The organism is Kitasatospora sp. NEAU-69, assembly GCF_057158765.1.
The window spans coordinates 102,730-152,081 of sequence record NZ_JBWXUE010000022.1; the positions used below are offsets into that span (position 1 = coordinate 102,730).

Genomic DNA, 49,352 nt, shown 5'->3' on the forward strand with positions numbered 1-49,352 from the left:
GCCGCTCGGCGCGTTCCAGTCGCTGCTGTGGGGTGTCGCGGTTCCACAGCCAGATCAGCTGTGCTGCAGTGGGCACGAGCCGCTCGTCCTCGTACGGCTCCTCGCCCTCGTGCAGCTGGGCCAGTTCGGCCTGTGCTTCGGCGAGTTGGTGACGGACCTGCTCATGATAGTGCTCGGTCATCTGCTCTCCCCTTCGGGGCTCGGACGGGTGTAGCTGGCTTCAAGACGGGCAGCGATCCGCCGCGCATCATCCGGGCCGGCGCCCGGCTTCGGCGGCGGTGGCAGGACCCGCAGTCGGGACGATCTGAGGAGCCCACGCTCATGCGCCAGATGGACGACATGGGCGTCATTGCGGGCGCCGAGCTTGGCCCGGACCTGCTGGCTCAGCGAACCGACCCCGCTGATTGTGATGCCGAGAGCAGTGCCGATCCGACGCCAGGACTCCCCGGCTGCCGTGCGGCGCACATACTCCAACTGCCGCTCGGTGAGACGCGCGCCGACGCTCGGGGTCCAGACGCGACGGCGTTGGCGGGGCGTCATGACGGGTTCTCCTTGCTGTTCATGGCGGCCACGATGTCGGCGAACTGGGCGTCCACCCGGGCCTGCTCGATGCTCACGGCGTCGGTGTTTTCCTGCCGCTCCCGCTCCTCGACCGCGCTCCGCTGGGCGGCGCACAACACCGCGGTAAGCAGGACCACCGCCAGTGCAAACGCCGGCACATAGCCGAACAGGGCGCTCACGACGCACCGCCCGACGCGAACCGGGCCAGCGCCTTTTCCACAGTCCAGCCGTTGACGGTTACCTTCGGCGCTGCCTCCGCCGCCAAGCGCAGCGCGGTGTCCAGGTCGAATCGGTGTGCGGCGAGCCAGTCGTCGCCTCGGTCGTACGGCTTGATGCCCTCCGCCCAGATGCCGTCTACCCCGAGGCAGTTGCCGTGCCGGGTGACGGCCCACAGGCCTTCACCGCGGTACTCGACGGTGATCTCGAAGACGTGGGCGTCCGGGCTGGCGCCCTCCGGGATGCAGTTCACGATGTAGCGGGTGGGCTGAACGATGGGCTTTACGGCGGTCAGGGTCTGGGTGGGGGTCTGGTCGGGCACGGTGGCTCCTCGGGTGGGGGCCTGCCGCGCGGGACGGCAGGCCGGGGCGGTCAGCAGGGGATGGGGGTGGGCTCGTCCGGGGCTGGCGGCTCGGAGGTCACGAGACGTGCCAGCCGGCCTGGACGTGGTTGTCGATGGCGCCCTGAACCTCGTCGGCCATCGCCTCGTCCTGCTGCGCCTCGGTCATCTGGTCCCAGCCGTCAGGGGCGTCGATCTCGTAGCTCTGGTCCGGGCCCGACATGCCGACGTAGATCGTGATGCGCGTCATGGGCAGTGTGCTCCTTGGGTGGGTGGCCGCCGCACCCCGCGGCGGCCGGCGGCGTTGTCTACGGGGCGGTGCGTGCGGCTCGGTCGAGTTCGGTGGCCGCCGGGCAGTGGCAGGACATGAACGCCGTCTCGCCGTTGGCATGCTGCGGGCAGTGAGCACGGAGCATCGCGGAAGCCTCGGCGAGAACCTCGTCGCGGTAGGCATCCAGCAGACGCCGTCCCTCATCGGTCGGACAGGCGGCGTCGAGCGCGGCATCAAGCGCGTCGCGGGCGGCGCGCGGCGTGTTCGCGGCGTTTCGCGCCACGACGGACCAGTGCTGCACCACATGGTCGTTGACCATCTGCGGACCGGCGTCCAGCACTCGCAGCGCCTCGGCCATCCCGGCGCGGGCCTGATCGCGTTCGGCGCGCAGCCGGTCGGTGATCGGCGTCAGCGCGTCGGTGTACATCTCGCGGACGCGCACACAGTCCGAGCAGCCAATCTCGCCTGGCTCGAAACCGCAGTCGCCGCAGAACGCGCCAGCAGTGGACAGGGCGGCCAGGATCTCGTCGCGGACGGCGAGTTGCTGGTCGGTCATCGGGGGCGGGGTGTCGGTCATCGGTTCAGCTCCTTCATGCAGGCCCGGCAGGTCACCGGGGCGCCCCCGGGCTCTTGGTCGCCCCCAAGGGGGACCAGGTCGTCGCAGGCGGTGACGAGGTTGTTCGCGAAGTCGGTGCTCGGCCGGGCAGCATGGACGGCCCGGCCGCCGTAGAAGCGGACCCGATGCGGGTAGTCAGTGGCGGTCATCTCAGCCCTCCTGAACGGTGGTGGTTTGCGTGGCGCGCCGGCGGACGACGATCTCGGTGTCCAGCACTGTGCCGCCGTCGAGGCGGCTGAGGGACAGCCACTGGTCCCAGTCGCCGCCGGCCATCACAGGATCCGGCGTCCACTCCAACCCGGCAGCGCCTTCGCAGTGCGTACGCAGCCACGCCTCCGCAGCGCCCCGGGCGGTCACCTCGTCCTGGCAGTAGGCGAGCAACCGCGGCGTGAACGTCGCGGAGTCGTACACGGCCTCCCACGGCGGGAGAGCAGCGGCGGCCTCGGCGAGGGTTTGGGCTCGGTACTCTTCGAAGATCTCCCGGGTGTGCTGCTGGAGCCGGGTGTAGGCGGTGGTGGTGTCGGACATGGCAGCCTCCTCAGGCAGTCTCGGTGGCGGCGAACGTGGATTCCATGTGCGCGGTCAATGCCTCCGGATCGATCCCGGCAATCAGCGCCGCCTCCCACGCCGCGTCCGGCGCCTCGCCCATCTCCAGCTCGTCGCTGATGTCCGCGAGAGTCGCGAACAGGGAGTCTGGCGCCGCCTCAGCCAAGGCCAGGAGCAGGCGGTACGCCCACCAGGCGTTCACGGAGGCGTCGGCGTGCGCGGCGAACTCGGTGCCGGTAGTGCGAACGATGCCCACGTTGTGAGCGATCGTCTGGCGGAGGAAAATCTCGCGGCGGGTACGAACGGGGTCGGCCGCGGTGTGCTGGTCGTTCATAGTCACTCCTTCATGGATGGTGGGTGCGCGGCTTCAGGCCGCCGCGCGGGCCTTCTGCATGGCACGCTGCTCGGTTTGATAGGCCCGGTACGCGCGGGCACACGGCCCGCAAGCGGCCTCCTTGCGGCGCTGATGAGCGCGGGCGCCCTTCGGTGTGCCGTGCTCGATCGGCTGCTTCTGGCGAGGCTTCGACAGCCACCCGGGCTGCGCCTCGTCGAACGCGGCCTGACACGGGACACAGGGTGTTTCCTTGCGGCGCAGGTGCCCCATGTAGGCCGCCACCGTCCCGCACGGCGGCGGGACTTTCAGGCCGCACGCAGCAAGGAGCCGGTCCAGATCGTCGTCACTCGGGTCAGGGGCCAGGTTCACGGCCGGCTCCAATCGGGTCAGCAGGGAATGGGAGGCTCGTCCGGCGCCGGGGGCTCGGCGTCGAGGTAGGTGGTGTTGCGGGTCGGGTGCGCGTTGTAGATCTGCGGGTCGCCGTCGTACCTGACCCGCAGCCAGCCGTTGCGGAAACCGACGATCACGCCCTCACGGCGCAGGCCAGTGCTGTCGGTATGCGCGATCCGGCAGCCACGCCTCGCAGGCACGTGGTGGGCGGCACGGACCCCCTCGGCCGACGTCGTCACGACCCGGCCTGTTGCTCGCGGCTGAGCTGGTTCAGCCTCTGAGAGCAGTTTCGGCACGTGACGACCGCATCGTCGGCCTTCAACTCGTCACGCGGACCGTTGGAATAGCCGCACACCGTGTGCAGCGCGGTGTGGCCCGTGGGGTTGCGGACGGCGCGAGCAGCGTGGGTATTTCGGCCGCCATGCAGACGGAGACGGTGCGGGAACTCAGCGTCGGTCATGGTTCCTCTTCTCGGGTGGGGTGGCCGCCGCAACAGCGGCCACCGAACAGTCAGTTGGCGTGGGCCCGTGCAACGACCTGGCAGTGCTTGCGCCATTCCTCGACGGTGGCGCGGATCCTGGCGGTCGCCTCGCGCTTGCCGTCGTCGTCCTCGTCGTGCTGGCCGTACACCTCGGCGTCGATAACGTCACACTCGGCGAGGATCATGTTCCGAAGGTTGTCCCGCTGCGTCAGGAACACATCCCGCGCGATCTCGACGTCACGGACGCTCTCGTCACGGAACGCGTCGAGCAGGCTCTCGGTCTTGTCGCCGTACAGGTCGCCGTACGGGTCTTCGTTTACGCGGCGAGCCCAGCGCCAAAGGTCGTCACGGGCGTTCATCGGGTCTCCTTGGTGGTCGGGTTGGTGCGGGCGGCACGGCGGCCCGTCATGCGGGCCAGGACCTGCTCCGGGGAAGGCGGCTCCCACTGATGCCAGCCGGCCTGCTCGGTCCACTGGCGGGCGTGACCACGCTCGGGAAGACCGCAGTGGCCGCAGCCATTCGGATCGGCAGCCATCAGACGGTCGGCGCCAGGTCGAGGCGAATCAGGTCAGCGGCCGACTCGTGCAGCACACAGTCGCCGCGCCGGAACACGACGGTGTGCATGACCTGCTGCGGGCCGAGTTCCTGGCAGAGGACAGTGACGCGGCGGCCGATCTCAGGGACGGTCACGCCAAGCTCGACGGCGAGAGCGGCAACGGCGATGGTCATTCGGGACTCCTTGAGAGGGAAGGCCCGACGGGACGCCGGGCTGAGGAAGAGATTCAGACGGTCACAAGTCGGCCGTCAGGGCTGTGCTTCAGATAAGGGCGCATGATCTCGGGGATCGGGTCCGTGTCGGGCACGCCCCGCAGCGCCGAACCCCAGCCCTTGAGGAACTCCCGGCCGATGTACTCGGTGAACGCCGGCGGGATCGCTTCGGTCAGTTCCTCGTGTACATCGGTCCACGTGATGTCCATCGCGGCCTGCATCTCGGACACGCTGCCCTTGCCGCCACCCTTGCCGTACGCGGCGATGTACGGACCATCACGCCATACGCCGTGGCGCCAACCGCGCACCGGGCCGCGGTGCTTGGGATGCGGAATCCGCGCAGGCTCGCCACCCCACCACTCGATCTCGAAGTGCCGGTGCCGGATGACGCCGAGTCCGAACATCTCGCCGCACAGGGTCAGGTCCTTGCGGAGGGTGGAGCCGCTCACGTTCTCCATCACCCACGGAACGCCGTACCAACGGCACAGCTCCCGCATCTGTGGGATGAGGTCGATGTACTCGCGGCCGAAGTTGGTCCCCTTGGTCAGCGCAGTGTGTGCCTGGCAGGGCGGGGACCCGTGGACGAGGTCGGAGTCCTGGCACAGTTCGCGCATCGCGTCGAGAGCGTCACCCCGAATGAAGCGGAAGGGGTACCGTGGCCGGTCGGCGATATCGACACCGACGACGTCAAAGCCGGCGCGGTGGTAGCCCATGCCCGCGCCGCCAGCGCAGCAGAACAGGTCGAGGACGCGGGGGCGGCGAGCAGGCACGAGGCTTCCTTTCGGGTGTGAGGCAGGGCGCCTGTACGAGACGGGCACCCGGGCGGCCATCAGACGGCGGCGCACGCCGCGGCCCAGTGCCACAGCAGGTGGTTGGGCGGGTGCTGCCCGGGCGCCCGTGCGGAACGGGTGCCTGGGCAGCCATCAGACGGTCTTGCCGTCACGCATCGCCGACAGCAGCGCCGGAGCAGCCTGAAGACCCGCGCGATCCGGGTGCTCGACGTCGAGGGAGAACTGAAGGTCCACGACGGCGCTGACAGCCTCCTGAAGAGCAGCGCGGCGGGTCTCGTCCTCGGTCAGCGGGAAACCCTTAGCGAGGTACTCGCGGATCTCGCGGGCGTCCCGCTCGTCCAGCTCGGCCTTGAGCAACGTCGTGGATGAGCCGTTGAACTTCGGGCCGGCGAGCCGGTAGCCGTCGCTGTCGTTGCCGATCGACAGTTGCAGGCCCTTGGTCCAGCCGTCCTTGCACACCTCGATGCTGATCGTCTTGGGCATATCGTGATCTCCGTTTCAGTGAGCGTTGGTCAGGCAGCGGGGTCGGTGGTTGTCACGCCGTCGCGGGTTCGGGACAGGATGCGGTCGTATTCGCGCTTCGGATCGTCGAAGCCGCCGCCAGGGCCCTCCAACGTGAGGGTCTTCGCGTTGGCACGCTTCACCCGGTATGTGTCGGTGCACAACTGGTGCGAGCGGACCGTGACGATGTCACCCGGCTGGAAATCGGCACGGCACCACGGGCGGGAACGGGCGCCCTTGACTGCGGCAAGGTCGGCAACGATCCGCGCAGCGTTGGCCTTGACCTGGGCACGCTTGGCCTCCTCGCTGGCTTCGACGGCCCGGCGGGTGGCGTTGTCCGCCCGCTCGCGGTCACGGACCGCGGACCGATGGGAATGGTGACCGACGAGAAGCGGCTGGCCGCCGGCGAACCGGCCATACAATTCGGAGGAGGTCTCGGCCATGCGATCGGCCCTGGCGGCGAGTTCGGTGGCGTTCTTCTGCGCCGCCTCTGCTGCGTGAGCGGCTTGGCTAGCGTCCATGGCGGTCTCCTTGCGGGCAATCGGGGTCGTGGCGAAGTTGGTTCAGCCGACCTCCGGCACGAGGTGCGCGGTCTTCGGGTATTCGGCGACGATCCCGGCGATCAGCGGCAGCTCGGCGGGGGCATAGCCGGGGGTGGTGGTGAGCCAGCCGGCCCGGCACTTCTTCGGCTTCAGCAGGGTGAAGAGGGCGCGGCGAACACGGCCCGCGGCCGAGTACGCCTGCTTGATGCGGCGGCCGAGAACGGACTTCGCGGAGCGGATGAGCTGGTCGTCGGCACCGAGGGTGCGGAGGTAGCCGGTGATGGTGACCAGTCGGGGGTCGTTGAGCTGGGTCCAGGTGACGGTGCGGGCGGCGGCGATGGTGCGGCGGGCGATGCGGAACATTGGTGACCCCACGGCTACTTGGTCCGGCCCCATGCCGTTCCTTGTGGGTACAACGCTACGCATCTTGTGGGTGCAAGGCAAGCGGTCCGTCAAAGAATCTTGTGGGTGCATAGCGGTGACCGTGCCGTTGCCCTTGTGGGTACAGGCCGATACCCTGCGAACATGGCCAAGACAAGCGACGACTACGAGAAGTCCAAGAACATCCGCGTCCCGAACGCCACAGAATGGGCCCCATTCCTCGACGCCACCAAAGCAATGCACCCCGAAGGCCGCAGCCCCCGCGCAGCCGTCCTCCGCGAGTTCATCCGCTGGTACATGCGACGCCCCGGAGCCAAGCTCCCCGAGCGCCCGCCGGCCGGCCCCTGGTCCTCCGTCGCCGAACCCGAAGCCATCACCCAGGACTGACCCGTCCCGCCCCCGCCCAGCCGCACGGTCGCCGCCGTGGGGCGTTTCGTGCTGCCCGCGCCCGCTCACCGCAGGCCCCGCAAAGCCGCCTCGCGAAGGGCCCGGTCGGCTTCCGACTGGTTCACCACGTACATCTGGCCAGCAGGCACCAGCGACGACGCCCGCACGGTCACCCACGCTGGAAGATCGGCCGCAGCAACCGCCGCACGAACCTCCTCGACCCGGAACTCCTCGACCAGAAGCGTCAGCCGCGGATACATCAACTCCAGCACGTCGTCCCACGTGCAGGCCGCCGGCGTCTCGTGCTGCCCGCTCACCGCTGCGCCCCCGGATCCCACACCGGAATCCCAGCCGCTGCAGCGCCCGCAACCCGCGCGCGAAACCACCGAACGTCCATGCCGCAGCAGGTCACGACGCCTTCCCGAGTGTCTGTACGTACTGCCACTTCGAGGCCGCGGTGAGCCGGGCAGTGTGTGGCGTAGCGGGCGCGTCGCCGCCGCGTGTCGCCCGGCACTTCACGCCTGCCGCTGCGCCGCAGTACGGGCAGGCGACGACTTGCGCACCGGAGAGGGCGAGTTCGCGGCGCGCGGCGTCCCGCTCGGCGGTGAGGGTGCGGATCGTCTCGCCGGCCCTGGCGAGCTGCGCTTCGAGGTGCGTGATGCCGACGCGCAGCAGATGCGTCTCGGGCGTCGTCAGGGAGCGGTGACCGGCACGGCTCACGAGGGTCAGGAGCTGTTCGCGGGACGGCAATGCGAGGCGATCGGCGCTCACGACGCCACCGCCGAGCTGCGCCGTACGTCGAAGCCGCCTGCGTCGGGTGCGGGCCACGACCACAGCACGCCATACGGCATCGGTCTGGCCACCAGGCCGACATTCGCGGGGTCTACGCATCGTCTGTCGATGCCGTGGGTGCCCTTGCGGTGCGGGCTGGCCGCGGAGTCGCCGCTGAAGGTCCTGCAGCAGCCGCTGCAGTGTGCCCGGTTCGCTCCGGTCCACCAGCCCCCGCAGGCGCCGTGCCGGATGGCGTTCGTCGGGGGCGCAGGCTGGGTGTCACTCATGTGTGCCTCATTTCGTGTTGATGGAAATCCGTGGGCGGCCTCAAAGCCGCCGGGGATAGATCGGGACGTCTGGCGCTCTGAGCGGCCCAGTGAGCCGTTTCCCCGGACTACGCCGTCGGTGGCCCATTCGACGGCCCGTCAACCACCGCCCCCGCCACACGGCCCGTCGGCGCCGACACCTGCCAACCGGCCCGCTTGAGCTCCCGAGCCACCAGCCGACCCAACGCCGACCGGTCTGCCGACGGATGGTCGTCCAAGACGCCCTGGATCAGCGCCGCGACAGCGTCCGGAACCCTCCCCACCTGCGGCGCAGTCACGATGCCTCCCGTAGCTCGGCCTCAGCCACGACCTGCGCTAACGCGGCCCGTATCGGGCTGTCGTTGAGGCGGCCGGTGCAGTCACGTTCGGGTGGCAGGTAGCCGGACCACTGGCTGGGGAACACGAGGCCGAGGATCGCGGCAACCTTCGCGGCGGCCTCGGGGTTGGTGAGCACTCGGGTGCGGCGCTGCTTGCAGTCGGCGACGGCCTTGGCGTGGGCGCCGCGCAGGTAGGCGGGCAGGTCGCCTTGGAGCCGCAGCGCGCTGATGTCCCATTCGGTCGGCTGGTTCATGCCGCGTCTCGGCGTCGGTCGTGGCCCTTGAGGGCGATGCGATCGCACATCTCGAAGAGCCGGCTGTAGACGCGTTCGCCGAGCGTGGCGACGAGCTGCTCGGAGGCGAAGTTCGAGGTGAACAGGGTGGGGAGCTCGTGTTCGTACCGGTGGTTGACGAGCCGGTAGTTGATCTCTTCGGTCCATTCGGTGGCTTTGGCGGCGCCGAGGTCGTCGATGAGGAGGAGCCGGGCGTCGGCGAACTTGCGGAACTCGGTCTCGCTGTCCACGTTGTGGCGGGGCCGCAGGAGGGCGTACAGGTCGGCGGCGGGGGTTGCGCGCCAGGCGGAGCGGATGCCGGCGCAGGCAATGTGCCTCAGGGCGCCGTAGGCCTCGTGGGTTTTGCCGACGCCGGTGACACCGACGAGGAACAGGCTGGGGCCGTGTTGGACGTAGGGCCGCAGTGCGTGGGTGCGTTGCTGGTTGGCGCGAGCCCCGTCGATGAGGCGGTTAGCCCACGCGACGATCGCCGGGTCGGTGGCGACCGCGGTCCGGTAGTGGTGCGGCATGCGGTTCTCGGTGTCGGCGATCGCTTCGAGGGTTTCACCGGCGGGGCCGTACGGGTCGGCGGCGGCGTCGGCGAGCAGCTGCTGCGGGCTGGTGCCGTGGGCGGCGAGAATCTCCGGGAGCCGGTTCGCAGTCAGGTCGGGGGGCTTGTTCACGTCACTTCCACTCGTCGTAGGCGGACTGGTCTACGGGGTTGCGGTAGGGCTCGTAGCCGCCGGAGACGGCTTTGAGGGGTGGGAAGGGGACGGGGTCGGGTTCGTCGTCGTAGCAGCCCTTGTTGAGCCAGGTGGCTGGGTGCTTGGTGTACTTCGGGTCTTGGCCGGCTCGTTCGGTTGCGTAGCTGCGGGCGGCTTCGACGATCCGGGCGGGGTTGGCGCCGTCTCTGATCGCCTTGTCCCAGGCCTTGTTGGCGGCTGCTCGCTCTCGCTTCTTCGGGTAGGCCGCATAGAAGTCGGCGAAGCCTACGGTGGGTGCCGCATCGGCAGCTGGCGCGGCCGGAGTCGGGGGTGCGGCAGAGATATGTATCAGTGAGGGGATTGAGGGGGTTGAGGGGAAGGGGTCCGGGTTTTCCGGACCCTGAGTCCGGGATTCCCGGACCCTGAGTCCGGAATTTCCGGACCCTGAGAATCCGGACCCTGAGGTGTCAGCGTCCAGGTTTCCCGGACCCTGAGGTGTGGTGTCAGCATCCGGGTTCTCCGGACCCTGACCGGCGTCCTCAGCGTCCGCGATTTCCGGACCCTGAGCGGATGCCAGGTCGGCGATCCGGTACACGGCGCGGCTGTGCTTGCGGCCGCTGGAGATGACCAGCAGCGCGCCCTTCGTCTTGAGAGCCTGGAGCACTTCGTAGCGACTGGAGCGGGCCGGCAGCTTCATCCGGCGGGCGATCTTCTCGTCGTTCTCGATGCCTGGGAGGCATTCGCGGGTGCGGTCGCGGGCGCTTTCCGCCAGCACGACGAGGGCGAGCTTCTCGCGGTGCGTGAGGGTCGCCGGGGCGTGGTCGAGCACCTCGACGATCAGGCGGATTCCCACGGGTGGTCTTCTCTCGACGGTTGCGGACTGGGGGCGTGAGGGCGCCGTGAGGGTGCCCGGCCGGCGGAGTAGTCCGGCCGGGCGGTTCGGGTCAGGCCGCGTGTGTGCTGGACTGCCGGACCTGGTCGATGGCTCGGGCGAGGGCGCCGTTGCCGTTGTCGCGGTCGTACAGCCACGGGTCGATGTCGTCGCCGGAAAGATCGACCTTGAGGACGCGTCCGCGCAGGTAGTCGAAGTAGCGGTGCGGGGTGGCGTCGAGGATCTCGGCGGCCTGGGTGACGGTCATGGGTCGGGCACCACTGGGGTCGAGGAGTCCGAGGCCGAGCTGCTGGCTGTTGTTGAACAGGGAGGCGAGGACGGCGGCGCGGTCGAGGCCGGTGATGTTGATGGTCATGTCTGTCTCCTGAGGGTGGGGATGGGTGTAGGGGCCGGGTGATGATCAAAACGGGGGCTGGGATCCGGTGTCCGGCGCGTTCCAGCCGCCGTTGGCCTGCTGCCCGCCGTTGCCCCAGCCGCTGCTGGCGGGCGCCCCGGACTGCTGCCCCCACGAGTCCTGCTGGCCGCCGCGGTTCTGCTGCGGCTGCTGGGCGCCGGACTGGCCGCGCTGAGCCTTCGTCACGATTGCCGTGGCCCGGCGCAGGGAGACTGCGACGTCGTCCGCCTCGATTTCGAAGGCCTGCCGCTTCTGCCCGTCCTTCTCGTACTCGCGCATCTTGAGCCGGCCTTGAACGACGAGGGCGGTTCCTTTGGCGACCGAGGCCGCGATGTTCTCTGCCATGTCGCGCCAGGCGTTGACCCGCAGGAAGAGCGTTGTCCCGTCTTCCCAGGCGTTGGTCTGCTTGTTGTAGGTGCGCGGCGTGGATGCGATGCGGAAGGAGGCCACAGCGGCTCCCGACCCGGTGTATCGCAAATCTGCGTCTTCAACCGCGTTCCCGCAGATCGTGATCGTCGTGTCTCCGGCCATGTCAGTCCTTGGAGTTGAGGGCGGCCTCGGCGCATGTCTTGTGTGCCGGGTGCCGCTGGTTGTCGCGTAGGTGGGTGGGGCCGCCGCAGTGGATGCACGGCCCCGGTTTGGTCACCCAGTGCTTGCGGTCGCGCCAGTCGAGGAGCCGGGGTTCAGGCGGCTGCACTCGTTCGCGCCGGGACCGGCATGTCCATACGCTGGTCCGGTGTGGTGCCGGCGTAGATGCCGGACCTGTGTGTCACGGGTCTGCCTGCCTCCGCGACCAGGACGTCACGCAGGCAGGTCTTCTGCATGGAGCAGGTGGCGCAGACAGATCTGGCGACGGCGATTTGGACTAGGTCGTCGCGGCTGCTGTAGCTGGTCGGGAAGAACAGCTCCGGGTCTTCTCGCCGGCATGCGGCGTCGGGCCAGTCGCCAGTCATCGGGCCGCCGCCATCTCCACCCAGCGCACCTTGTCCAGCCGCTCGCGCTGTGCCTGCGGAAGCGCGAACAGCGGCTGCTCGTAGTGGTCGTGGCCCGCGGCGCGCAGCCACCAGGCGTCGCACTGGTTGTCGTCGGCGAACTCGATCCCGGCCCGCTTGTAGGCGGCCATCGCCATTGGCGTCTTGTCGCCGGAGCCCTTGCCGGTGGCGAATGCCTTGAGGGTGGCGGGCACGATGAGGACGTACGGGATGCCGGCCTGCATGAGTACGGTGCGGGCGACGCCGTGGACCATGCCGGTGATGCCGGCGGCCATGGCGTGCTTGGGGAGGTCTTCGATGACGGCGATGTCGGCGCCTTCGGCGGTGGCGCCGTGCAGGGTTTCCTGGATTTGGATGAGGCGCTGGTCGCCGTCGGCGGAGCGTGTCTTGACGGTGTAGGTGCTTCCGTCAGGGAGGCAGATGCCGGTGGCGGTGAGGGAGAGGTCGAGCCCGAGGATGCGCAGGGTGGTGGTGTTCGACGCGGCGTCGGGTTCGGCGAGGAGGGTCATCGGGGGCTCCATGCGGTGAGTGCGAGGGTGGCGAGTGCGGCCCCGACGCCGCCGAGGAGGAGCGCGGCGTCGAGGGTGGGGTGGTGAAGCAGGAGCTGGGTCACGCGGCGGCCTTGCACATCTGCGGGACATCGCCGGGGCCGTAGCCGCCGGGACGTGTCCAGGCGGGGATGACGCGGACGAGGCGCGGCCGTACGGGCTGCTCGGGTTCGTGCCGGCGGTCGGGAGTGGGGCTCATTGGGGGTCTCCCGGGTTGGTGAGGGTGCCGCAGGTGGGGGAGTGGATGAGGTGCGCGGTGACGGACCCGCACTGGCTGCAGGCGCGGAACGCCTGATCGAAGGCGCGGGGCGCGCCGGCTGGCTTCAGCTGGAACTTGCCGAGGAGACCGGCGGCCGCGAGAACCACCCCGCCCCAGTACGCGCCAAGGACGAGCGCCGACCTCATGACGCTGCCTGCAACGGTCTGCGCTGCCAGTCGGCGGCCTCGTTCGCGGTCTGCAGGATCTCCAACTGGGCGGTCAGGGAACGCAGCTGCTCATCCCGGGCGGCGATCTGCTTGCGTGCTTCGGCGAGCTGCGACTGTGCGTCGTTGCCGATGCGCGGCGCTGACTTGACGGCCCGGTCGCCGCCTTCCCACTTGTCGAGGCGCTCGCGCAGTTCGACGATCGTCTTGTCCTGCTGGGTGATCGTTGCGCGGTGCTTGGCTGCGGCCCGGGTGAGGCGCACGATGCGCCGGCGGTCGGCGTCGGCGAGTGCCGTAGTGCCGTCGATGATGTCGTTGAGGCGGCCGATCTCGTGCTGGCTGGCATCTTCGGCCCGCGAGATGAGCCGGCCGTTGAGGCGGACAGCGGCATCGCGTTCCTCGATGGCCTCGTCGCGCTGCTCGACGAGCCTGACGACGCGGTCCTGCAGGGTGCACATCTGCTTGTGCTTGCGATTGAACATGGGCTCTACTCCTGGCTGGTGGCGACATTGGCCGGCAGGATGCCGAGGCCGATGGCGAGCGTGACCGCGTGCGTCGGGTTGGCGGCGCCGAGGGTCTGCATGGCGTCCCGGAGGCTGCGCCGGGCCGCATCGACGGTGATGCCGAGCCCCTTCGAGAGCTGCGGAAAATCCAGGCCGCGGGCGAGCAGGCAGAGCACCTGCACCTGCTCGCCCGACAGCTCGGGGATCACGGCGGGAGGACGACTCCGCTCGACGTCACCGCCAGACGGAAAGGATGCAGAGGCCACGTCCGCTCGATCCGCACCGTGTCATCCGACTTCCGCAGGTAAGCCTCAAGACCAGCAGCCTGCTCGGCAGCCCAACCGACCTGACGCTCATGCAGCTCGGCCAGCGACAGGCCAGCCACCTCGTCGAACCGGGTCGTGCGCTCCGCCTGCACCCGGTCCGGCCATCCCTCGAAGGGCCGGTGAGCGATCTCGCCGATCCACCAGGCGACCCGCGCGGACTGCAGCGCGTCGTACTCACACCCGTGCGCGGCCGTCTCGTCCCATTTCAGGCCGTACGCCTGCGCCACGGTGATGAGCTGCCTGGCACCCTGCTCCTTCGACGGCCGCTTGCGGTACGGCAACACCTGCTGATCGAGCACGCGGGTGTCGATGACCGGTCCGACCGGGCGACCGATCAGATCCTCAAGGCCGCCGAGCCGGTGACGGCGGCACTCCCGGTCCAGCAGGGTCAGGTCGTACGGCAGGTTGTGGCCGACCAGCGGGATCCCGGCGCAGACCGCTTCGGCGATCGCGGTTGCGATCTCCTCGACACCCTTCGCCGCATTCATGCCCTCGGCGCGGGCCTGCTCGGTGCTGATCCCGTGGACCTTCGTGGCGCCTTCGGGGATCTCGATCCCGGGGTCGATGAGCCATGTCCGACCGTCGCTCTCCCGACCGTGGAGCCGAAGAACGGCGGCGGTCACGATCCGGTCTTCCTCAACATCGACGCCCGTCGTCTCAAGGTCGAACGGGCACAGCGCCCCCAGGTGCCAGCTCATCGGGCACCCGCCTTCAACGACGTGAGGAACGCCCACAGCTGCGACGTCTCCGCCGAGCCCGGCATCGTGCCGCCAGCAAACTCGGCGAACCGCTCCTCGATCTGATCGGTTGACCAGCCACGGGCGCCGGCCGCCGCAACGATCTGGAACCACACCTCGGTTGGATCCTCGTCGTTCACGATCTCCGGCTCGATCACCTCCTCCTGCGCGCCGTGGAACAGCGCAGATGCATGGGCGGCCTCGTCTTCGGGGCTCGTCTCGCCGTAGTCGCCCGGGTTCAACAGACGCTCAGCCAGGCCACCGTCATCGCGCACCTTTCCAGCGCCGATCTGCTCCAGCGTGGCCAAGTACGCAGCGGGGGCTCCTGCGGACTGGGCTTCCCGGTAGAGCGCCCGAACATCCTCGACAGTCTTTGCAGCCTGGGCGAGGGCATGGAAGTCTTTCGGTGGCCCCGCCGGAGCAGCAGCTCGCGGTGCCGACTCGATCGCCGGCCGATCCGGAACGGCAGCCTTGCCGCCCTCGATCGCGATCTGCGGCACCTGCCCCGCAAGCGCCTGGCGCGCCGTCATACCCCGCACCTCGACCACGATCACCGGGAACTTCTTCGTCTCCCCGTTCGCCACCCGCTGCCGGGGCTCGATCCGCAACGACACTGGTACCAGCGCCTTCCCGCCCGTCGCGGAAAGCAGCATGTCGATCTGCCCCGCGATCTCGTTCGCCGCGTAGTAGCCGTGCGTCTCCATCCGCCACACCCCGAGGTCCGGCAGGTCCGGCAGCATGACGTTCAGTCGGGTGGTGGGCGAGCAGACCGTGCCCTTCTTCCGCTCGAACCATCCCTCGCCATGCTGAGCCAGGCACAGGCACGGCCGGTCCGACAACTGCTCGGTGACGCCATCGCAACGCCTCGCGCAGCCGCCCTTGGACCACATCTCGTTGGCCTGCGACAGCGGGTCGCCGGGCGGCAGGATCGCGTCGATCGACTTGGCGTTGGTGACGACCCGCCACTGCTGTGATCCGGATCCGAGCGGCTGCCACTTCTCGACCGTCCCGCCCCACAGGCTTGCGGCGGCCTCCAGGTAGTGGGGAGCGTGGGAGGTGACGATCCATGTCTCTGACGTGGTCGGGAACTTGCCGTTGTATTCGCCGGATCGCAGTCGGCCGAGCTCGCGGGCCTGGCGCTGCATGGTGAGGATGCGTCCAGCCATCGGTCAGTCCCCCTTGGCGGCCCGGCGCTGCAGGGCCTTGATGAGTGGCTTGGTGTTGAGCCAGGCGACCGGATCGGCGCCCATGCGTTCGAACTCGTCGTTGATCCCGGCGGTGACGGACTCGTAGGCCGCCGTGTCGGTGCTGGGCAGGTGCACTGTGGTGAGGGCCAGCCCGACGACATCCGCGATCTCGTCGGCGCGACGTCGCAGGAACGCGATGACGTTTCGGCAGTACCGGGGCTCCATGTCGGCGATCCGATGATCGACGCCGTGGGCGTCGGTCCATGTCTCGGACTGGTCGAGGACGCTGAGGTTGATGTCGCTCACGCGGCCGCCCGCCCAACCGGAAGGCTCAGCGCTTGGCCGACGACCGTCTTCGACAGGCCCGTAGCCCACTCAGCGGCCTGCTTGATGACCAGGAACGCCGCGAACACGTCATCGCCACACAGGACCGGCACAACCCGGTATCCCTCCGGGCGCAGGTGTAGGACGATCCCGGTCGAGTGCACGGCCGGCATCGGGATCTGGGTACCGTCGCGCAGCCAGCAGACCTTCGCCCGCCGGTACGCGGACATCTGCAAACCGGCCTCGGCGTACACGCCCTTGACGTCCAGCTCGCCGCCGGTCTTCGTGTCGCCCTCAAGGAGAGTGTCGGCGGGAAGACCGAGCAGCGCCGCGATGATCGGGCTGCGATACAGGTAGTCCAGCGTCCCCGCGTAGCCGTCCTCGTAGTTCCCGACAACCATCTCGGACGCCTCGAACTCGATCTCCCAGTCCCGAACGAACGCCAGGAAGTTCTCCAAGTACGGGACCATCCCAGGATCGTTCAGCAGGTCGGCGGGGATCGGCGTGCCGAGGATCTGGGACTCGATCACCTGGTGAACGGCCTTTCCGACGTCGGCCCGCTCGTCCTTCCGGCGGGTGTGGGCCTTGCGGAGCCAGTCGTAGGTGTCCTCCCGCTGCGTGCTGGTGCGGGAGTTCGCGACCAGGTGCGGCAGGTTGTCTATGGCGGTCTGTGCGGTGAAGTTCGCGGACCAGAACACGAGCGGCTCTTTGGAGCAGCCCTGGCTGAGGATGGTTGTGACACGGCGGAGCTTGGTGCCGGTGATCGGGTCGCGATACCAGCCCTGCGAGGGCTTGGGGATCCGCTGCTCGCCGATGGGGGCGGTCTTCGGGGTCTTGCGGCGGCCGGCTGGGGCCTTCGCCCCGGCCTCGGTCGTGACGGTCACGCGACCCTCCGGTTCTGCTGGCCGGGGATCTGGCCTGCCGTACGGAACCGGTCCTCGGCAGCCTGCGCGGCCGCTGTCAGCTTCGCCGCATCCACCCGGCACCCGGTGGTCGTGATGTGCACCGTTACCCGGGCCGTCCGATCCAGCAGATTCACGATCGCGTCACGCAGGCCGTCAACCGCAGCCGCCGCCCACTCCATGCGCTGCTCCGACACCTCACGGCCCGCGGCCTCATCCGCCCGTAGACGCCGCAGATCACGACGGGCCTGCGCCAGCTGCAGCAGGATCTCCGCCACTTTCTCAGGGTCGTCGTCGAACGCGTCCGCCACCAGCTCGACCATGTGGTGCGCGTCATCGGTCACATCGACCGTCGCGCCCAACGCTGTTGCTGTGATGTCCATCAGGCGGCGCTCCTCATCTCGACATGCTGGTCCGGGGTTCGCCCGCAACCACACGGGCACAGCGACTGGAGAGCGATCGCCTCCTGTGAGGTCGAGCACTGGCCGCCGCAGCAGGTCCGCTTGGCGTGCAAGGCTCGGCGGAGGCGCGCGTAGGCGATCAACTGGCGGGCAGTCACTTGGTACCGCCCTTGCCAGTGCACTTGCGGCACTTCGCGATGCGCTTGCGGAACAGGCGGCGCGTCTGCGTGGACCACGCCAGCGGGTTCCGGCCGCAGCGGTCACAGATCGCGTCGAACAGGGACTGCTCCGGGTCCTTCTTCTCCGATACCGGCGCGGTTGCGGTACTCACGCCGCCACCTCGACCCCGGTGTTCGCCACGGAGTGGCAGGTGGCCGGGCGCATGGCGCGTACCACCGGCAGATCCGGCAGCACCTCGTCCTCGCCGGTCGTGATCTCGTACACCGCCGTGTTGGTGATCAGCTGCCATCGCAGGCCGCCGAGGCCGACCAATTGCCCGTCGCGGCGCTCGTACCGGCCGCCAACCGCCAGACCGCGATAGCCGGACAGGAAGTGCTTGTTGAGCTCGTGGAGGGTGCCGACGGTGACCGTCGGGCGAAGATCTGTAGGCTGGCTCATGGCCGCGCCTCGCTTTCGTCAGAGTCAGTGGGGTGGAGTTGGCCGAGGGTCGTCCGGGTCGCAACCGGGCGGCCCGCTTTTGGTTTCAGGCGCTGCGGCGCCGGCCACGGGGCGCCCGTCCAGGGCGCAGTTCCAGCAGTGCGGGTGGCACGTTCGGTGCGGCTGCCGGGGCACCGGGCCGGACTTCGTGCATCTCGGCGATCTCCACGAGGTGTTGCTCCCGGAACTTCACGTGCTGCCCGAACTTGCAGTGCGGCAACTCGTTGATGTGGCGGCGCAGCCAGGTTTCCGGTAGGTCTGTGATCTCAGCGGCGGCCTCGTAGCCGTACAACTGGGCGTTCATGCCGCGTCCTTGGCTGCCGCGAGCGCTGCGTCGGCGCGCTGGGCTGGCGACCACAGAACCAGTAGATCGACGCCGATACGGGCGGCGACCGCTGCAGCAACGGGCATGTCCGCGGTTTCTTGCTCGCCCGCTATCAACTTGCCAATGAACGACGGGTGTACATCTGCGAGCCGGGCGAGGTCCCTGACGCTTGTGCGGGTTCCGTCTCCGGTGTGCTGCATGAGCGTCCTGAGCAGCGGGGGGTTTCGCAGGCGAAACCGTGGGATTGGGGCATTGGACATCGCGTCCTCCTGCAACGAATCGCTCCCCTGTGGGAGTGACTTCAGCATTCCATGGAGGGGACGCAATGTCTACCCCCATGGGATGGGCAAGATGTTGCACCATGGGAATGGCGCGTTCATGCCGCATTCCCGCGTGCGCCCTGGCGTGCGCCACCCCCAGGAGTGGACAATGCGTCCCCGTGGTGCAATGAGCGGCGGTCCGACCTCACGTCCAGCACTTCACACGAGGCACACCAGTAGACACGTCCACCGGGGAGACGAGAGATGATGGCCATCATGGCGACTGAAACGCGAGATCACCTGTCCAGGCTGGTGAAGAGTCGGCGCGAAGAACTGGGGCTGAGCATGTCCCAGCTCGTCGTAGCCTGCGAGGAGCCAGACCTCAACAGCAGCTGGATCAGCCGCCTCGAAAACGGGCTCTTGAAGGAGATCCCGCGCAAGCCCCGCCTTGAGTCGCTAGCACGGGGGCTTCGGCTGCCGTACCAAGTCGTGGCCAGAGCCGCCGGGGCTCAGTTCATGGGCATCGAGCACGACGATGCCGAGTGGAGCGCGGACGGATCGGTCCGCGCCGTCGTGGCCCGGATGGCCGAATTGTCCGAGGAGGGGCGGCGAGATTTGGCCGATCTCGCGGAGATCTTCGCCCGGAGCCAGCGGGGCGAGCGAGAAGACGGTTGAGGATCTTCCGCTTGTCAGCCGAATGCGGCACTATGGGGCATCCGCCTGGGGGGCGATGTAGGTAACCTGCGCTGTCGCAGGGGTTTGAGCCGTGCGCCCGAACTCTGCCGCCGCTGCAGAAACCCTAGGAGGGCGCTGGATGCCGGACACGCGCGCTGAGCCGCATGTCACAGCACGAGTCACGCTGGTGAAGAAGCTTCCCGACGGCCGGATGGCCGCCAGGGTTGATGGTGAGGGCTTCGTCGGCTTTGCCGTCGTGGAGACCGAGATGAGCGAAGTCGCCGCGGCCGAACTGCAGGATCTGATGCAGGAAGCCATCGACTCACACATGTGGGAGCAGCACTGGGGCGGCCACGGTCAGCCGCCCCAGTGTTCGGAAGCCTGCTAGGCGAGGCGATCAACCAGGCGCAGCCCCGGGCTATCGTCCACGGCCATCGCAGCTTCGATGGCGGCCACGATCTCCCCGTCCAGCCCCCGCACGAGATGCCCGTACCGGTCCACGGTCGTGGTGATGGACTCGTGCCCGAGGCGCGCTTGGATCGCCGGCAGCGGCACGTTCTTGCCGATCAACCACGCCACATGCGTATGGCGTAGATCGTGCAGTCGGGGGCTCTTGGGGAGCCCCTTTCGCTGGGCATTGGCAACAGCAGGCATCCATCGGCGCTGGTAGTAGTTGTCATGCCGCCAGGCATTGCCCCAGGCCGTCAGAAAGATGAAGCCCTCCGGACCCTTGGCCACACTGAGGCGCCGAAGGATCTCCGCGACGTGCGGGGAGAGTGCGATCGTGCGCCGGCTCTTCCTCGTCTTCGGCGGCCCGAGCCTACGAGTGTTGTCCTCCTGTCGCTTCCAGGCCCGCTGAACGCGCAGGGTCGGCATCGGCCCGTTGAGACTCAGGTCCCGGACCTGAAGAGCACTCAGCTCGCCCCATCGCAAGCCCGTTCCAACGAGGACGTCCGCAATGTCTACCCCGTCACCACGATTGATGAGGAGCAGCTCCGCACGGATCCGCTGATACTCCGCATGTTCGAGAAACGTCATCTCGTCCTCGGTGCCGCTGTCCAATCGCGGAAGTTTCGTCTTCGAGCACGGGTTGGACGTCCGAAGGGGCGGTTCGGCCTCCACGGCGGCCTGGAAGATGCTGAAGAGCATGCCGTGTCGGTTGGCAATGGTCTTCGGGGCGGCGGGGCGCCTGAGCCACTTCTCGGGATCGTCGGGGTTCTTCTGCCCGCTTTCCTGGGCGCGGACCCAGTCGGAGATGTCATCGGCGGTCACGTTGGCAACGGTGGCCGGCGTCACTCTTGCGTTGTCTTCGGTGTGGACGAGGACGTTGGCGATGTGGTTGTCGATGTCCCGCTTGTAGTCCTTGCGGGTTCGACCCTCAATGCCAGTGAGGCGGTCCACGACTCGATGGGCCCAGACGGCCAGTGGCATGTCGTTTCCCCGGTTGGCTTCGGGCTCCTGCTGGACGAAGCCCTGGCCGCGGACCCATCCGGGCGGCCACTGCTGGCCGTTGAGATCGACGAGACCGCGGAAGAGTTCGGCCTTCTCCTTGGCTTGCTCGTCGGTATCGGGGAAGTTCTCGGACTCCTGCTTGCCGTTGCGTCCGCCGCCAGCCCGCCAGAGGACGGCGTAGGTGATGCCGCCGTCCTTGCGAGAGCGCTCTCTGATCGTCGCCATGGCATGACGGTAGACCCCCAAATGGGGGTCCGTGATGACGTCGTGCTGACATATCTTGGAAATGGATCAAGGTCTGACCAAACTTGCTGGTCAGACCTTGATCAGATGGGGTGAGTGACGGGACTCGAACCCGCGGCCACCTGGACCACAACCAGGTGCTCTACCAACTGAGCTACACCCACCATCTATCAGCCGCTTTCCCGCTCTCGCGTTCCCGCGCTGACAGAAAGAACTCTACAGGATCCGAGAGGGTGCTCGCGCCAGGGTTTCCCAGGACAGCGGGGGTGAGGGCACCGAAGTGGCGGCCGTCACACCCCCGCCCGCCTGCGGGTGGTTCGGTTCAGTCCGCAGGCAGCTGGTACTTGGCGGCAGCGGCGCGAGCGCTGTCCCCGTCCGGACCGGGCAGCGGCACGAACACGGTCTCGCGGTAGTAGCGCAGTTCCGCGATGCTCTCCCGAATGTCCGCCAGCGCGCGGTGGCTGCCGCCCTTCTGCGGGCTGTTGTAGTACGCCCTCGGGTACCAGCGGCGGGCCAGCTCCTTGATCGAGGAGACGTCCACGATCCGGTAGTGCAGGTGCCCCTCCAGTGCCGGCATGTCCCGGGAGAGGAAGCCGCGGTCGGTGGCCACCGAGTTGCCGCACAGCGGCGTCTTCCCGGCCTCCGGCGCGTACTCACGGATGTAGTCGAGCACCGCCTTCTCGGCCTCGGCCAGCGTCACCCCGCCGGCCAGCTCGTCGAGCAGCCCGGAGGAGGTGTGCATCTCGCGGACCACCTCCGGCATGGTCGCCAACGCGGCGTCCGGTGGCCGGATCACGATGTCCACGCCCTCGCCGAGGATGTTGAGCTCGGAGTCGGTGACCAGCGCGGCCACCTCGATCAGCGCATCCCGATCGAGGTCCAGGCCGGTCATTTCACAGTCGATCCATACCAAACGGTCGTTCACATGACTCACCCTACGGTGCCCCCCGCCATCGCGGGCAGTGGCAGACGCCCAGAAGGACCGCGTCCCAGGCCAACCATCAACCCGGGCCCCGACCCCAGAGTCCGGATCGGCCCCCCACTGGCTCCTAGCCCAGTGCCCTCGCGCGCCTCCGGCCCGGCTCCTCGCCCGATGCCCCCAGACTGCGTTCGGCCGCGGCACCCGTGCCCACGCCCCGCCCGGGCGCATGGCTCCGGGCTCCGGGCGACTCCTGGCCGGTTCCAGCGCTCGGATCCACCCCAGCCCGCGCCGGTCCAGCCCCCTGCTTCGGCCTTGCTGCCGGAACCCGCGCCCACCCTCCGGCCGCCGTCATCGCTGCCACGCTTACTCGGCACCGACCACGCCGCTCGACACCTATAAGCCCGCCAGCTCACCAGCGGTCTGCCTGACGCGCGAGCTGGCGGGGCCTCAGCTGGCCCCGCCACCAGACCCGCACCGCCACCCGTGCCCGGCTCCGCCGGACCACTAACCCGGCCCGGCCCCACCATCCACGCACCAACCCCGGCCCCCGCGATTCCCTGCCCGCAGGCCCAGCCACTGATCCGCTGCTGATCCGCCGCTCGCCGCCGGACCCCGCGCGCTCCTGCCCGCTGGCCGCCGGGGCCACCTGCCGATGGGCCATCCGGCCGTCGGACCCGCACACGGCAGGTCATTCCCCGCCGGGTTCACCCGCCGAACCGCCGCTCGCCGCAGGACCCGCACCCGACGGCGCGTCGGGCTTGCGAACACCGCCCGGGCCGCCCTGCGGAAGCCCACCCTGCGGAAGCCCACCCTGCGGGAGTCCGCCCTGCGGAAGCCCACCCGGTGCCGACCCGGCGCCCCGGGGCACGCCGCCCCGTCCCGCCGCGCCACCAGCCGCCGCGCCCGGCCCGCTCGGCCGGGTGCGGCCGAGAGCCGCCCCCTGCATGCGCTGGCCGCCGGCCGAGCCCGCCGCGCCACCCGGTCCGCCGGTACTGCCCGGACGGACCGGACCGCCCCCGCTGCCCTGGCCCGTCGCCCCACCGTTCCCTACGCCGCCGGTCCCCGGACCGCCGGTACCCATTCCGCCCGACCCGGGACTCCTCCGTGCCTCGCTGGAGGTGGCCGGACCCCGGCCGTCCCGTGAGACGCCGAGACCCATGCCCCGCGCGCTCGGCTGGGAGTGGCCGTCCTCGGCCACCGCGTGCTCGACCGGCCGGGCCGGTCCGCGCCGGGTGGCCGGGCCGGGCTGCGGCGGGACGAGCGGTCGTATCCGGTTCTTCCCCGGCGGCGGCAACGCCCCCGGGGACGACGGACCGCGTCCCTTCCCGCCGGCTCCGCCTCGCCCGGCACCCACACCCGCACCCGCACCGCTCGCTGCCCCCGCCGTACCCGCACCCGCACCGGCGCCCGCGCTCGACTGGCTGCCCGTGCCCGGGCCGGTGAATCCCGGCTGCCCGGCGTACCCGGCCTTGCCCGGCACCCCGTACGCGCCCGCACCGCCCTGACCCGGCGTCACCCCGCCCGCCGAGCCCTGACCCTGACCGCCCGAGAGTCCCTGGTACCCGCCGTGCGTGGCCGTCCCCGGCCCGGCCATGCCGGCCTGACCGGCCGCGCCGGTCTGGCCGCCTGCGCCGACGACGCCCGTCGCCCCGGGGCCGCCGGCCAGACCGGCGGTCCGGTCCCCGGCGCCGCCCTGCGGCGGCACGCCGACCGCCGGGCCGACGCCCGGGCGTCGTGCCCGGTAGCTGGTCCGGTACGCGGCCGGCGACACGCCGAGCTGTCGCCGGAAGTGCCCGCGCAGTGCCACCGGGGAACGGAACCCGCAACGCCGCGCGACGTCGTCCACGGACAGCTCCGAGGTCTCCAGCAACCGCTGCGCCTGGAGCACCCGCTGGGTGATCAGCCACTGCAACGGGGCGCTGCCGGTGAGCGTGCGGAACCGCCGGTCGAAGGTGCGCCGGCTCATGTAGGCACGCGCGGCCAGCACCTCGACGTCGAACTGCTGGTTGAGGTTCTCCAGCGCCCAGGTGACCACCTCGGCCAGCGGATCGTTCCCGATCTCTTCTGGTAATGACTGGTCGATGTACTGGGCCTGACCGCCGCCACTGCGACGGTTCGGCACCACCAGGCGGCGGGCCAGCGCGTTCGCGGCCTCGACGCCGTGGTCGCTGCGCACCACGTGCAGGCACAGGTCGATCCCGGCTGCCGTGCCCGCCGAGGTGAGCACATCGCCGTCGTCGACGAAGAGTTCACGCGGATCCACGTGAACTCGCGGGTACCGCTTGGCCAGCGTCGGTGCGTACATCCAGTGCGTGGTGGCCGGCCGCCCGTCCAGCAGACCCGCTGCCGCGAGGACGAAGGCGCCGGTGCAGAGCCCGATGATCCGCGCGCCCTCGTGATGGGCCTTGCGGAGCGCTGCGATCGCCTCGACCGGTGGCGGCTGGGAGATCGAGCGCCAGGCCGGGACGACGATCGTGCCGGCCCGGGCCAGCGCCTCCAGCCCGAACGGTGCGGTGAGGGTGACGCCGCCGGTCGTGGTGAGCGGGCCTTCCTCGCCGGCGCAGACCAGCAGCCGGTAGCGCGGGACGCCGGCGTCCTGGCGGTCCACGCCGAAGACGGAGAGCGGGATCGAGCTCTCGAAGATCGGTGCGCCGCCGAACAGCAGCACCGCCACCGTCTCCCGGCGCCGCCGCCCGGCGAGCTTGCGCGCCGCATGGCCGGGGGCGGTGCCGCCGGCGCCGCCCGCACTGCCCGGGCCGCCGGCACTGCCGGCACCGCCGGTACTCCCGGTGCCTCCCGTGCTGCCGGCCGCGAAGAAGCTGGCGGGCTCTTCGCTCTCCATCGGCCCGTCCGCCTCGAAGGCATAACCGGATGCCGAGTAGCCTGCCGCGTGCTGAGGGGGCATCTGATCCTGACGGCCCGTCCGACGGCCTGCCTCGATCTCGTCGGGGAAGGCGGCGAACGGAGCGCTCCCATGGCCGGGCGCAGCGGATGCGGCGGGACCGGAGCCGGGTGCGGACGCGCGAGCAGTGACCGGATTGGTGTCGGCGGTTGGGTGGGCGACGGGCTTCGCCGACGTGGTGAGCGGGGCGGAACTTCTGAGAGCGCGGCTAGCGCGGTCGGCCGGGGAGTGACCGCTGTCAGGACCTGTCTCGCTCCTGCTCACCCTGTTCAAGGCGCCCAAGCCCCCTCGGTGGTGTGGTGTGGTGATGCGGCACTGCTCAACAAGATCGAATCTACTGGGTGGATCGTTGCCGTTGTGACAAGTTCACCATCCGACGCTATGTCGACATGGCAATTTGGCGTGATGCATTCGATCACGAAGCGTGGCACCCGTCGACCCCTCTGGGAAGGGGGCGGGTGGGCCGGTGGCTGGTTGCTGTACGGCGGACCCTTGGCGGCGACCGATCGCTGACCTCCTGGGGCTTCGTGGCCTGGAGGTATGTCCAACGTCACCCGGCAGGAATGAAACTGACTGAAAATCGGTGTTGCGGACCAGGGGCGCACGGTGCATGTGCGCGCCTGCGCACGCTGCCGCGAGCTCCCCGCCGGGCCGACCGCCGGCTCGGCTCGCCGGCGCGGCCGGCCGGCTCGGTCGCTCCGCCGTCATCGAGTCCTCCGCGCATGGCACGGGCGCACCAGGCCGCGCGGCTCGCCGACTTCCCATGGCATCGGCTCACGCGTGGGCGATGCACGCCGGCGACGTGCGACGCGGTCGCCGTCCCGGCGGCCGGCTCGAACAGGCCAATGGCGGGCAGCTGCCACCGAACGGTCGCCCGGCCGTCTCCGGCATCCCGGCCGAGCTCGAAGCCGGCCCTGCCTCTCTTGATCGCACGGTCTCGGCGGTGGAGAATTCCGCGCTGCTCGGCGCCGCATGCTCGCGGGCTCCCGCGACTGCGTTCAGATAATCGAGTCACCCAATGCAACGTATTCAAACTATTGTTATTTAAAGGTTCAATCACTCCGCCCGATGAGAGCAGGTGAGTGCAAGCCGCTGAGCCCTTCGTTTGCCGAGTCGGCTGAGCCAGTCGACCCTTCCGTCCGGTTCCCAGTACCCACAGCCGTTGGTCTCCACGGTCGAACGACGGAACGCGTCGCTCTCGCCAAACCCTCCTTTCCTTCCACACTTGAACGACGCACTCCTTGCCCCCACCGCCCACCGTCCCGCCGCGTCGCCGCCCGCTCGTCCCCTCGTGCACCTCGCGCTCGGCGCAGCCGCTGTGTCCGTCCGGTGGCCGACCGGATTCTCATCCACGTCCCTGGCCGGAGCAGTTGGGTCGGTTACGGCACCAAATCCTGTGGTTGCGCCCATTCCGCTGCCACTCCCAGCGGCAGCCCTCCCGCCGCCGCTGTCGCCCCTGACAGCACCACCGCCGGCAGCGCTACCGCCGGTATCGCTGCACCTGGCGCTGCCGCCTCCGGCATCGCCGCCCGGGGCGCCGTCGTTGGCCAGGCCCGAGACGTGGCTTTCCCCGCTCGCTCACCCTCCGCCAGGGCCGCCTGGGCGCCCAGGACCAGTCCGACGGCCTCCGGCAGCCCTGGCGCGCTGAGCGTCGGCCGATAGCCACGCTCCGACCACGGGCGCCCGTGGTCCAGCCAGACGCTGCGAATGCCGGCCACCGTCGCTCCCGCGATATCGGCGGGGGCGTGGTCGCCGATCATCCAGGTCTGCGTGGTCCAAGCCGACGAGAGCGCGATTCCGCAGCGCTGCGCGGCAATCTCGAAGATCAGCGGGTCCGGCTTGGCGCAGCGCGCCTCCTCCGAGACCACCCAGGCGTCCACCAGGGCCCCGAGCCCGGTGCGCCGGATCTTGTCCAGCTGTGGTCTGGTCCCGCCGTTGCTCACGATGGCGAGCGTCCAGCCCGCCGCCCTGGCGCTGCGCAGTGCCTTGAGATGGGAACCAGGGCAGCGTATGTGCGAATTGATCCCCCGGCGGTAGTGCGCGAACAGGGCATCCATCGACAGGTCCAGGCCGTACCGGCGAAGAGCGGCGCCGAGCACGGTCCTGCGGGGGACGTAGCCGCCGCCGTCGATCGTGGTCAGCCAGTCGAGCTCGTCGGGTGGCAGGCGGTACTCGGCGAGGAAGTCTTCCGCCCAGGCCCGGTAGGCGGCATCGCGGGGGAGCAGTGTGTTGTCGAGATCTAAGAGGAGCAGCGGCATGGCGTGCATGCTGCCAGCGGCGGGAGCTCGGAGGAAGCCTGCATCGCAGATCAGCCACTGCCCACAGGCCGCCGCCTGCCGCTCACCGCCCATGGCCCGCCTGCTCACCGCCCGTGGGCAGCCCGTTCGCTTCCTGGGACCTGCCGGCGACCGACCCCGTCGCTCCCGCCAACTGTGCGGCGGCCACCCGCTGCTGCCCGTCCGACGCCCTCGGCCGGTCCCTCGGTGCCTCTCGTGTTCCAGTCGTCTCTCCCCTTTGCTCTGTGCCCTCACCCGCCACACCGGCACCGGCGGGTCGCAGCGACGTCCGATTCGCCACCTACCGTGCGTGGCCGACCTGTTGCGTTGGCAGAGTCTGTCAGGCAAGCTCCAGGGAACCTCGTGAAGCAGAGGGCGCGATCTTCCCCCGCAGGGCGCGTGCCGATAACTTCGCGCCGCCGCCATTAGCGGGATCGTTGCCGTATCCGGCCCTAAAGGCTGGGCGGCTACGTCCGCTCGTCGTACTCTGAAAGGAACAGGTCACTTACGGTGCTACTCGGCCTCCACCGACTACGTGCCAATGAATGGCCTGCCGCCTGGGCAGCGCTGTCCTCCTTGTCGGCCCACCTCACTCGAAGAGTCTCGATTCATGGCCGGTTTTGAGTCTCACCGATCGGTAGATCCGTACGGATTTCTCGGGGCTACGGATATCTCCCGTACGGATTCCGTGTCCGGTCGCACCCGGCCGTCCCGTCAGCGTCCTGGCTGGACGCTGCGGGGGTGGCCGAAGTCGCGGCAGCGTCGCGAACAGCCGCGACAGGAACTGCGCGAAGAGTCGGTCGCCACGTCGACCGGAGCATTGGATGGTGTCGGCGCCGTGTCCGGTGTCGGCAAGGATGGCGGAGGCGACGTGAAGTCCCAGAACTCCCGGCACTCGGCGCCCCTGAAGGGGCAGACGCCGGACCTCAAGACCCAGGTGTCGCGGTCCTGCGACCCGGCGTTCCAGCATGGCGTTGTCGTCGGTTTCGACGGATCGCTCTCCAGCGAGCGCGCGCTCGCCTATGCCGTGGGCATGGCCCGCCGTTCCCGTTGCGGGCTGGTCATCGTGCATGTGGCGAACCGGCTCCCCGCCACCGTCTGGGCAGGCTGCGAGCCGCCGGTCTTCGTCGACACGCCCGACCACCGGACCGAGGTGCTCGGACTCGAGCTCGCCTGTGCCGACTTCCTCGCCGGGGTGCCCTGGATCCTGGTCGAGCGCGGCGGCGACATCTGCCACGAGATCGAGGAGGTCGGCAAGGAGTACGCTGCCGACGCGATCGTCGTCGGGACCACGCACGGGCTGCTGGGGCGCCTCTTCGGCTCCGTCTCCGGTCGGCTGGCCCGCCGCGCCAACCGCCCGGTCATCGTCATCCCCTGAGCCTGAAGTCTGAGCCTGCCCGCGCCGGGCTGATTGCCTGACCGCCGGACCCTGTTGGCGGTCTGAGTTGGCGGTCTGACTCCACTGCCGGCTGACTCCTTCACCGCACGACCTCGTCGGCCGCACGGCGTCCGTGGGCTCGTCTCGCGTGCCGGTTGCGTGGGCCGAGCGCAGCTGCCGCCTGACCGGGGCCCCTCCGGCTGAAACCAGCCACTGACGAGTCTCAGGAGGGCACCCCGGTAAAGGCCGGCATGACGTTAGTTCAGTTGACTATGGATCAGTACTTCATGCCCAGCTCTCGCGCGATCAGCATCCGCTGGACCTCGGAGGTGCCCTCACCGATTTCCAGGATCTTGCTGTCGCGCCAGAAGCGGGCGACCGGGTACTCGTTCATGAAGCCGTAGCCGCCGTGGATCTGAGTCGCTTCGCGGGCGTTGTCGACCGCGGCCTCGGAGGAGTAGAGCTTCGCAATGGCCGCCTCCTTCTTGAACGGTTCGGCGAGCAGCAGCCGGGAGGCCGCGTCACGCCAGGCGAGGCGCGACATGTGCGCGCGCATCTCCATGTCGGCGATCTTGAACTGGATGGCCTGGTTGGACCCGATCTCGCGTCCGAAGGCGCGTCGGGTCGCGGCGTAGTTGACCGACTGGTCCACGCAGCCCTGGGCCAGGCCGGTGGACAGCGCTGCGATGGCAATGCGGCCCTCGTCGAGGATCCGCAGGAACTGGGCGTAGCCTCGGCCCTGCTGGCCGAGGAGATTGGCTTCGGGAACTCGGCAGTCGGTGAAGGACAGTTCGCGGGTGTCGGATGCGTTCCACCCGACCTTGGAGTACTTCTTCGACACCTGGAACCCGGGGGTGCCGACAGGCACGATGATGGAGGAGATCTCCCGCTTTGACGAGTGATCAGCACCCCCTTCACTCGAACGAGCGATCGGTTCGGTGAGCGCGGTGACGGTGACCAGTCCGGTGATGTCGGTGCCGGAGTTGGTGATGAAGCACTTCGTCCCGTTGATCACCCACTCCCGGGTCGCCTCGTCGAAGCGGGCCGTGGTCCGGGTCGCGCCCGCGTCCGAGCCGCCCTCCGGCTCGGTCAGGCCGAACGCGCCGAGCATCTCGCCCGCGGCGAGCCGCGGCAGCCACTCGCGCTTCTGCTCCTCGGTGCCGAACCGGTAGATCGGCATCGCCCCCAGGGACACGCCGGCCTCCAGGGTGATGGCCACCGAGGAGTCCACCCGGGCGAGTTCCTCCAGCGCCAGGCAGAGCGCGAAGTAGTCGCCGCCCATGCCGCCGTACTCCTCGGGGAAGGGCAGGCCGAAGAGGCCCATCCGACCCATCTCCTTGACGATCTCGTACGGGAACTCCTCCCGCTCGTAGAACTCGCCGATCGTCGGAGCGACCACGTCGTTGGCGAACTCGGCGACCGTGCGGCGCAGTTCCTCGTACTCGGAATCCAGGCGGTGGTCGAGCATCAGATCCTCCAGTGGGTCATCCGGGCGAGTGGTCCGGATGTGAAGTGGTGAGGGGTGTGACGTGGGCAGGGACGGCGCACGCCGGCGCGCATGGCCGGCTCGCAGTCACCTGCGCGGCGCGTCTCGGGTGCCGTGTATCGGAGCGGCCCGACGATCTCGGTGACCGTCAGCGGGAGGGCGCGCGGATCGGCGCCCTCCCGGTCAGCTCTCGGCCGTCCGTGCGCCGGTCGGCCCGGCCAGCGCCTGCACGGCGCGCGAGGGGCTGGGCCGACCCAACTCCCCGGCCAGCCAGGCGCTGGTGGCGGCCAGGGCGGCGAGGTCGACGCCGGTCTCGATGCCCAGGCCGTGCAGCATCCAGACCAGGTCCTCGGTCGCGAGGTTGCCGGTGGCGCTCTTCGCGTACGGGCAGCCGCCGAGTCCGCCGGCCGAGGAGTCGACCACGGTCACGCCACGTCGCAGCGCGGCCAGCGTGTTGGCCAGCGCCTGGCCGTACGTGTCGTGGAAGTGGACGGCGAGCCGGTCCACCGGGACCCCGGACCGCTCGAACGCGTCGAGCAGCCCGGTCACCTGCCCCGCAGTGGCGACGCCGATGGTGTCGCCGAGGCTGAGTTCGGTGCAGCCGAGATCGATCAGCCCCAGCCCGGCATCGACCACCTGCTGCGGAGGGACCGGGCCCTCCCACGGGTCGCCGAAGCACATCGAGAGGTAGCCGCGGACCGCGACGCCCTGGCCGGTCGCCCGCTCCACCACGGGGCGGAACATCTCCAGCACCTCGGCCACCGACCGGTTCAGGTTGCGCCGGGCGAAGGACTCGGTGGCGCTGGCGAACACCGCGACCTCGTCGGCGCCGTGCGCCAGCGCGCGGTCCAGGCCGCGTTCGTTGGGGACCAGCACCGGCAGCCGAAGGCCCGGATACTGATCGCGCAGGCCGGTGATCCGCGGCATCAGCTCCTCGGCGTCGGCCAGTTGGGGTACCCATTTCGGGTGAACGAAGCTGGTGGCCTCCACCGTCCGCAATCCGGCGGCGGCGAGCCGTGCGATGAACTCGGCCTTCAGCTCGACCGGGACCAGTGAACTCTCGTTCTGCAGCCCGTCGCGTGCGCCGACCTCGTGGATCCGCACCCGGGCGGGCAGCGCCGGATCGCGCACCACACTGGGCAGGCCGAGCTCGAGCACACCGGGCTCGCGGGCCGCGGACTGCTCCGCCGCCGATTCCCCGGTGCCCGGGCCCTGGCTGCCCGACTTCTGAGTACTCGTCATGACGCCACCTCCGCAGATTCCGTGCCGGTGCTGCCGGTGCTGTCGGACTGCGCCGCTCCGGCCTGTGCCGCCGCGTCCGGGGTCGCCTCGTCGGCCTCCGTCGGCAGGACCACGACCAGCAGCTGCTCCATCGCCACGGTGGCGCCGGCGCCGGCGTGCAGCTCGCTGACCGTGCCGTCGTACGGCGCGGCGATCACGTGCTCCATCTTCATCGCCTCCAGCACCAGCAGCGGCTGGCCGCGCCGGACCAGCTCGCCGACCGCGGTCTTGACCACGGTGACGGTGCCGGGCATCGGCGCGGTGAGGGCGCCGTGCTGCGTGTCGGCGGCCGAACTGCGGTCGGCCACCGGGTCGTACGGGTGCACCGCCCAGCTGTCGCCCTGCCGGCCGAGCCAGATCACCGGCCCGGCGGCCGCCGGGCCGCCGCCGGCCGGGGCGGCGCTGTCAGTGGCGTGTGCAAACGTGGAGCGCAGGCCGTCCAGAGTGAGCGACAGATCCGTGGCGTCGAGTGCGGCGCGGGCCCGGCGGATCGGACCATCACCCAGACGGACCAGCAGGTCCGAGGAGATCCCTGATGAACTGTCAGTGCCCTCGACTACGGTGTCGGCACTGACGGGTCGTACTCGCACCACCACCGGATCGTGCCCGGCGATCCGGAGTCGGTGCGTCGTCCAGGCCGGTTCGCCGGCCAGTCGCCAACCGGAAGGGAGCGCGAAGGGGTTGGCCCAGCCGCCCACTGCGGCGGGGGCGAGCCGAAGGTGCCGCACGAGTGCCGCGGCGAGGTAGACGGAGTCCGGTGCCGCGGGCACGGAGCCCGAAGCGGAGACGGCTGTCTCGGCGGATGCGGTCGGCGTGGTGTCCGGCCGGCCGTGCTGGGCACCGCGGTCGCCTCGGTCGTACTGGTCGTGCTGGTCCGTCAGCAGCTCTGGGTACTGCTGGGCGGCCCGCTCGACCAGACCGGTGTCGAGTCGGCCCGTGACCACCTCGGGAAGTGCGAGCAGCCTGCGCAGGAAGCCGGCATTGGTGGTCAGGCCGAGGATCCGGGTGTCCGCGAGCGCGGCGCGCAGTCGGAGCAGCGCGGTCTGGCGGTCGGGGCCGTAGGCGATGACCTTGGCCAGCATCGGGTCGTAGACGCTGGCGACCGTGGTGCCCGCGGTGAGGCCGGAGTCGACCCGGATGCCCTCGCCACGCGGTTCGTCCAGCAGCAGGATCCGGCCACCGGTCGGCAGGAAGTCGCGAGCGGGGTCCTCGGCGCAGATCCGGGCCTCGATCGCATGGCCGAGGAAGGAGATGTCCGACTGGGTGAAGGACAGGGACTCACCGGCGGCGACCCGCAGCTGCCACTCGACCAGGTCGAGCCGCTCCGGAGCCGCAGCCACAGCCGCACCGCCGGAACCGGCGCCGGCCTCGGCACCGGTGGCGGTGGCCGAACCGGCCGGGCTCGCCGACGCGGACCGGGTGATCGCGACCGCCAGCTCGGTCACCGGGTGCTCCACCTGCAGGCGGGTGTTCATCTCCATGAAGAAGAAGTCGCGCACGGCGTCGGGCGAGGCGGTTTCCTGCGGGGCCGCGTCCGGGTCGTCGCCCGGCACGATGAACTCCACCGTGCCGGCGCCGGTGTAGCCACAGGCCTGCGCCGCACGGACGGCGGCGGTACCCATCGCATCCCGGGTCGCCGGGTTCAGCAGAACGGAGGGAGCCTCTTCGATCAGCTTCTGATGACGCCGCTGAAGGCTGCACTCGCGCTCACCGAGGTGCACGGTGGTGCCGTGGGCATCCGCCAGCACCTGCACCTCGATGTGCCGGGGCCGGTCCACCCAGCGTTCGAGGAGGAGCGTGTCGTCGCCGAAGGCGGTCCGGGCGACCCGGCGCGCGGCGGTCAGCTCGGCGGGCAGCTCGGCCGGGTCGCGGACCAGCCGCATGCCCTTGCCGCCGCCGCCGGCCGATGGCTTGATCAGTACCGGGTAGCCGATCTCCTCGGCCGCCCGGATGAGCTCCTCGTCGCTGGACGCACCGCCGCGGCTGCCCGGCACCACCGGGACGCCCACCGCGCGGACGGCCTCCTTGGCGTTGATCTTGTCGCCCATCAGCTCCACGGCTGCGGCCGGCGGGCCGATGAAGACCAGGCCGGCCTCGGCGCACGCCCGGGCGAAGCCGGGGTTCTCCGCGAGGAAGCCGTAGCCCGGGTGGATGGCCTGCGCACCGGTGCGCAGTGCTGCGGCGATGATCTGGTCGCCGCGCAGATAGGTCTCGGCGGCGCTGCTGTCGCTGCGGTCGGTCGGCCCGAGCCGGACGGCGACGTCGGCCTCGCGGACGTGCCGGGCGTCGGCATCGGCGTCGCTGTAGACGGCGACCGACCGGACGCTGAGCCGCCGCAGGGTGCGGATCACCCGGACGGCGATCTCGCCGCGGTTGGCGACCAGGACGGTGTCGAACATGGGAGGCGTTCCTCCGTGACGAAGGGAGTGAAGCTACGGACGACGATCAGGACGGACAGGGCCGGCGGCGCCCGGAACCCGGGCGCCGGTGGCCGGTGGGGTCACATCCGGAACACGCCGTACGGCGCGGGCGGTGCGAGCGGGGCGTTGGCGCAGGCGGTCAGCGCGAGGCCGACGACCGTCCGGGTGTCCATCGGGTCGATCACGCCGTCGTCCCAGAGCCGGGCGGTGGCGTAGTACGCGTTGCCCTGCCGCTCGTACTGCTCCCGGACCGGACGCTTGAACTCGTCCTCGGCCTCCGGCGCCCACTCCTGGCCCTGCGCCTCGAACTGGTCGCGGCGCACGGTGGCGAGAACCGAGGCGGCCTGCTCGCCGCCCATGACCGAGATCTTGGCCCCCGGCCACATCCACAGGAAGCGAGGGGAGTAGGCCCGGCCGCACATCGAGTAGTTGCCGGCGCCGTACGAGCCGCCGATGACCACGGTCAGCTTCGGCACCCGGGTGCAGGCCACCGCGGTGACCATCTTGGCGCCGTGCTTGGCGATGCCGCCGGCCTCGTACTGTCGGCCGACCATGAAGCCGGTGATGTTCTGCAGGAAGAGCAGCGGGATGCCGCGCTGGTCGCAGAGCTCGATGAAGTGCGCGCCCTTGAGCGCCGACTCGGCGAACAGCACGCCGTTGTTGGCGACGATGCCGACCGGGTGCCCGTGGATCCGGGCGAAGCCGGTCACCAGGGTGGCGCCGTACTCGGCCTTGAACTCGGCGAAGCGACTGCCGTCCACCAGCCGGGCGATCACCTCGCGGACGTCGTACGGCGTGCGCGGGTCGACCGGCACGGCGCCGTACAGCTCGGCCGGGTCCACCGCGGGCTGCTCGACCGGCGTGAGCGGCCAGGGCTGCGCGGCGCGCGGGCCGAGGCCGTCCACGATGGTGCGCACGATGGAGAGCGCGTGCGCGTCGTCCTCGGCGAGGTGGTCCGTCACGCCCGAGGTCCGGGAGTGGAGTTCGCCGCCACCGAGCTCCTCGGCGGTGACGACCTCGCCGGTGGCCGCCTTCACCAGCGGCGGCCCGCCGAGGAAGATCGTGCCCTGGTTGCGGACGATCACGGCCTGGTCGCTCATCGCCGGGACGTACGCGCCGCCGGCCGTGCAGGAGCCGAGCACCGCCGCGATCTGCGGGATGCCCGCACCGGAGAGCCGGGCCTGGTTGTAGAAGATCCGCCCGAAGTGATCGCGGTCCGGGAAGACCTCGTCCTGCATCGGCAGGAAGGCGCCGCCGGAGTCCACCAGGTAGATGCAGGGCAGCCGGTTCTCCAGCGCCACCTCCTGCGCCCGCAGGTGCTTCTTCACCGTCATCGGGTAGTACGTGCCGCCCTTGACGGTGGCGTCGTTGGCGACCACCATCACCTCGCGCCCGGCCACCCGGCCGATGCCGGCGATCACGCCGGCCGCCGGGGCCGCGCCGTCGTACAGGCCGTCGGCAGCCAGCGGGGCGAGTTCCAGGAAGGGCGAGGCCGGGTCGAGCAGCGTGTCCACCCGGTCCCGGGGCAGCAGCTTGCCGCGCGAGGTGTGCCGGTCGCGGGCCTTGGCGCCGCCGCCCAGTGCGGCGGCCGCGAGCTTCTCGCGCAGCTCCGTGACCAGGGCGCGGTGTGCCGCGGTGTTGGTCCGGAAGGCGTCCGAGCTCGGGTCCACGGCAGAGCGCAGCCGTGGCGCGGGGGCGGCAGCCGCCGGGCTCACGCCGAACTGCGCAGAACCGCCCGGGTAAGCGCCGGCTGCTGTACCTCCGCCCGCCTCCCAGGGGTGCTGAGCGGCGAAACCGGGTGTCGTCAGGGCCATCCCAAGAGCTCCCTTGCTCCCGGAAACCAGGCGAACGGGCGAAGCCGGTGGGCATCACGTCGCCAAGTTAATGGTGGTTAACTCCTGCCGTCAGGTTAACCAGCGATAACCGCGCTGTCTACGATGGGGGGCATGTCGAACGTGCCCGCCACCCCTGCGACCCCCCGCCGCGACCAGATCCGCCGCGAGGCGGCGCGGCTCTTCGCGGCGCGCGGCTTCCTCGGCGTGGGCGTGGACGAGATCGGCAAGGCGGTCGGCATCAGTGGCCCCGGCCTCTACCGGCACTTTTCCGGCAAGGACGCGATGCTGGCCGACCTCCTGGTCGGGATCAGCGAGCGGCTGCTGGAGGAGGGCAGCCGCCGGGCCGGCGCGGCCGGTGGCCCGGCGGCCGCACTCGACGCGCTGATCAGTGGACATGTCGACTTCGCGCTCGACGACGCCGACCTGATCACCTTGCACGACCGCGAGCTGCTCCACCTCAAGGAGGAGGACCGCCGCCGGGTGCGGCGGCTGCAGCGCGGCTACGTGGAGCTGTGGGTCGAGGCGGTCCGGAGCGCGTTCCCGGAGCTCGCCGAACCCGATGCCGAACCGACCGCGCGGGCCGCGGTGCACGCGGTCTTCGGCCTGCTCAACTCCACCCCGCACAGCGCCGGGGTCCGTCCGCCGCACGGCGACCGCTCGGCTCGGCTGCCGCGCGCGCAGATGGCCGCCCTGCTGCACTGCCTGGCCCAGGGTGCCTTCGCGGCAGCCGCCGCCGATGGCCGGCCGGCGGACGTGCCGGCGCCGGACGCGTCCTAACGCGTCCTAGGTGGACGTGCAAGACCCTGGCTGCAATGGCTGAACGCTCCACAGGGGCGTGAGATCCGCCGGCGCGAGCGCCCCTGGTCCTTCGGTATCCGCCGAGGCGCACGGTGGTCGCGCCTCGGCGGGCGTCGAACGACCAGGGGCGTAGGCCCAGCGACCGGCGCGCCTCCGTCCCGCGGCGGGTGCGCCCGTGCTCCTGATCGCGGAGGCTGGCAGGGAAGGAAAACGTCAGGGGTGCCGTTGCCACCTGTCGGGTGTTGCCCCAGGTCACGCGTTCGGTCCGCCCTCAGGGCGACCGGTGACGGTCGTGGCCCGGTTGGGCGGCAGTCGAGTTCGGCGGCGGCGCGGTCGGTGCGGTCGATAAGTCGTGGACGACCGCCTCACGAAATGGTTAGTATCCCTAAATATGCCTGAGACTCACGGATCCACCAGGGAGATACCCGAAGCGGAGATACCGGAAGCGGTGACGTCCGAAACGGTGACGTCCGAAGCGGTAGCGTCCGAAACGCAGACGCTCCGAGCGGAGAAGTCCCCAGCCGCGTCGCCTGTCACCGCCGCACCGGCCCCGGCCTCAGCCCCGGCGCCGGTCGCCGCGCCCGCTCAGGGCTGGCTGCGTCGACTGAACGGCTACTGCTGGCGTTACCGCCGCAACTTCCTGCTCTCCTTCGGCGCCTCGCTGGCCGGCATGGGAGTGACGGCGCTCGTCCCGCTGGTCACCAAGCTGATCATCGACGACGTCATCACCACCCACACCCGCTCCCTCGCCCCGTGGGCCGCTGCGCTGATCGTCGCCGCGCTACTGGTCTTCGTCTGCACCCAGGTCCGTCGCTACACCGCGGGTCAGCTCGCGCTGGACGTCCAGCTCGACCTGCGCAACGACCTCTTCGGCTCGCTGACCCGGCTGGACGGCGCCAAGCAGGACCGGCTCGACACCGGCCAGGTGGTCGGCCGCGCCACCTCCGACCTGCAGCTGATCCACGGGCTGCTCTCGATGCTGCCGATGATGACCGGCAACCTGCTGCTCTTCGCCATGTCGCTGCTGGTGATGCTCTGGCTCTCGCTGCCGCTCACGCTGATCGCCCTGGTGATGGGCCCGGCACTCTGGTGGGTCGCCTCGATGAGCCGCAAGCGGCTCTTCCCGGCGACCTGGGCCGCCCAGCAGGAGGCCGCGGCGGTGGCCGGCGTGGTGGACGCGGCGATCGGCGGCGTCCGGGTGGTCAAGGGCTTCGGCCAGGAGGAGCAGGAGCTCGGCAAGCTCGAACGGGCCTCGCGCACGCTGTACGGCGCGCGGCTGCGCGCGATCCGGTTGAACAGCCGGTTCACCCCGGCGCTCCAGGCGATCCCGGCACTCGCCCAGGTCGCGGTACTGGCGCTGGGTGGGTGGCTGGCGGTGGACGGCCAGGTCACGCTCGGCACGTTCGTCGCCTTCTCCACGTACGTGGCGCAGATGACCGGCCCGGTCCGGATGCTCACCGTGGTGCTGACGGTCGGCCAGCAGGCCCGGGCCGGCGTCGAGCGGGTCTTCGAGCTGATCGACGAGCGCCCCCAGGTGCAGGAGCGCCCGGGCGCGCACACCGCGGACGCGCTGCACAGCGCCGCGGAGCAGGCGGAGGACATCGCGGCGAAGGTCTCCGCGGACGCAGCCGTCCCGGCGCTGGAGTTCGAGCAGGTGGACTTCCACTACCGAACCGAACCCACCCCCACCGAAGCAACCGAGCCACGCCCCGTGCTGCGCGGCCTCAGCCTGCGAGTGGCTCCCGGCGAGACGCTGGCCCTGGTCGGGTCCTCCGGCTCCGGCAAGTCCACCGTCGCCCAGCTGATCCCGCGCTTCTACGACCCGAGCGCCGGATCGATCCGCCTCTACGGCCACGACCTGCGCGACCTCACGCTGGACGCGGTCCGCTCGGTGGTCGGCATCGTGCCCGAGGAGAGCTTCCTCTTCTCCGACACCGTGCGCGCCAACATCGCCTTCGGCCGCCCCGACGCGACCGAGGACGAGGTGGTCGCCGCCGCCCGCGCCGCGCAGGCCGACGGCTTCGTCCGCGAGCTGTCCGACGGCTACCTGACCATGGTCGGGGAGCAGGGCCTGACGCTCTCCGGCGGCCAGCGCCAGCGGATCGCGCTCGCCCGCGCGATCCTGGCCGACCCGCGGGTGCTGCTGCTGGACGACGCCACCTCGGCCGTCGACCCGCGGATCGAGGCGGAGATCCACACCGCGCTGCGTACCGTGATGGCCGGCCGCACCACCGTGCTGATCGCCCACCGCCGCTCGACCCTGCAGCTCGCCGACCGGATCGCCGTCCTGGACCACGGCCACCTGCTCGACCTCGGCACGCACGAGGAACTCGTCGAGCGATGTCCGCAGTACCGGGCGCTGATCACCGACCCCGAGGCCGAGCTCGACCCGGTGGCCGAACTCGACGCGGCCGAGGAGCACCCCGACGAGACCGAGCGCCGCCGCGACCAGGAGGCCCCGGCGCTCCCGCCGCACCGCAGCGTCGCCGCCCAGGCCCTTGGCGGTTCGGCCGACCCGGAGCTGCTGGCCAAGGTCGCCGCGCTGCCGCCGGCGAACGACCTGCCGGGCGTCCCGGTCGCCGAGGCCGCCGCGGGTGACCCGAAGTTCTCGCTCGCCCGCCTGCTCAAGCCGTTCCGGGTGCCGCTCTCGCTCGCCTTCGTGTTGCTCGCGCTGGACGCCGGCGCCGGTCTGGTGCTGCCGATCCTGATCCGCCAGGGCATCGACAACGGCGTCACCAAGGCCGCGATGTCGGGCGTCACCGCGGCCGCGGCGGCCGCCCTGGTCGTCGTGCTGCTCGACTGGCTGGTGCAGAGCGCCGAGACGAAGGTCAGCGGCCGGACCGGCGAGCGGGTCCTGTACTCGTTGCGACTGAAGATCTTCGCCCACCTCAACCGGCTCGGCCTGGACTACTACGAGCGCGAGCTGACCGGCCGGATCATGACCCGGATGACCACCGATGTGGACGCGCTCTCCAGTTTCCTGCAGACCGGTGTGGTCACGGCCGTGGTCAGCGTGCTGACCTTCGTCGGGATCTTCGCCGCGCTGCTGATCATCGACGCGGGCCTCGCGGTGCTGGTCTTCGCGGTGCTGCCGGTGCTGGCCGTCGCGACGCTGGTCTTCCGGCGCAAGTCGATGGCGCAGTACCAGGAGTCGCGCGAGCTGATCAGCACGGTCAACGCGGACCTGCAGGAGAACGTGGCCGGTCTGCGGATCGTCCAGGCGTTCCGGCGCGAGCCGGGCACGATCGAGCGGTTCGTCAGCCGGGGCCGCAGCTACCGCGACGCGCGGGCCAAGGCGCAGCTCTACATATCGTTGTACTTCCCGTTCGTCGAGTTCCTCTCCAGCGTGGCCGCCGCGCTGGTGCTGATCGCGGGCGCCTCGCGGGTGAACGCGGGCACGCTCACGGTCGGGGCGCTGGTCGCCTACCTGCTCTACATCGACCTGTTCTTCGCGCCGGTCAACCAGCTCTCGCAGATCTTCGACGGCTACCAGCAGGCCGCGGTCGGTCTCGGCAGGGCGCGCGACCTGCTGCGCACGCCGACCAGCACGCCGCAGGCCGTCGATCCGCGCCCGGTCGAGCGGCTGCGCGGCGAGATCCACTTCGACCAGGTGAGCTTCGCCTACAACGGCGGCGGCGAGCAGAACCCGGACGTGCTCAGCGGCGTCGAGCTGCGGATCCCGGCCGGGCAGACGGTCGCGCTGGTCGGTGAGACCGGCGCGGGGAAGTCGACGCTGGTCAAGCTCGTCGCCCGGTTCTACGACGCGACCGGCGGCACGGTGCGGATCGACGGCATCGACGTCACCAAGTACGACCTGGCCGGCTACCGGCACCGCCTCGGCGTGGTGCCGCAGGAGGCGTACCTGTTCGCCGGGACGGTGCGCGACGCCATCGCGTACGGCCGCCCGGACGCCTCCGACGCCGAGGTGCAGGCGGCCGCCAGGGCGGTCGGTGCCCACGAGATGATCATCGGACTGTCCGGTGGTTACCAGCACACGGTGGCCGGCCGCGGCCGCAATCTCTCGGCCGGCCAGCGGCAGTTGATCGCACTGGCGCGCGCCGAACTGGTCGACCCGGACATCCTGCTGCTGGACGAGGCCACCGCCGCGCTCGACCTGGCCACCGAGGCCGCGGTCAACAACGCCGCCGACCGGCTGCGCGACGGCCGGTCCGGCCGGCCCGGCGGCCGCACCACGCTGGTCATCGCACACCGGCTGACCACCGCCGAGCGAGCCGATCGGGTGATCGTGCTGCACCACGGCCAGGTGGTCGAGGACGGCACGCACGCCGGACTTCTCGCGGCGGACGGGGCGTACGCCAAGCTCTGGCGGGCGTTCACCGCGGACGGTCACCCGGACCAGGAGGCGGACCTGAGCGCCGCCCAGCCTGCGTACTGATCCGACTACGCACGGCTGGTTCGATCACGGACCGATCTCGACTGCGCGCCAAGTCGATTGACGAGGGGCCCACGGGGCGCCGCCCGCTACTCGGGTGGCGCCCCGACCTGGTAAACAGGCGGAGCGACCGCCCGACGAGCGGGACGCGACTCCCCCATGAACCAGCTGAGGTCGAGAGGCCCTGCCCATGTCTTCGCGCGCTCGCGAGGCGGGGCGCAGTACTGCGCACCACACTCCACCACCCCCGACCGGCTCCGCCGGACGCCCCCACCGGCAGCCCCGGGCCCGCCGGTCCGGCGTTCCCCCGCTGGTGCTCCTCTTCTCGATCGGCTACCTGCCCGCGTACCTGGTCCCGTCCATGGTCGGACGGCTGGCCGCCGACCTCGGCCTGACGACCACTCAGGCCGGCGGGGTCGGCAGCGCACTGCTGCTCGCGCTGGCCGCCGCGGGGATGACGCTGGCCCGCCGGGTCGAGACGATCGGCCCGGCCCGGCTGGCCCGCGCCGGACTCCTGCTGCTGGTGTCGGGCTTCACGCTCGCCGCGCTGGCCCCGGACGGCGCGCTGCCGCTGCTGATCGTCGGCTGCCTGGCGGGCGGGTTCGGCGCCGGCACGGCCTCGGCCGTGGCGGGCGTGGGGATCGCCGGTTCGGCCGACCCGCACCGGGTCTCGGTCCTCGGCCTGCTCGCCACCTCGCTCGGCGCCGCCGCCCTCTACCTGCTGCTGCCGCACCTCGGCAGCGCGCACGCACTGCCGTTCCTGGCACTGGCGCTGCACGGCGCGCTCGCACTGCCGCTGACCGGACGGCTGGCGGGACCGGCCACCGCCGGTGCGCCGCCCGCCCGTCGCCGGCGCCGCATGCTGCGCCGCCGGTCGGATCAGCGCCGCGGCATCCGGGGCGTGCGCGGTGCCCGCAGCGGATACGGCGGCCACGGCGGATGGCGCCGGCGCGCGCCGCAGAGCACCCGCCCCGGCGTGCCACGGCCACGGCTCCCGCGCCCGGCGCACGCGGTGCGCCCCACACGTCCCGCGCGCCCGCTGCGGACGCTGCCGAGCTCGCCCGTTCGGCCGACCACTGCGGACCGTCCCGCGACGGAGCACCGGCCGACCACCACCGACCGATCCGTGATGGCGGATCGGCCCACCGCACCGGACCGGCTGCCGCACCGCCGAGCCGGCCTGGTGCTGGCGGCTGCGATGGCGATCTGGTCGGTCGCGCAGAACGCGCTCTGGGGCGTCAGCGGACAGATCGGCCTGCACCGGGTGGGCCTGTCCGAGCAGGCGCTCGGCCTGGTTTTCGCGGTGGCGCTCGGCAGCGGCCTGCTCGGCGTGCTCGCCTCCGGTGCGCTCGGCACCCGGGCCGGCCAGGTGCTGCCGATCGGCCTCGGCACGGCGGCGATCGCGGTCTGCGTCACCGTCAGCGGTTCGGCCCGCTCGGCCGCCGGCTTCGCGTGCGGTGAGGTGCTGTGGAACGCGCTCTACCCGCTCGTGCTGACCTACCTGCTCGGGCTGGCCGCCTCGCTCGACCCGGCCGGCCGCTGGACCGTGCTGGCCGGATCCGCCTCGGCGCTCGGTGTCGCGGCCGGTCCGCTGACCGGCGCCACGCTCTTCGCCGAGCTCGGCTGCGCCCGGCTCGGCGCCGCACTCGGCGGCACACTGCTGCTGACGGCACTGCCGCTCGCGCTGCTCGCCCACGCCCGCCGCCCCGGTCGCTCGATGGCCACCGCGGCGACTGCGGCGACCTCGGCACCAGCACCCGATGCGCCCGCCGTCATACCCGGACCGGACGCGCGGCTGCCGATCCCCGCCCAGCGCCGCCGCGAGCCGGTCAGCGCGGGGGCGTGACCGCGTGACCGCCTGACCGTCTGACCGGCGCTCAGGTGCAGATCAGTGAGGAGAGCAGCCCGGAGATCTCCGTCCCCCGCGGCACGTCGCTCACCTGCCCGTCCCCGACCTCGACCACCATCCAGCCACCGCCGTCCGCGCGCAGCGCGAGGTCGGTGGTGACGAACCGGCAGCCGAGTGCGCGGACCAGCGGGCGCACGTCGGTGAGGTCGGGAGCGGGGAAGACGCTCGGCGTGTCGGGGTGTGGCCCGGTCAGCACCGGCTCGCCGTCCACCCACCACACGCGGGCCTCGGCCGCCGGCGCGCCATCCGGTCCGGACGGCGCCGCGCTGCCGAGCGTCCGGTCGGCCGTCCGGGCGTCCGCCGCCGGGCCGTCCGCGAGGCCGTCCGCCGACGCCAGGCTGTGGAAGCGCCGCAGCACGACACCCCCGGCCAGGTACTCACCCTGCAACTGCACGAACCGGTCCACCACCCGGGCGACCGCGGAGAGGTCGGCGAGGTCGGGGATGAAGCAGGCCTCGGCCCACTCGTGCTTGCGCGACTTCACGAAGTCCTTGACGATCGCCGGCCCGTGGCCGCCCAGTTGCACGACCGCCTCGGCCAGTCCGGCGCGCAGCGCGTCCGGCCGTCCGGCCTCGACCGGAAGCCAGACACTCTCCGGCGTCGCACCCTCGAACGTCCCGTACCAGCCGGGGAGTTCGTGAGCCGTCGCATAGGCGGCGGCGCTGGTGAGCAACTGGCAGCCGCGGTCGGCCAGCGCGCGGACGAAGCCGGCGTACGCGGCCACCGGGAGCATCCAGCCCCGGTACCAGGCCGGTCCGGTCCCGGCCGGCACCCGGCGGACGGCCGCCTCGCCGTCCCCGGCCAGCAGCGCGTCATGGTCGACCAGCGCCGTCTCGCCGCCGAGCCCGCGGACCAACTGGGCCTCGTAGGAGAAGTGCGGATCGACGCGTCGGGCGTTGAGCGGATCCTGCGGCAGCAGGATGGTCGGCGCTGGCATGGGCCACAGGTTAGCGGCGTGGCCCGCTCCGGTCCGCCGGTTTCCACGACCCGCGAGTCGCACCGGGCCCGCCCGTCGGCGCGCCCCGCGTGGCAGGCTGGGCCGATGCGAACTCCTCGTCAGGCAGCAAGGACCGTCGTGATCGATCCGGACGGCGCGGTCTTCCTGGTCCGCTCCGACAATTCCGAGGTCGGCGTGCACTGGATGCCGCCCGGTGGCGGCCTGGACGCCGACGAGACCCCGGCCGATGCCGCCCGCCGTGAGCTGCGCGAGGAGACCGGCTGGACCGACCTCGCTCCGGAGGCGCTGCTGTGCACCTGGGAGCACGACTACACCCGGCAGGGCGTCCCGGTGCGACAGCACGAGCACATCTTCCTCGCCCGCGGCCGGCACCGCGGTCCGCAGGGCGACGTCAGCGCGGCCCATGCCGCCGACGGCATCCTCGAGTGGCGTTGGTGGACCCCGGACGAGCTGGCGGATCCGGCCGCCGAGCCGCTCTGGCCGCCGACGCTCGCCGAGCTGCTGGCTGCTGTCCGGGCGGCCTGGGCCGCCGGGCGGCCGGGCATCGAACCGGTCGAGCTGGGCTACCTGCCCAACGACTGAGCTGCCGAGGCGCGCGCGGTCATGACCGTCGGCGGCGTCCGGCGTCGGACGCAGCGGAGAGCAGCCAGTCGTGCGGCCGCAGTTCGCGGTCGTGCAGCGCGTCCGGGTTGATCACTACGGTCAGCTCGGCCTTGGCGAGGTCCTCGTAGCCCAGGCCGGTGACCTCCAGCAGCAGTTCGGTCGGGACCGAGACGGCGATGGACGGGCGCCACGAGGGCAGTACGACGAGCGTGGTGCCCCGGCCGATCCGGAGCAGCTGGACGGCGACCCGGCGGCAGCGCTGCTCGTCGGGCCGGACCAGCTGGTTCACCGGAAGCCGCGCGCCGCCACCGATCAGGACGCCCAGCGGAGCGTCCGCAGCACCGGCATCCATGGCAGCGTCGGCAACGGCGTCGCCAGTCGTCGCGTCAGCCGGGTCCGTCAGGTCAATCGCGCCAGTGGCGTCATCGGCGTCGGGGGCGTCATGCGTGTCGGCCGAGCCCGCACGGCCCGAAGCCGGCCCGTGTGGAGCCGCCCCTCTGAGGCCGGCGCCACTCAGCGGCTCCGGCACAGGAGCGCTCGAAGCTTCGACGGCCGCGGCCTGCTCAGGCGCGCGCTCCTCGGGTGCACCCAGTGCACCCAGTGCACCCAGTGCGCCCCGCGGCATCCGCCGGCTCGGCGCGGGCCGTCGGATCCGCGGGCGCGGCCGTACTCCGGTCGCCTGCCAGCTGTCGATCCGCGCCACGGGATCGTCGTCGACGGCGCTTGCCCGTCCGAGCAGCGTCACCGAGTCCGAGTCCGAGCCTGGGCCCGAGTTTGAGGTCGAGCCCGAGCCCGCGCCCGTCCGGGCCGGCTGCTCCGCCGCCGGGTCCGGCCGCAGTGCCTCGGCTGAGCCGTCACGCGGCGGCGGCACCGTCCCGTCCAGGCCGTCCGGCCCGGCCAGCGCGTCCCGATCGGCGCCGGCCAGCACCAGTAGCTCCCTGACCTCGGCAACCGACTGATGGCTGGCCAGCGCCAGCTCGTCCAGCGCGGATCCCTGCTGGTAGGCGGCGCGCAGGCGCGCGGCCAGACCGGCGCGCAGCCGCGCGGTGGTCGCCTCACTCGTGGCGGCGTTGCCCAGTCCACTGCCGACCGTGGCCTGCGCAGCGGCGATCGCGGCTCCGGCGGCGGCACGCTCGGCATCGGTGTCGGCGGGCGGTGGGCAGACCTGGGGCAGCGCGGTCACCGCCGCGGCAGCCGGGGGTTGGCGCGGGGTGTCCATCGGTATGAACGACGAGCTCATCGGTGAGGTCCTCCGGTGTACAGTCCGCCCGATCCTGCCGTACCAGCGGGTGAACGTCCATGGGAACCCTGACCGATTCGCATGCGACCCGTCTCGGCCCGGCCCGGATGCCCCACGGGCGGCCGGGGCCTTCCGGTCGGGAGGCGGCCCGCGCAGCCCCGTCGCCTGACTCAGCGTCAGCGACCGACTGCGTACAGGTCAACTGGAACCGGCCGGCGGCGCGTCACGTCGGATCCTTGCGCGACCGTGCCACAGCACGACAGACAGGCCGACAGATCAACGGGGGAGTGCCTGATGACGACAACCGTGCCACCTACCGGGCAGGCCGGACCGACCGGGCCAGGCCCGGCCGCCATGCCCGCCATGCCCGCCATGCCCGCCACGCCCGCCGAGTGGTTGGCGACACCGGCTGACGAACCGCCCCGCCGCAGCCGCAAGTGGCTCTGGCTCTCGTTGCTGCTGCTCGTCGCGCTGGGCGCGGGCGGCCTGGTCCTGTTCCTGGGTTCCTCCGCGAACGCCGTCGGCGGTTGCGGCGGCGGCTGAGGCCCCGGGCAGCACGGTCGCTCACCGCGCGGCCGGGTGCTCGTCGGCGCTCAGCCGTCGGGCAGGCGGCAGGCCAGGCGGTAGATCAGGCAGCAGATAGGGGAGCCGCTCACCGAGGAATGCCCGCGGGAACGCGTCGCGCAGCCGCCACAGCCCGGCGTCCACCACGAAATGCGCCATCACCAGACCCAGGTAGCCGCCGTACAGCGCCCGCCCGCCAGGTGCGGCGGCGCTGTGCAGGTGCGAGGCGAGGTTGAGGACGGCGCCGAGCAGCAGCGCGACGTTCAGCAGCACCGCGAGGCCGATCAGCCGGTCCACGGCTGCTCGCCGCCCACCGCCCGCGACCAGCCCCATGATCACCAGGTACTGGTACCCGTGCGCGGCGGTGAGCCCGGCGACCGCCGCGTACGGCGAGTCGAAGAGGAACCCGGGCAGGAAGAACAGCAGGCAGACGGCGTGCGCCAGGACGAACGGGACCGGACGGCGCTCGCGCGGGCGGCGGGCCAGGACGAGGACCAGCCCGCCCACCGCGCAGATCCCGTACCCGGCGGCCGCGAGCGGGCGCAGGATCTCCAGTCGTGGGTCCACCGTCAGCTGGAGCAGCGCGGGCCGCGCGAGCAGCCCGGCGATCCCGCTCAGGCCGGCACCGGTCACCGCCCGCCGCTCGGCCACGCTGAGCGGCCCCACCCGGTAGGCGCTCGCCGCCAGCGCCGCCAGCCCCAGGTTCTGCTTCTGGAAGTGGAAGAACTGCCAGGCCAGGAACGCGGGCAGGATCCAGGCGAAGGTCCGGGCCGGCAACGCCGCCGCGACCGCCGCCGATCCCGCCACCAGCGAGGCCGGGACCACCAGGTAGCGCCCAGGGGAGCCGAGCATGTGCCGGCGGACGGCGCGGTCGGTCCAGAACCAGCCGGTGCTCGCGACATGCACCGAGGTGCCGAGGAAGAGCAGCGTCCCGAGCGCGGCGACCGGCGAGCGGCCGGCGGGTGGCGCGAAGGCGATCGCCGCGGCACAACTCGCCGCCGTGAGCAGCACCGTGCCGTAGAGCCAACTGCCTCTGAACACCGCCGACCTGACGGTTCCGGACATCCCGCACCCCCGCGCTCGCCGGCCGGCCGGGAACACCGGCTCCTCGGCGAGCAGCTGACCAGCCGTCCGACAGGGAAGAATAGCCTCGAACGCCCGATCGCCCGGGGGGTGTCGAGCCCAGCCCGTGGCCGCCAGCTGTCAGCCCTGGAGGACGGACATGACCTCGCCCCTTGCCGGCACCGAAGCCGGCCCGCTCACCCGCCCGCGCCGCCTGGTCGAGGGGGACAAGGTGGCCGTGGTCGCCCCCAGCGGCGCGATCGACCCGGACCGCCTCACGGCGGGCTGCGCGATACTCCGCTCCTGGGGCCTGGAACCCGTGGTCGGCCGTCATGTGCTGGGCGCGCACCCGAGGCTGCGTCACTTCTCCGGCACCGACGCCGAGCGGGCCGCCGACTTCCAGCAGGCCTGGCTCGACCCGCAGGTCGCCGCCGTGCTCTGCGCACGCGGTGGCTTCGGCGCACAGCGGGTCAGCGACCTGCTGGACTGGGACGCACTGCGGGCCGCACCGCCCAAGGTGCTGATCGGCTTCAGCGACATCTCGATCCTGCACGAGCAGGTCGCCCAGCGGCTCGGCCTCGCCAGTCTGTACGGCCCGATGGGAGCCGGCAGCTCCTTCATCGGGGACACGCCCACCGCCGAGCACCTTCGCCGCACGCTCTTCGAGCCGGACTCCGTGCGCAGGCTGACCGGCCCGGAAGCCGGCCCGCTCGTCTCCGGCCGCGCCCATGGGATCACCGCCGGCGGCTGTGCGTCCGTGCTCGCCGCGGACTGCGGTGCGCCCACCGCCCGTCGGTCCTTCGCCGGGACGATTCTGCTGCTGGAGGACGTCAACGAGCAGCCGTACGCGATCGACCGGATCCTCACCCAGCTGTTGCGCTCCGGCGCGCTGGACGGCGTGCGGGGCATCGCGCTCGGTTCCTGGGAGGGCTGCGGCGCACCGGAGCGGGTGCGCGACGTGCTGATGGAGCGCCTGGCACCGCTCGGCGTTCCGGTCCTCTGGGAGCTGGGCTTCGGCCACTGCCCCTCCACCCTCACGGTCCCGCTCGGCGTGCCCGCCGTACTGGACGCGGATGCGGGCACCCTCACCTTCGACCTCCCGGCGCTTCTGTAGCGCGGGCTGAGTAGGGTGCGGCGGATGAGCACGCCGCACGAAGTCCTGATCGACGAACGCGAGCCGGCCCAGCTGGTGGCCGAGCTCCTCGCCACGCTGCGTACGGCCCGCCCCGGTGGCCGGATGCTGCTCGGCCTGACCGGCGCCCCCGGCGCCGGCAAGTCCACGCTGGCGCGGCACCTGGTGGCAGAGGTGCAGCGGGTCCTCGGGCAGGGGAGCGCGGCCTACGTCCCGATGGACGGGTTCCACCTCTCCAACGCCCAGCTCGACCGGCTCGGCCTGCGCCACCGCAAGGGCTCGCCGCCGAGCTTCGACGCGAACGGGTACGCGGCGCTCCTCGGCCGGATCGCCGCGGACCGGTTCCAGGACATCTACGTCCCCGACTTCGACCGCCGGCTCGACGAGCCGGTCGCTGCCCGTCACCTGGTGACCCCAAACACCCGCCTAGTCGTCACCGAGGGCAACTACCTCGCTGCCGACGAGCCCGGCTGGTCCGAGGCCCGCGCACTGCTCCGCGAGCTCTGGTACCTGGAGGCAGCCGACGACGTCCGTGACGTGCGCCTGATCCGCCGCCACACGGACGGCGGGCGCGACGGGGGTGCCGCCCGGGACTGGGTGGACTCCAACGATCAGCCGAACGGTGAGTACGTGAAGCTCAGCCGGTCGCGGTGCAGCCGGATCGTCCGGGTGGGGGAGTTGCCCCCGGAGACACTGGGGAGTAGTGTTCTCTAGTCGCTCGGCTGGGAGCACCGGACACGCATCTGCGCGGACGGTCCCGGGGTGGCCACTCTCTCGAAACACCTCTCTCAGTACATCTGTGCTGGTCTATTCGCGCTGTTCCTTTATGGCTGCGCGCGGCCGGCCTGTTTTGTGCTGTGCCGGTATTTCGGTTGCGTGGGCGGACTTCGGTCGGATTCGCTTTTCGGGGCGGAGTTCAGCTAAAGTTCAACACGTCGGACAGGCCGTCAGGTCGGTTACGGCGAAGGCCACTTGAGGCCGAAACGGTGTGGAGGACCTGCTAAGGTCGGAAACACCGAGAGGGAGTCGGAAAAGCCACAACGGCGGATCTGATAAGCTCTACGAAGTAAGAACGAAGGGCCCGGAGGGACTGCGAGAGCAGCTCGAAGGAAGTCTCCGTTCCTTGAGAACTCAACAGCGTGCCAAAAGTCAACGCCAGATATGTTGACATCCCCGGCCTCGGTCTTATGACTGGGGTTGGAGATTCCTTTTAGTAGTAAAAACACTAGCGAGGACGCAGTGCACGGGGTCGGCCTATTCCGCTGATCGTCGTGCCGCTCAACGCGGGTGGGATCCCGATTACGGGAAATCATTCACGGAGAGTTTGATCCTGGCTCAGGACGAACGCTGGCGGCGTGCTTAACACATGCAAGTCGAACGGTGAAGCCCTTCGGGGTGGATCAGTGGCGAACGGGTGAGTAACACGTGGGCAATCTG

62 protein-coding genes, 1 tRNA gene, 1 rRNA gene and 1 pseudogene (1 of these 65 running past the window's edge) are annotated in these 49,352 nt (G+C 70.9%); 12 read left to right on the forward strand and 53 right to left on the reverse strand.

What is annotated here, in order from left to right; translation table 11 throughout:
• From AC060L_RS24740 to AC060L_RS24825, 18 genes are all read right to left on the reverse strand, one after another.
• Positions 1-181, reverse strand: partial view of a hypothetical protein gene (locus AC060L_RS24740; protein ID WP_483801096.1) — the 5' portion only. 518 nt of this gene lie to the left of the window's left edge; the window shows 181 of its 699 coding nt (coding positions 1-181); it begins with the start codon at positions 179-181; its stop codon lies beyond the left edge, outside the window.
• Positions 178-540, reverse strand: a complete 363-nt coding sequence (locus tag AC060L_RS24745; RefSeq protein ID WP_483801097.1) for a LuxR C-terminal-related transcriptional regulator — start codon at positions 538-540, stop codon at positions 178-180. Before AC060L_RS24745 ends, AC060L_RS24740 begins: the two co-directional genes overlap by 4 nt.
• Positions 537-740, reverse strand: coding sequence for a hypothetical protein (locus AC060L_RS24750; protein WP_483801098.1), 204 nt, complete (start codon positions 738-740; stop codon positions 537-539). Before AC060L_RS24750 ends, AC060L_RS24745 begins: the two co-directional genes overlap by 4 nt.
• On the reverse strand, positions 737-1,099 hold the full coding sequence (locus tag AC060L_RS24755; protein WP_483801099.1) for a hypothetical protein: 363 nt from the start codon (positions 1,097-1,099) through the stop codon (positions 737-739). Before AC060L_RS24755 ends, AC060L_RS24750 begins: the two co-directional genes overlap by 4 nt.
• Positions 1,100-1,196: 97 nt before the next feature.
• Positions 1,197-1,367, reverse strand: coding sequence for a DUF7167 family protein (locus AC060L_RS24760; RefSeq protein WP_483801100.1), 171 nt, complete (start codon positions 1,365-1,367; stop codon positions 1,197-1,199).
• A gap of 58 nt (positions 1,368-1,425) precedes the next feature.
• Positions 1,426-1,965: a hypothetical protein gene (locus tag AC060L_RS24765; RefSeq protein WP_483801101.1), complete on the reverse strand. Its 540-nt coding sequence runs from the start codon at positions 1,963-1,965 to the stop codon at positions 1,426-1,428.
• Complete coding sequence (locus AC060L_RS24770) at positions 1,962-2,153, reverse strand: hypothetical protein (protein ID WP_483801102.1); 192 nt, start codon at positions 2,151-2,153, stop codon at positions 1,962-1,964. The genes AC060L_RS24765 and AC060L_RS24770 overlap by 4 nt, the downstream gene beginning before the upstream one ends.
• 1 nt (position 2,154) lies before the next feature.
• The gene (locus AC060L_RS24775; protein WP_483801103.1) at positions 2,155-2,532 is read right to left on the reverse strand and encodes a hypothetical protein; all 378 of its coding nucleotides are present in this window, start codon (positions 2,530-2,532) and stop codon (positions 2,155-2,157) included.
• Between the two features lie 10 nt (positions 2,533-2,542).
• Complete coding sequence (locus AC060L_RS24780) at positions 2,543-2,884, reverse strand: hypothetical protein (protein ID WP_483801104.1); 342 nt, start codon at positions 2,882-2,884, stop codon at positions 2,543-2,545.
• A 33-nt stretch (positions 2,885-2,917) separates the two neighbouring features.
• The gene (locus AC060L_RS24785; RefSeq protein ID WP_483801105.1) at positions 2,918-3,253 is read right to left on the reverse strand and encodes a hypothetical protein; all 336 of its coding nucleotides are present in this window, start codon (positions 3,251-3,253) and stop codon (positions 2,918-2,920) included.
• Positions 3,254-3,270: 17 nt separating this feature from the next.
• On the reverse strand, positions 3,271-3,474 hold the full coding sequence (locus tag AC060L_RS24790; protein ID WP_483801106.1) for a hypothetical protein: 204 nt from the start codon (positions 3,472-3,474) through the stop codon (positions 3,271-3,273).
• A 35-nt stretch (positions 3,475-3,509) separates the two neighbouring features.
• On the reverse strand, positions 3,510-3,734 hold the full coding sequence (locus AC060L_RS24795) for a hypothetical protein (protein WP_483801107.1): 225 nt from the start codon (positions 3,732-3,734) through the stop codon (positions 3,510-3,512).
• A 50-nt stretch (positions 3,735-3,784) separates the two neighbouring features.
• On the reverse strand, positions 3,785-4,114 hold the full coding sequence (locus AC060L_RS24800; RefSeq protein WP_483801108.1) for a hypothetical protein: 330 nt from the start codon (positions 4,112-4,114) through the stop codon (positions 3,785-3,787).
• A 175-nt stretch (positions 4,115-4,289) separates the two neighbouring features.
• Positions 4,290-4,484: a hypothetical protein gene (locus AC060L_RS24805; protein WP_483801109.1), complete on the reverse strand. Its 195-nt coding sequence runs from the start codon at positions 4,482-4,484 to the stop codon at positions 4,290-4,292.
• A 53-nt stretch (positions 4,485-4,537) separates the two neighbouring features.
• Positions 4,538-5,236: a DNA methylase gene (locus AC060L_RS24810; protein ID WP_483801156.1), complete on the reverse strand. Its 699-nt coding sequence runs from the start codon at positions 5,234-5,236 to the stop codon at positions 4,538-4,540.
• Positions 5,237-5,446: 210 nt separating this feature from the next.
• Positions 5,447-5,797 (reverse strand): hypothetical protein, encoded by a 351-nt coding sequence (locus tag AC060L_RS24815; protein ID WP_483801110.1) that lies wholly within the window; start codon positions 5,795-5,797, stop codon positions 5,447-5,449.
• Positions 5,798-5,826: 29 nt separating this feature from the next.
• Positions 5,827-6,336 carry a DUF3560 domain-containing protein gene (locus AC060L_RS24820; RefSeq protein WP_483801111.1) on the reverse strand — a complete coding sequence of 170 codons (510 nt, stop codon included), beginning with the start codon at positions 6,334-6,336 and terminating at the stop codon, positions 5,827-5,829.
• A 42-nt stretch (positions 6,337-6,378) separates the two neighbouring features.
• Positions 6,379-6,720 (reverse strand): hypothetical protein, encoded by a 342-nt coding sequence (locus AC060L_RS24825; RefSeq protein ID WP_483801112.1) that lies wholly within the window; start codon positions 6,718-6,720, stop codon positions 6,379-6,381.
• Between the two features lie 162 nt (positions 6,721-6,882).
• Here AC060L_RS24825 and AC060L_RS24830 point away from each other — a divergent pair, with 162 nt between their 5' ends.
• A complete protein-coding gene (locus tag AC060L_RS24830) occupies positions 6,883-7,125 on the forward strand; it encodes a hypothetical protein (protein ID WP_483801113.1) in 243 nt (80 codons plus the stop codon).
• A gap of 65 nt (positions 7,126-7,190) precedes the next feature.
• Here AC060L_RS24830 and AC060L_RS24835 read toward each other — a convergent pair whose 3' ends face one another.
• The 23 genes from AC060L_RS24835 to AC060L_RS24945 all read right to left on the reverse strand — a co-directional run bounded on the left by AC060L_RS24835 (position 7,191) and on the right by AC060L_RS24945 (position 18,326).
• Positions 7,191-7,442 (reverse strand): hypothetical protein, encoded by a 252-nt coding sequence (locus AC060L_RS24835; protein WP_483801114.1) that lies wholly within the window; start codon positions 7,440-7,442, stop codon positions 7,191-7,193.
• Positions 7,443-7,533: 91 nt separating this feature from the next.
• A complete protein-coding gene (locus AC060L_RS24840) occupies positions 7,534-7,896 on the reverse strand; it encodes a zinc finger domain-containing protein (RefSeq protein WP_483801115.1) in 363 nt (120 codons plus the stop codon).
• Positions 7,893-8,183 (reverse strand): FDXHR family putative zinc-binding protein, encoded by a 291-nt coding sequence (locus AC060L_RS24845; RefSeq protein WP_483801116.1) that lies wholly within the window; start codon positions 8,181-8,183, stop codon positions 7,893-7,895. Before AC060L_RS24845 ends, AC060L_RS24840 begins: the two co-directional genes overlap by 4 nt.
• A gap of 313 nt (positions 8,184-8,496) precedes the next feature.
• The gene (locus tag AC060L_RS24850) at positions 8,497-8,793 is read right to left on the reverse strand and encodes a hypothetical protein (RefSeq protein ID WP_483801117.1); all 297 of its coding nucleotides are present in this window, start codon (positions 8,791-8,793) and stop codon (positions 8,497-8,499) included.
• Positions 8,790-9,494, reverse strand: a complete 705-nt coding sequence (locus AC060L_RS24855; RefSeq protein WP_483801118.1) for an ATP-binding protein — start codon at positions 9,492-9,494, stop codon at positions 8,790-8,792. The genes AC060L_RS24850 and AC060L_RS24855 overlap by 4 nt, the downstream gene beginning before the upstream one ends.
• Before the next feature lies 1 nt (position 9,495).
• Positions 9,496-10,368, reverse strand: a complete 873-nt coding sequence (locus AC060L_RS24860; RefSeq protein WP_483801119.1) for a hypothetical protein — start codon at positions 10,366-10,368, stop codon at positions 9,496-9,498.
• A gap of 91 nt (positions 10,369-10,459) precedes the next feature.
• Positions 10,460-10,762, reverse strand: coding sequence for a hypothetical protein (locus tag AC060L_RS24865; RefSeq protein ID WP_483801120.1), 303 nt, complete (start codon positions 10,760-10,762; stop codon positions 10,460-10,462).
• Positions 10,763-10,807: 45 nt separating this feature from the next.
• Entirely contained in the window at positions 10,808-11,332 is a 525-nt protein-coding gene (ssb, locus tag AC060L_RS24870) for a single-stranded DNA-binding protein (protein WP_483801121.1), read from the reverse strand.
• A 152-nt stretch (positions 11,333-11,484) separates the two neighbouring features.
• Positions 11,485-11,754 carry a WhiB family transcriptional regulator gene (locus tag AC060L_RS24875; protein WP_483801122.1) on the reverse strand — a complete coding sequence of 90 codons (270 nt, stop codon included), beginning with the start codon at positions 11,752-11,754 and terminating at the stop codon, positions 11,485-11,487.
• The gene (locus tag AC060L_RS24880) at positions 11,751-12,302 is read right to left on the reverse strand and encodes a Holliday junction endonuclease (RefSeq protein ID WP_483801123.1); all 552 of its coding nucleotides are present in this window, start codon (positions 12,300-12,302) and stop codon (positions 11,751-11,753) included. Before AC060L_RS24880 ends, AC060L_RS24875 begins: the two co-directional genes overlap by 4 nt.
• Positions 12,303-12,402: 100 nt before the next feature.
• Positions 12,403-12,540 (reverse strand): hypothetical protein, encoded by a 138-nt coding sequence (locus AC060L_RS24885; protein WP_483801124.1) that lies wholly within the window; start codon positions 12,538-12,540, stop codon positions 12,403-12,405.
• Complete coding sequence (locus AC060L_RS24890; protein WP_483801125.1) at positions 12,537-12,746, reverse strand: hypothetical protein; 210 nt, start codon at positions 12,744-12,746, stop codon at positions 12,537-12,539. Before AC060L_RS24890 ends, AC060L_RS24885 begins: the two co-directional genes overlap by 4 nt.
• Positions 12,743-13,246, reverse strand: a complete 504-nt coding sequence (locus tag AC060L_RS24895) for a hypothetical protein (RefSeq protein ID WP_483801126.1) — start codon at positions 13,244-13,246, stop codon at positions 12,743-12,745. The genes AC060L_RS24890 and AC060L_RS24895 overlap by 4 nt, the downstream gene beginning before the upstream one ends.
• Before the next feature lie 5 nt (positions 13,247-13,251).
• Entirely contained in the window at positions 13,252-13,476 is a 225-nt protein-coding gene (locus tag AC060L_RS24900) for a hypothetical protein (protein WP_483801127.1), read from the reverse strand.
• A complete protein-coding gene (locus tag AC060L_RS24905; RefSeq protein WP_483801128.1) occupies positions 13,473-14,291 on the reverse strand; it encodes an exonuclease domain-containing protein in 819 nt (272 codons plus the stop codon). The genes AC060L_RS24900 and AC060L_RS24905 overlap by 4 nt, the downstream gene beginning before the upstream one ends.
• Positions 14,288-15,496, reverse strand: a complete 1,209-nt coding sequence (locus tag AC060L_RS24910; RefSeq protein ID WP_483801129.1) for a recombination directionality factor — start codon at positions 15,494-15,496, stop codon at positions 14,288-14,290. Before AC060L_RS24910 ends, AC060L_RS24905 begins: the two co-directional genes overlap by 4 nt.
• Positions 15,497-15,499: 3 nt before the next feature.
• The gene (locus AC060L_RS24915) at positions 15,500-15,823 is read right to left on the reverse strand and encodes a hypothetical protein (protein WP_483801130.1); all 324 of its coding nucleotides are present in this window, start codon (positions 15,821-15,823) and stop codon (positions 15,500-15,502) included.
• On the reverse strand, positions 15,820-16,725 hold the full coding sequence (locus AC060L_RS24920; protein WP_483801131.1) for a hypothetical protein: 906 nt from the start codon (positions 16,723-16,725) through the stop codon (positions 15,820-15,822). Before AC060L_RS24920 ends, AC060L_RS24915 begins: the two co-directional genes overlap by 4 nt.
• Entirely contained in the window at positions 16,722-17,126 is a 405-nt protein-coding gene (locus AC060L_RS24925) for a hypothetical protein (protein WP_483801132.1), read from the reverse strand. Before AC060L_RS24925 ends, AC060L_RS24920 begins: the two co-directional genes overlap by 4 nt.
• 172 nt (positions 17,127-17,298) lie before the next feature.
• Positions 17,299-17,475, reverse strand: coding sequence for a hypothetical protein (locus tag AC060L_RS24930; protein ID WP_483801133.1), 177 nt, complete (start codon positions 17,473-17,475; stop codon positions 17,299-17,301).
• On the reverse strand, positions 17,472-17,762 hold the full coding sequence (locus AC060L_RS24935; protein WP_483801134.1) for a hypothetical protein: 291 nt from the start codon (positions 17,760-17,762) through the stop codon (positions 17,472-17,474). The genes AC060L_RS24930 and AC060L_RS24935 overlap by 4 nt, the downstream gene beginning before the upstream one ends.
• Positions 17,763-17,847: 85 nt before the next feature.
• A complete protein-coding gene (locus tag AC060L_RS24940; RefSeq protein ID WP_483801135.1) occupies positions 17,848-18,105 on the reverse strand; it encodes a helix-turn-helix domain-containing protein in 258 nt (85 codons plus the stop codon).
• A complete protein-coding gene (locus AC060L_RS24945; RefSeq protein ID WP_483801136.1) occupies positions 18,102-18,326 on the reverse strand; it encodes a helix-turn-helix domain-containing protein in 225 nt (74 codons plus the stop codon). The genes AC060L_RS24940 and AC060L_RS24945 overlap by 4 nt, the downstream gene beginning before the upstream one ends.
• A 324-nt stretch (positions 18,327-18,650) precedes the next feature.
• Between AC060L_RS24945 and AC060L_RS24950 the strand changes: the two genes are divergently transcribed.
• On the forward strand, positions 18,651-19,061 hold the full coding sequence (locus AC060L_RS24950) for a helix-turn-helix domain-containing protein (protein WP_483801137.1): 411 nt from the start codon (positions 18,651-18,653) through the stop codon (positions 19,059-19,061).
• A 139-nt stretch (positions 19,062-19,200) separates the two neighbouring features.
• The gene (locus tag AC060L_RS24955; protein ID WP_483801138.1) at positions 19,201-19,449 is read left to right on the forward strand and encodes a hypothetical protein; all 249 of its coding nucleotides are present in this window, start codon (positions 19,201-19,203) and stop codon (positions 19,447-19,449) included.
• Here AC060L_RS24955 and AC060L_RS24960 read toward each other — a convergent pair.
• From AC060L_RS24960 to AC060L_RS24980, 5 genes and pseudogenes are all read right to left on the reverse strand, one after another.
• Positions 19,446-20,738 (reverse strand): tyrosine-type recombinase/integrase, encoded by a 1,293-nt coding sequence (locus AC060L_RS24960; protein WP_483801139.1) that lies wholly within the window; start codon positions 20,736-20,738, stop codon positions 19,446-19,448. The genes AC060L_RS24955 and AC060L_RS24960 overlap by 4 nt on opposite strands.
• A 106-nt stretch (positions 20,739-20,844) precedes the next feature.
• Positions 20,845-20,920 (reverse strand) — tRNA-His (locus tag AC060L_RS24965).
• 158 nt (positions 20,921-21,078) lie between these two features.
• On the reverse strand, positions 21,079-21,681 hold the full coding sequence (gene orn / locus AC060L_RS24970; RefSeq protein ID WP_483801140.1) for an oligoribonuclease: 603 nt from the start codon (positions 21,679-21,681) through the stop codon (positions 21,079-21,081).
• Positions 21,682-23,322: 1,641 nt separating this feature from the next.
• Positions 23,323-24,403: pseudogene (locus tag AC060L_RS24975) on the reverse strand (helix-turn-helix domain-containing protein); the annotation flags it as partial.
• Positions 24,404-25,959: 1,556 nt separating this feature from the next.
• The gene (locus AC060L_RS24980) at positions 25,960-26,838 is read right to left on the reverse strand and encodes an HAD family hydrolase (RefSeq protein ID WP_483801141.1); all 879 of its coding nucleotides are present in this window, start codon (positions 26,836-26,838) and stop codon (positions 25,960-25,962) included.
• Positions 26,839-27,760: 922 nt separating this feature from the next.
• Between AC060L_RS24980 and AC060L_RS24985 the strand changes: the two genes are divergently transcribed.
• Positions 27,761-28,234, forward strand: a complete 474-nt coding sequence (locus AC060L_RS24985) for a universal stress protein (RefSeq protein WP_483801157.1) — start codon at positions 27,761-27,763, stop codon at positions 28,232-28,234.
• Positions 28,235-28,511: 277 nt separating this feature from the next.
• Here AC060L_RS24985 and AC060L_RS24990 read toward each other — a convergent pair whose 3' ends face one another.
• The 4 genes from AC060L_RS24990 to AC060L_RS25005 form a co-directional block, all read right to left on the reverse strand.
• Positions 28,512-29,702: an acyl-CoA dehydrogenase family protein gene (locus AC060L_RS24990; protein WP_483801142.1), complete on the reverse strand. Its 1,191-nt coding sequence runs from the start codon at positions 29,700-29,702 to the stop codon at positions 28,512-28,514.
• Positions 29,703-29,903: 201 nt separating this feature from the next.
• The gene (locus AC060L_RS24995) at positions 29,904-30,962 is read right to left on the reverse strand and encodes a hydroxymethylglutaryl-CoA lyase (protein WP_483801143.1); all 1,059 of its coding nucleotides are present in this window, start codon (positions 30,960-30,962) and stop codon (positions 29,904-29,906) included.
• The gene (locus tag AC060L_RS25000) at positions 30,959-33,400 is read right to left on the reverse strand and encodes an acetyl/propionyl/methylcrotonyl-CoA carboxylase subunit alpha (RefSeq protein WP_483801144.1); all 2,442 of its coding nucleotides are present in this window, start codon (positions 33,398-33,400) and stop codon (positions 30,959-30,961) included. The genes AC060L_RS24995 and AC060L_RS25000 overlap by 4 nt, the downstream gene beginning before the upstream one ends.
• A 101-nt stretch (positions 33,401-33,501) precedes the next feature.
• Complete coding sequence (locus AC060L_RS25005; protein ID WP_483801145.1) at positions 33,502-35,235, reverse strand: carboxyl transferase domain-containing protein; 1,734 nt, start codon at positions 35,233-35,235, stop codon at positions 33,502-33,504.
• A gap of 123 nt (positions 35,236-35,358) precedes the next feature.
• On the opposite strand from AC060L_RS25005, the gene AC060L_RS25010 reads away from it, so the two are divergent.
• The 3 genes from AC060L_RS25010 to AC060L_RS25020 all read left to right on the forward strand — a co-directional run bounded on the left by AC060L_RS25010 (position 35,359) and on the right by AC060L_RS25020 (position 42,293).
• On the forward strand, positions 35,359-36,033 hold the full coding sequence (locus AC060L_RS25010) for an SACE_7040 family transcriptional regulator (protein ID WP_483801146.1): 675 nt from the start codon (positions 35,359-35,361) through the stop codon (positions 36,031-36,033).
• 616 nt (positions 36,034-36,649) lie between these two features.
• Complete coding sequence (locus tag AC060L_RS25015) at positions 36,650-40,450, forward strand: ABC transporter ATP-binding protein (protein WP_483801158.1); 3,801 nt, start codon at positions 36,650-36,652, stop codon at positions 40,448-40,450.
• Positions 40,451-40,637: 187 nt separating this feature from the next.
• Positions 40,638-42,293, forward strand: coding sequence for an MFS transporter (locus tag AC060L_RS25020; protein WP_483801147.1), 1,656 nt, complete (start codon positions 40,638-40,640; stop codon positions 42,291-42,293).
• 31 nt (positions 42,294-42,324) lie between these two features.
• Here AC060L_RS25020 and AC060L_RS25025 read toward each other — a convergent pair whose 3' ends face one another.
• Positions 42,325-43,293 (reverse strand): ATP-grasp domain-containing protein, encoded by a 969-nt coding sequence (locus tag AC060L_RS25025; RefSeq protein WP_483801148.1) that lies wholly within the window; start codon positions 43,291-43,293, stop codon positions 42,325-42,327.
• Between the two features lie 105 nt (positions 43,294-43,398).
• Here AC060L_RS25025 and AC060L_RS25030 point away from each other — a divergent pair, with 105 nt between their 5' ends.
• Entirely contained in the window at positions 43,399-43,896 is a 498-nt protein-coding gene (locus tag AC060L_RS25030) for an NUDIX hydrolase (protein WP_483801149.1), read from the forward strand.
• Between the two features lie 19 nt (positions 43,897-43,915).
• Here AC060L_RS25030 and AC060L_RS25035 read toward each other — a convergent pair whose 3' ends face one another.
• On the reverse strand, positions 43,916-45,157 hold the full coding sequence (locus AC060L_RS25035) for a hypothetical protein (protein ID WP_483801150.1): 1,242 nt from the start codon (positions 45,155-45,157) through the stop codon (positions 43,916-43,918).
• 294 nt (positions 45,158-45,451) lie between these two features.
• Between AC060L_RS25035 and AC060L_RS25040 the strand changes: the two genes are divergently transcribed.
• Positions 45,452-45,700, forward strand: a complete 249-nt coding sequence (locus AC060L_RS25040) for a hypothetical protein (protein ID WP_483801151.1) — start codon at positions 45,452-45,454, stop codon at positions 45,698-45,700.
• Positions 45,701-45,721: 21 nt separating this feature from the next.
• Here AC060L_RS25040 and AC060L_RS25045 read toward each other — a convergent pair whose 3' ends face one another.
• Positions 45,722-46,786: a hypothetical protein gene (locus tag AC060L_RS25045; protein WP_483801152.1), complete on the reverse strand. Its 1,065-nt coding sequence runs from the start codon at positions 46,784-46,786 to the stop codon at positions 45,722-45,724.
• Positions 46,787-46,943: 157 nt separating this feature from the next.
• Here AC060L_RS25045 and AC060L_RS25050 point away from each other — a divergent pair, with 157 nt between their 5' ends.
• The 3 genes from AC060L_RS25050 to AC060L_RS25060 all read left to right on the forward strand — a co-directional run.
• The gene (locus tag AC060L_RS25050) at positions 46,944-47,897 is read left to right on the forward strand and encodes a S66 peptidase family protein (protein ID WP_483801153.1); all 954 of its coding nucleotides are present in this window, start codon (positions 46,944-46,946) and stop codon (positions 47,895-47,897) included.
• 24 nt (positions 47,898-47,921) lie between these two features.
• Positions 47,922-48,629 carry a nucleoside/nucleotide kinase family protein gene (locus tag AC060L_RS25055; protein ID WP_483801154.1) on the forward strand — a complete coding sequence of 236 codons (708 nt, stop codon included), beginning with the start codon at positions 47,922-47,924 and terminating at the stop codon, positions 48,627-48,629.
• A 598-nt stretch (positions 48,630-49,227) separates the two neighbouring features.
• A 16S ribosomal RNA gene (locus AC060L_RS25060) occupies positions 49,228-49,352 on the forward strand; the annotation flags it as partial.

Bases quoted from the DNA above. Each gene is read 5' to 3' on its own strand.
- AC060L_RS24745 (WP_483801097.1), bottom strand. From the start codon at position 540: ATGACGCCCCGCCAACGCCGTCGCGTCTGGACCCCGAGCGTCGGCGCG.
- AC060L_RS24760 (WP_483801100.1), bottom strand. From the start codon at position 1,367: ATGACGCGCATCACGATCTACGTCGGCATGTCGGGCCCGGACCAGAGC.
- AC060L_RS24765 (WP_483801101.1), bottom strand. From the start codon at position 1,965: ATGACCGACACCCCGCCCCCGATGACCGACCAGCAACTCGCCGTCCGC.
- AC060L_RS24770 (WP_483801102.1), bottom strand. From the start codon at position 2,153: ATGACCGCCACTGACTACCCGCATCGGGTCCGCTTCTACGGCGGCCGG.
- AC060L_RS24775 (WP_483801103.1), bottom strand. From the start codon at position 2,532: ATGTCCGACACCACCACCGCCTACACCCGGCTCCAGCAGCACACCCGG.
- AC060L_RS24780 (WP_483801104.1), bottom strand. From the start codon at position 2,884: ATGAACGACCAGCACACCGCGGCCGACCCCGTTCGTACCCGCCGCGAG.
- AC060L_RS24795 (WP_483801107.1), bottom strand. From the start codon at position 3,734: ATGACCGACGCTGAGTTCCCGCACCGTCTCCGTCTGCATGGCGGCCGA.
- AC060L_RS24800 (WP_483801108.1), bottom strand. From the start codon at position 4,114: ATGAACGCCCGTGACGACCTTTGGCGCTGGGCTCGCCGCGTAAACGAA.
- AC060L_RS24805 (WP_483801109.1), bottom strand. From the start codon at position 4,484: ATGACCATCGCCGTTGCCGCTCTCGCCGTCGAGCTTGGCGTGACCGTC.
- AC060L_RS24810 (WP_483801156.1), bottom strand. From the start codon at position 5,236: ATGGGCTACCACCGCGCCGGCTTTGACGTCGTCGGTGTCGATATCGCC.
- AC060L_RS24815 (WP_483801110.1), bottom strand. From the start codon at position 5,797: ATGCCCAAGACGATCAGCATCGAGGTGTGCAAGGACGGCTGGACCAAG.
- AC060L_RS24820 (WP_483801111.1), bottom strand. From the start codon at position 6,336: ATGGACGCTAGCCAAGCCGCTCACGCAGCAGAGGCGGCGCAGAAGAAC.
- AC060L_RS24825 (WP_483801112.1), bottom strand. From the start codon at position 6,720: ATGTTCCGCATCGCCCGCCGCACCATCGCCGCCGCCCGCACCGTCACC.
- AC060L_RS24830 (WP_483801113.1), top strand. From the start codon at position 6,883: ATGGCCAAGACAAGCGACGACTACGAGAAGTCCAAGAACATCCGCGTC.
- AC060L_RS24845 (WP_483801116.1), bottom strand. From the start codon at position 8,183: ATGAGTGACACCCAGCCTGCGCCCCCGACGAACGCCATCCGGCACGGC.
- AC060L_RS24850 (WP_483801117.1), bottom strand. From the start codon at position 8,793: ATGAACCAGCCGACCGAATGGGACATCAGCGCGCTGCGGCTCCAAGGC.
- AC060L_RS24865 (WP_483801120.1), bottom strand. From the start codon at position 10,762: ATGACCATCAACATCACCGGCCTCGACCGCGCCGCCGTCCTCGCCTCC.
- ssb (WP_483801121.1), bottom strand. From the start codon at position 11,332: ATGGCCGGAGACACGACGATCACGATCTGCGGGAACGCGGTTGAAGAC.
- AC060L_RS24875 (WP_483801122.1), bottom strand. From the start codon at position 11,754: ATGACTGGCGACTGGCCCGACGCCGCATGCCGGCGAGAAGACCCGGAG.
- AC060L_RS24880 (WP_483801123.1), bottom strand. From the start codon at position 12,302: ATGACCCTCCTCGCCGAACCCGACGCCGCGTCGAACACCACCACCCTG.
- AC060L_RS24885 (WP_483801124.1), bottom strand. From the start codon at position 12,540: ATGAGCCCCACTCCCGACCGCCGGCACGAACCCGAGCAGCCCGTACGG.
- AC060L_RS24890 (WP_483801125.1), bottom strand. From the start codon at position 12,746: ATGAGGTCGGCGCTCGTCCTTGGCGCGTACTGGGGCGGGGTGGTTCTC.
- AC060L_RS24895 (WP_483801126.1), bottom strand. From the start codon at position 13,246: ATGTTCAATCGCAAGCACAAGCAGATGTGCACCCTGCAGGACCGCGTC.
- AC060L_RS24905 (WP_483801128.1), bottom strand. From the start codon at position 14,291: ATGAGCTGGCACCTGGGGGCGCTGTGCCCGTTCGACCTTGAGACGACG.
- AC060L_RS24910 (WP_483801129.1), bottom strand. From the start codon at position 15,496: ATGGCTGGACGCATCCTCACCATGCAGCGCCAGGCCCGCGAGCTCGGC.
- AC060L_RS24925 (WP_483801132.1), bottom strand. From the start codon at position 17,126: ATGGACATCACAGCAACAGCGTTGGGCGCGACGGTCGATGTGACCGAT.
- AC060L_RS24935 (WP_483801134.1), bottom strand. From the start codon at position 17,762: ATGAGCCAGCCTACAGATCTTCGCCCGACGGTCACCGTCGGCACCCTC.
- AC060L_RS24940 (WP_483801135.1), bottom strand. From the start codon at position 18,105: ATGAACGCCCAGTTGTACGGCTACGAGGCCGCCGCTGAGATCACAGAC.
- AC060L_RS24945 (WP_483801136.1), bottom strand. From the start codon at position 18,326: ATGCAGCACACCGGAGACGGAACCCGCACAAGCGTCAGGGACCTCGCC.
- AC060L_RS24950 (WP_483801137.1), top strand. From the start codon at position 18,651: ATGATGGCCATCATGGCGACTGAAACGCGAGATCACCTGTCCAGGCTG.
- AC060L_RS24955 (WP_483801138.1), top strand. From the start codon at position 19,201: ATGCCGGACACGCGCGCTGAGCCGCATGTCACAGCACGAGTCACGCTG.
- AC060L_RS24960 (WP_483801139.1), bottom strand. From the start codon at position 20,738: ATGGCGACGATCAGAGAGCGCTCTCGCAAGGACGGCGGCATCACCTAC.
- AC060L_RS24980 (WP_483801141.1), bottom strand. From the start codon at position 26,838: ATGCCGCTGCTCCTCTTAGATCTCGACAACACACTGCTCCCCCGCGAT.
- AC060L_RS24990 (WP_483801142.1), bottom strand. From the start codon at position 29,702: ATGCTCGACCACCGCCTGGATTCCGAGTACGAGGAACTGCGCCGCACG.
- AC060L_RS24995 (WP_483801143.1), bottom strand. From the start codon at position 30,962: ATGACGAGTACTCAGAAGTCGGGCAGCCAGGGCCCGGGCACCGGGGAA.
- AC060L_RS25000 (WP_483801144.1), bottom strand. From the start codon at position 33,400: ATGTTCGACACCGTCCTGGTCGCCAACCGCGGCGAGATCGCCGTCCGG.
- AC060L_RS25005 (WP_483801145.1), bottom strand. From the start codon at position 35,235: ATGGCCCTGACGACACCCGGTTTCGCCGCTCAGCACCCCTGGGAGGCG.
- AC060L_RS25010 (WP_483801146.1), top strand. From the start codon at position 35,359: ATGGGGGGCATGTCGAACGTGCCCGCCACCCCTGCGACCCCCCGCCGC.
- AC060L_RS25020 (WP_483801147.1), top strand. From the start codon at position 40,638: ATGTCTTCGCGCGCTCGCGAGGCGGGGCGCAGTACTGCGCACCACACT.
- AC060L_RS25025 (WP_483801148.1), bottom strand. From the start codon at position 43,293: ATGCCAGCGCCGACCATCCTGCTGCCGCAGGATCCGCTCAACGCCCGA.
- AC060L_RS25030 (WP_483801149.1), top strand. From the start codon at position 43,399: ATGCGAACTCCTCGTCAGGCAGCAAGGACCGTCGTGATCGATCCGGAC.
- AC060L_RS25035 (WP_483801150.1), bottom strand. From the start codon at position 45,157: ATGAGCTCGTCGTTCATACCGATGGACACCCCGCGCCAACCCCCGGCT.
- AC060L_RS25040 (WP_483801151.1), top strand. From the start codon at position 45,452: ATGACGACAACCGTGCCACCTACCGGGCAGGCCGGACCGACCGGGCCA.
- AC060L_RS25045 (WP_483801152.1), bottom strand. From the start codon at position 46,786: ATGTCCGGAACCGTCAGGTCGGCGGTGTTCAGAGGCAGTTGGCTCTAC.
- AC060L_RS25050 (WP_483801153.1), top strand. From the start codon at position 46,944: ATGACCTCGCCCCTTGCCGGCACCGAAGCCGGCCCGCTCACCCGCCCG.
- AC060L_RS25055 (WP_483801154.1), top strand. From the start codon at position 47,922: ATGAGCACGCCGCACGAAGTCCTGATCGACGAACGCGAGCCGGCCCAG.